Consider the following 56887-nt stretch of genomic DNA (forward strand, 5'->3'; position numbering starts at 1 on the left):
GGGCTTCAGCCCCGACGCCGTACTGCTGAGGCGTCGGGACTGAAGCCCCTCCCACAAAGGTGAAACCCGCGCGGTGACAGTTGCCGCCGCCGCGCGGCGGGTGTTCAACCCGCCAGCTTGCCGAAGATGCGGAAGCCGGCCAGCCACACGCCGAGCATGCTGCCCAGGTTGGTCAGCAGGAAGGTCAGCACCACCCGCGAGACGCGGTTGCGGTACCAGCCGCGCAGGTTCTGCGCGTCGTCGCGCAGGGCCAGGAAATCGCCATAGGCCGGCTTGCGCATGTGCACCTCGACCAGGGCGCTGAACGCACCGGCCGGCACGCCGGGGCGGAATGGCTTCAGCGGCGCGGCGATGGCGCCGGCGATCACGCTCAGCGGATGGCCGCCGGCGAGGATGCAGCCCAGCCCGGCCAGGCCGCCGGTGAACAGCACCCACTGCAGCAGCAGGTCGGTGCCCAGCGCGAAGCCGCCGTGCCAATAGCCCCAGGCTACGCCGCCCAGCACCAGCGCGGTCAGGGTCAGGGTGATCCACGGCACCTTCTTCTTGGTCGGCACGTCTTCCAGCGCCTTGCGCAGCGTCGCCGGATCGTCCTGGTCGCCCTGCAGATGCCGCGCCAGACCAGCCAGGTGACCGGCACCGACCACCGCCAGCACCTCGCGCACGCCGGTCGACGGCGCGCCCTCCAGCGGTTCGGCATTGTCGGTCAGCGGCAGCGCGCGCTGTTGCGCCCGTTCCTCGCGCAAGCGCGTGGCCATATAGCGGTCGCGCTCGGCGATGATGGTTTCGTACAGCGCCGGGCTCTCGCTGGCGAAGTCGCCGAAGCTGGCCTCGAGCATGTCGCCCTGCTTGAGCTTCTCGATCTCCGCCTCGCCGACCTCGTCGGAGGCGAACAGGCCACCGAGCAGGCCGCTGGCCAGCTTCAGCTTGCCGAAGAAGCCGAGCCGGCTGGACGCACGCTTGAAGGTCAGGCCGACTTCGCGATCGACCAGGTACACCGGCAACTGCCGTTCGCGCGCCAGCAGCACCGCGCGCTTGAGTTCGGCGCCGGGCTCGATGCCCAGTTGCTCGGCCAGGCGCCGCTGGTAGGCGGCCAGCGCCAGGTTGGCGGCGAACAGGGCCACGCGGCCCTTGCGGATCACCTGCACCAGGTCCAGCTTGGTCAGCGCGTCGGGATCGGTCAGCGCCTGCAGGCGCTGCGGATCCAGTTCCACCGCCACCGCGTCGAAACGGCCGCTGCCGATCGCCCGTTCCACGGCAGCGACGCTGGCCAGGGACACGTGCGCGGTGCCGAGCAGGGTGTAGCGGATGCCATCGCGTTCGACGATGCGGTACGGCTGGCCGTCGAACAGCGCATCGTCGCCGTCGGCCTGGGAAAGTTCGTTCATTCCATCACTCATCGGAGGGCGCCTCGGCAGCGCCGGGGCTCAGCGGGCATGGGGGTGTGAGGGCATCGGCCGCGATCGGCATGGGCGCCTGCGGCCGGGTCGCGCCGCGCCGCAGTCAACGGCGCTGCACTAGCAAAGACCCGGCACGGCGCTGCGGGTCAGTCGATGTAGCGCTTCAGCAGGTCGCCGTAGGCATCGATGCGGCGGTCGCGCAGGAACGGCCAGATCCGCCGCACGTGCTCGCTGCGCTGCAGGTCCACGTCGCAGACCAGCACGGTCGGCTCGCCACCGGCCTCGGCGATGAACTCGCCCTGCGGCCCGAGCACGTGGCTGTTGCCCCAGAACTGGATGCCCGACGCGCCCAGCGGCGACGGCTCGTGGCCGACCCGGTTGCAGCTCAGCACTGGCACGCCATTGGCCACGGCATGGCCGCGATGGCTGAGGATCCAGGCATCGCGCTGGCGTTCCTGCTCGGCCTGTTCGTCGCTGGGGTCCCAGCCGATCGCAGTCGGGTACAGCAGCAGTTCGGCGCCGGCCAGGGCCATCAGCCGCGCCGCTTCCGGATACCACTGGTCCCAGCACACCAGTACGCCGAGGCGGCCGACCGAGGTCTGGATCGGGGTGAAGCCCAGATCGCCCGGGGTGAAGTAGAACTTCTCGTAGAAACCCGGATCGTCGGGGATGTGCATCTTGCGGTACTTGCCCAGCAGGCTGCCGTCCTTTTCGAACACCACCGCGGTGTTGTGGTACAGCCCGGCGGCGCGGCGCTCGAACAGCGAGCCGACCAGGACCACGCCATGGCGCTTGGCCAGTGCGCCCAAGCGCTCGGTGCTGGGGCCGGGAATCGGTTCGGCCAGGTCGAATTCGTCCACCGACTCGTGCTGGCAGAAGTACGCGCCGTTGTGCAGTTCCTGCAGCAGCACCAACTGCGCGCCCTGCGCGGCAGCCTCGGCCACACGCGATTCGATCGCTGCCAGGTTCGCCGCGGCGTCGCCGTGGTTGCGCTCCTGGATCAGCGCGACGGAAAGAGTGTTTCGGCTCATTGCGGAATCAAGGTTCGCGGTAAACCGGCATGGTAGCGCGGATGGCCGCGCGGCAGGTTCCGGGGAGATGAATCCCGCGCCACGCGTGGCGGCGGTGCGGGTGCTCGGTGCTGCGCCGGCGTGCGGCGCAGGCGCGGCGGTTCAGTCCGCCAGCAGGCCGGCCGGCAGCTGCATGGTGATGCAGTGCAGGCTGCCGTTCTGCCAGATCAGCGCGCGACAGGGGATCGGCACGATCTCGTGCTGCGGGAAGGCCTGCGCCATCACCGCCTGCGCCTGCGCATCGGCCGCGTCGCCGTAGGCCGGCATCAGCACCGCGCCGTTGACGATCAGGAAGTTGGCGTAGGAGGCGGCCAGGCGCCGGCCCTCATCGATGACCGGCTGCGCCCACGGCAGCGGGAACAGCCGATAGGGCGCGCCCTCGGCGGTACGCAACGCGGCCAGTTCGGCGCCCATCGCCTGCAGCTCGGCGTAGTGCGAATCGCCGGCGTCGTCGCAGGCCTGGTAGACGATGGCGTCGGGGCCAGCGAAGCGGGCGAGGGTGTCGATGTGCGCGTCGGTATCGTCGCCTTCCAGGTAGCCGTGGTCCAGCCACAGCACGCGCTGCTGCGCCAGCCAGTCGGCCAGGTCGTGGCTGAGCGACTCGCGGCTGCGCTGCGGATGGCGCTCGTGCAGGCACTGCCAGGTGGTCAGCAGGGTGCCGGCGCCATCGCAGTCGATGGCGCCGCCTTCCAGGGCGAAGTCGATGCGGCGCACGTCGCTGTCGGCGAACAGGCCCTGCTCGGCCAGCACGCTCACCAACTGGTCGTCGCGGCTGGCCTGGAACTTGCCGCCCCAGCCGGTGAAGCGGAAGTCCAGCAACTGGAAGCCGCCGCCGGCGCGCGCCAGGGTGATCGGGCCGGAATCGCGCAGCCAGGTGTCGTCGTACTCGGCCTCGACAAAGCGCACCCGCTGCATGTCCACCCGCGCCGAGCGCAGCCGCGCCTCGGCGTAGATCTGCAGGTCGGCGTCGGCCACGCAGATCAGCACCCGCTGGAAGCGCACGATCGCCGCGACCAGGGCGATGTAGGTTTCCTCGACCTCGGCCAGGCGCTCGGCCCAGTCGGTGCCGGCATGCGGCCAGGCGATCAGGATGGCGGACTGGGGCTCCCATTCGGCGGGAAGGCGAAGACGATCAGTCATTGCGACCACTACTCAGGTTGTGCCCGGCATCGCGCCAGGGTGTGTGTCGTTCGTATCCCGCACCGGCGAGGCGCGGGAGCTTTGCGCCGCGCCGCGGCTGGGCGACCGCGACGCGGCAGTGCTGGGGGGCTCGGCCAGGCGCACGCGCGACCGGGCGCAGGGTCGGCGTCAGCGGATCGCGGGTTTCGGGCCGATCTCGTTGGCGTCGGCCTTGTTGGCGACCACGTCCACCACCTTCTGTTTCTCGAAGTACACGGTGAAGGCCGGATAGACCCAGCGGTTGATGGTCGGCCATTGCCGCTTCTGGCCGCCACGCGGCTCCAGCTTCTGCTGCGGTGCGCCGTAGCGCGCCTGCACCTGGGCCATGCTCAGGCCGCGGGTCGGCAGCGCCGCGGCTGGCTCTTCCTTGACCCGGTCGACCAGCAGGGTCTCGGCGTGGGCGCCGCCGGCCAGGCCCAACACGGCCAGCAGCGGCAGGACGGACAGACGATGCTTCATCACGTGTACTCCCCAGAGGACGAGCGCCGATTACAGCAAACTTCGATAACAAAAAACCGCCCGAAGGCGGCTTTCGTCGACGACCGGCCACCGCTGCGCGCGGCGCGGCAGGGCAGGCCGGGTCGGATCAGCGCTGACGCGCCTTGAAACGGGGGTTGGACTTGCAGATCACGAAGACCTTGCCGCGGCGGCGGACCACCTTGCAGTCGCGGTGACGGGCCTTCGCCGACTTCAGGGAGGACAGGACTTTCATGGCACACCTCGGCGTAAACTTGTGGATTCGAAGGAGGGCGGCACGGCCGAAACCATGGCGCGGGATCAGTAAGCGGGCGATTATAGCCTGGTTTTCTTCATGGTTTCAACTGCTTGCGCCAGCCCGGCCGGCGTCGGCGCTACAATGCGCCGCCCCCCGTCCGAGGAACCGCATGAACGAGCCCGCTCCCGTCCTGACCATCGATGGCCCTTCCGGGGCCGGCAAAGGCACCGTCAGCCGCATCGTCGCCGCCCGCCTGGGCTGGCATTACCTGGATTCGGGGGCGCTGTACCGGGCGGTCGGGGTGGCGGCCAGCTGGGCCAATCTGGACATTTCCGACGCCGCCGCCTTGGTGCGCTGCACGTTCGACACCCGGGTGGATTTCGACGAGGTCGCCGATGGCGGCCTGCGGGTGCGGATCAACGGCGCCGATGCCACCGACGAGCTGCGCCTGGAGACCACGGGTGCGGTGGCCTCGGCGATCGCCGCCATCCCCGAGGTGCGCGCGGCGCTGAAACAGCGCCAGCGCGCCTTCCGCACCCCGCCGGGGCTGGTCGCCGACGGTCGCGACATGGGGACGGTGATTTTTCCGGACGCCCCGTACAAGGTGTTCCTGACCGCCAGCGCCGAGGAGCGCGCCCAGCGCCGGCATAAGCAGTTGAAGGAAAAAGGGGTTTCGGTTATATTCGACGACCTGCTGCGCGAGATCATGGCCCGCGACGCACGCGATGCGCAACGCGCGGTGGCCCCGCTGAGGCCGGCAGACGATGCCGTCCTCCTCGATACCACCGGCATGGACATCGACCAGGTGGTGGGCCGCGTCCTGCAGTTGCTGCCGATCTGAGCGGCACGCAGGGCAGGGCAGCAGTTTGGTGGCGTCATGCACGCCACCGGTTCCTCGTTACACCCGCAACATCCATGTTCCACCGATAGCGTTAAAGGCTCCGCTGCGCAATTCCGCGCTGCGGTTTTTCCATTCCACACCCGGCCGCTGTTCGGGCCGACTAACAGGTGGACAGTCGCTGTTTTCCAGAAGAAAACGCCCTGTCCGTGTGTCCACTAGAGTAATTTCAAATGACCGAATCTTTTGCCGAACTGTTCGAAGCTAGCCAAGCCAACCTGGCCAAGCTGAAGCCCGGCGCCATCGTCACCGGTACCGTCGTGGAAGTCCGCGGCGACGTGGTGGTGATCAACGCCGGCCTGAAGTCCGAAGGCATCGTGCCGATCGAGCAGTTCCGTAACGACGCTGGCGAAATCGACGTCGCCGAAGGCGACCTGGTCAAGGTCGCGCTCGACTCGCTCGAGAACGGCTTCGGCGAGACCGTGCTGTCGCGCGAGAAGGCCAAGCGCGCCATGGTGTGGGACGAGCTGGAAGAAGCGTTGGAGAAGAACGAGACCATCACCGGCCGCATCAGCGGCAAGGTCAAGGGTGGTTTCACCGTGGACATCAAGGATGTCCGCGCGTTCCTGCCCGGTTCGCTGGTGGATGTGCGCCCGGTGCGCGACCCGGCCTACCTGGAAGGCAAGGAACTGGAGTTCAAGCTGATCAAGCTGGACCGCAAGCGCAACAACGTGGTGGTCTCGCGTCGTGCGGTGGTCGAGAGCGAGCACTCGGAAGAGCGCGAGCAGCTGATGGACAAGCTGCAGGAAGGCGCGATCCTGAAGGGCGTGGTCAAGAACCTGACCGACTACGGCGCGTTCGTGGACCTGGGCGGCATCGACGGCCTGCTGCACATCACCGACATGGCCTGGAAGCGCGTGCGCCATCCGTCCGAAGTAGTCAACGTCGGCGACGAGCTGGACGTGCGCGTGCTGAAGTTCGATCGCGAGCGTAACCGCGTCAGCCTCGGCCTGAAGCAGCTGGGCGAGGATCCGTGGGACAACATCGCGCGTCGTTACCCGGCCAACAGCCGCGTGTTCGGCAAGGTCTCCAACGTCACCGATTACGGCGCGTTCGTCGAGATCGAGCCGGGCGTGGAAGGCCTGGTGCACGTGTCCGAGATGGACTGGACCAACAAGAACGTCAACCCGTCCAAGGTCGTGCAGGTCGGCGACGAAGTCGAAGTGATGGTGCTGGACGTGGACGAAGAGCGTCGCCGCATCTCGCTGGGCATGAAGCAGGTCGCCGCCAATCCGTGGGAGACCTTCGCCGCCACCCACAAGAAGAACGACAAGGTGTCCGGCCAGATCAAGTCGATCACCGACTTCGGCATCTTCATCGGCCTGGACGGCGGCATCGACGGCCTGGTGCATCTGTCCGACATCAGCTGGAACACCACCGGCGAAGACATCGTGCGCAACTTCAAGAAGGGCGACACGCTGGAAGCCGTGGTGCTGGCGGTGGACCCGGAGCGCGAGCGCATCAGCCTGGGCGTCAAGCAGCTGGAGCAGGATCCGTTCGGCCAGTACATGGCCGCCAACCCGAAGGGCTCGAAGGTCGAGGGCGTGGTGCGTGAAGTGGACGCCAAGGGCGCCACCATCGACCTGGCCGACGGCATCGAAGGCTACGTCGCCGCGCGCGACATCGCCAACGAGCGCGTCGACGACGCCAGCCAGCACCTGAAGGTCGGCGACAAGATCGAAGCCAAGTTCGTGGGCATGGACCGCAAGGGCCGCACCCTGCAGCTGTCGATCAAGGCCAAGGACGATGCCGAAATGCGCGAAGTGCTGGAGGAATACCAGTCCGCGTCGGGCGGCACCACCCAGCTGGGCGCGCTGCTGCGTGCGCAGCTGAACGGCAACAAGTCCGAGTAATCCGCCACACGCAGCGTTACTGGCACGGCCCGGTGTTCCCGGGCCGTGCCAGGTTGCGACCCCACTGCACGCATCCGTAAATGACCAAATCCGAGCTGATCGAAATCCTGGCGCGCAAGCAGGCGCATCTGAAGTCGGACGACGTCGATCTGGCGGTGAAGTCGTTGTTGGAAATGATGGGCGGCGCCCTGTCCGGCGGCGATCGCATCGAGATCCGCGGCTTCGGCAGCTTTTCCCTGCACTACCGGCCGCCGCGCCTGGGACGCAATCCCAAGACCGGCGAGTCCGTCGCGCTTCCCGGCAAGCACGTGCCGCATTTCAAGCCCGGCAAGGAGCTGCGCGAGCGCGTGAGCGGCGTCGTCCCGGTCGAATCCGACACGCCCTGAGCCCGGCGTCCGGCGCTTGCCGGAATCCACGCCTGTTCGGCTAATCTAGTGTCTCCCGACGCTGGAGTTGCTCATGAAGATTGCACGACTGCTGATCCTGCTGGTGTTGCTGTTGGCCGGCCTGGTCATCGGGTCGCTCAATTCGCAGCCGATCCAGATCAACTTCGTGTTCTCCAGCATCGCCACCACCTCCGGTATCGCCATCATCGTCTCGCTGTTCGCCGGCGTGCTGATCGGCGCCTCGCTGGTCCTGGCGGCCCTGGTGATCCCCCTGTATGCCAAGCTGCGTCGTGCCAACAAGGCCGCGAACGCCGCTGCCCCGGCCGTCGCGCCGGTCTCCCCCCATGCCCACCAGCCCTTGGACGGACGCTGATCTTCGATGGACTTTCTGACCGAGTGGTTCTGGTTCTTCCTGTTCCTGCCGCTGGCGGCATTGAGCGGCTGGGTGATCGGCCGCCGTGGCGGCCAGCGCCATGGCGATACCCAGGTCAGCCGGCTGTCCAGCACCTATTTCCGCGGCCTCAACTACCTGCTCAACGAGCAGCCGGACAAGGCGATCGAGCTGTTCCTGCACATCGCCGAACTGGACAAGGAAACCTTCGAGACCCAGGTCGCGCTGGGCCACCTGTTCCGTCGCCGCGGTGAGGTCGACCGCGCCATCCGCCTGCATCAGGGCCTGGTCCAGCGCGGCGATCTGAGCGACGCGCAACGCGTGCAGGCCTTGCTGGCGCTGGGCGAGGACTACATGAAGTCGGGGCTGCTGGACCGCGCCGAAACCGTGTTCACCGAACTGGCGCAGATCGACCAGCGCGCGCCGCAGGCGCTCAAGCACCTGATCGGCATCTACCAGGCCGAGCGCGATTGGGAAAAGGCCATCGACAACGCCACACGTTACGAAGAGGTGACCGGCGAGCCGATGGGCAAGCTGATCGCCCAGTTCGAATGCGAACTGGCCGACCGCTACCGCGCCTCGGGCAAGAACGACCTGGCGCGGGAGGCGATCGCGCGCGCCTACCAGGCCGATGCCAAGTCGGTGCGTGCCGGCATCCTGGAAGGGCGCATCGATGTCGACGACGGCAACGACGAGGCCGCCATCCGCGCCTTCGAGCGCGCCGCGCGCCACGACCCGGACTACCTGCCGGAGATCATGCCGGCGCTGATGGAGTGCTACCGCCGCGGCAACGATCTCAGCGGCGCGCGCGCGTTCCTGTCGGAGATGACCGAGCACTACCGCGGTATCGCCCCGGTGCTGGCGTTGACCCGGCTCATGGAGTCGCAAGAAGGCATTTCCGCCGCGCGTTCCTACCTGGGCCGGCAGCTCAAGGACCGGCCGTCGGTGCGCGGCGAGTCCGCGCTGATCGACCTGACCCTGGCCGAGGGCGCCGATTCCACCGCGACTCTGCAGGATCTCAAGCACATTACCGACCAACTGCTGGTGCGCAATCCCAGCTACCGCTGCACCCGCTGCGGCTTCGGCGCGCGCACCCACCACTGGCAATGCCCCAGCTGCAAGGAGTGGGGCACGGTCAAGCCGTTGCTCAACTACGCGGTGGTGTAGTGCCCATCGCAGGAGCCGCGCTGCTCTTGGCGCTCGGGGTGTTCAGCGCGGCCGGCACCTGTCTGTCGCGCCAGTACGCACTCAAACGCAAGTTGATGGACGCGCCGGGCGAGCGGCGCAGCCACACCGTGGCCACGCCGCGCGGCGGCGGCGTGGCGATCGTGGCGGCGGTGCTGCTGGCCTGCGGCTGGGCGGCCCTGCAATGGCCGCAGCACGGCGCGGGCATCGCGACCGTCGCCGCCGGCCTGGTGCTGGTCGCTGGCGTCGGCTGGTGGGACGACCACCGGTCGCTATCGGCGGTGCTGCGATTGCTGGTGCATGCGGTCGCCGCGACCCTGCTGGCTGCAATTGTCTACAAGGCGAGCCAACCGCTGTGGATCGTCGCGCTGGTGTGGTTGGCAACGGTTTCGCTAATCAATATCTGGAATTTCATGGATGGCATCAATGGACTGGCCGGCAGCCAGGCGATGCTCGCCGCCCTGGGGTTCGCCTGCCTGCTGCCGGCGCCGCTGCGCTGGCCGTGCTGGGTGCTGCTGGTGGCCTGCGCGGGATTTTTGCCGTTCAACTACCCCCGGGCGCGCATTTTCCTCGGCGATGTCGGCAGTGGCGCGCTTGGCTACCTGATCGCCGCGCTGTTCGCCTGGTGCCTCGTCGCCGGCGGCCAGGCGCCCTGGCTGCCGGCATTGCCGCTGTCGGCCTTTGCCATCGACGCAGGCTTCACGCTCGTCTCGCGCATGCTCGTCGGCGAACGCTGGTGGCAACCGCACGCGCAACATTTTTACCAGCGTTGGGTACACACCGGCAGTAGCCATACTGTCGTCACGCTCGCCTACGGTCTGTTCAGCATTGTCGCGATTACAATTGCGCGGCTGGGCAGGCCCCTGGATGCGGGCACGCAGGCCGGTCTGACGATCGCCTGGTTCTGTTCGGCAGGTGTGCTTTGGCTGGCCTTGCGCAACCGGATGCGCCGAACTCTCACGGATCACTGATGCTTTCCACGCGCGACCGAGTCACCGAACTGTTTCCCAAGGCCTCCGTGGTTGTCCACGATCTGGCCATCGTCTGGGTCTGCTGGCAGCTGCTGCACGCCGCTCGCTACACAATGCTCCCCGGCGAGCACCCGCTGCCGCTGTGGAACCTCAACACCGCCATCGTGCTGCTGGCGCAGGGGCTGGTGTTCTGGAAGGTCGGCCTGTACCGCGGCCTGTGGCGCTTTGCCAGCGTCCCGGACCTGCTCAATATCTTTAAGGCCAGCTTCTATGGCTTGGTGGCGATCGTGCTGGGGCTGGCCTACAGCCGCTTCGACGCGATCCCGCTGTCGGTGCTGATGGTGTATCCGTTCGCGCTGTCGGCGCTGCTGGGCGCACCGCGCCTGCTGTACCGCGCCTGGAAGGATTATCAGATCGCGCACTCGGACGATACCGCGCGGCGGGTGTTGATCGTCGGCGCAGGCCGCGCGGCCGAGGCGCTGGTGCGCGACCTGCGCCGTTCCGGCGCCTATCATCCGGTCGGCTTCGTCGACGATGCCGGTCACCTGTACGGCGCCAAGCTGCAGGGCCTGCCGATCCTCGGCCGCATCGACGAAGCCGGCGCGATCGCCAAGGAAACCGCCGCCAAGCTGCTGGTGATCGCGATCCCGTCGTTGGACGCGGCCGGCATGCAGCGTGTGGTGGCGATCTGCGAAAGCACCGGCCTGCCGTTCCGCACCGTGCCGCGCCTGCTCGACGTGCTCGAAGGCCATTATCTGCCGGGCGAGCTCAAGGAGGTCGCGATCGAGGACCTGCTCGGGCGCAAGCCGGTGACCCCGGACTGGAAGCTGATCAAGGGTTGGTTGTCCGGGCGGACCGTGCTGGTCACCGGCGCCGGCGGCTCGATCGGCTCGGAACTGTGCCGTCAGTGCGCGCGTCACGGCGCGCGCAAGATCGTGCTGCTGGAGATCAACGAGCTGGCGCTGATCACCATCCATGCCGACCTGCACCGCACGTTCCCCGATCTGGAGATCGACTGCGTGCTCGGCGATTGCGGCGATCCGGCGGTGATCCGCCACGCCATGCAGGTGGCCGAGCCGGACGCGGTGTTCCATGCCGCCGCCTACAAGCAGGTGCCGCTGCTGGAGCGGCAGTGCCGCGAGGCGGTACGCAACAACGTGCTGGCCACCGAGAACGTGGCGCGCGCCTGTGTCGCGGCCAAGGTCTCGACCTTCGTGTTCATTTCCACCGACAAGGCGGTCAATCCGGTCAATCTGCTCGGTGCGTCCAAGCGCTACGCCGAAATGGTGTGCCAGTCGCTGGACGACCAGGCGGTGAGCACGCGCTTCGTCACCGTGCGCTTCGGCAACGTGCTGGACTCGGCCGGCAGCGTGGTGCCGCTGTTCCGCGAGCAGATCCGCCAGGGCGGCCCGGTGACGGTCACCGATCCGCAGGTGACGCGCTACTTCATGACCATTCCCGAAGCCAGCCAGCTGATCGTGCAGGCGGCGGCCTCTGCGTCGCATGGCGCCATCTATACGCTGGACATGGGCGAGCCGGTGCCGATCCGCCTGCTGGCCGAGCAGATGATCCGCCTGGCGGGCAAGCAGCCCGGGCGCGACATCGCCATCGTCTATACCGGCCTGCGTCCGGGCGAGAAGCTGCACGAGACGCTGTTCTACGCCGACGAGAACTACCGGCCCACCTCGCACCCGAAGATCCTCGAGGCCGGCGTGCGCAGCTTCTCGCGCGAGGACGTGCTGCGCGGCGTGCAGCAGTTGCGCGCCGCCGTGGCCGATTACGACAGCGACACCATCGAGAAGGTGTTGCGCATGACCATGCCGGAGTTCGCGCCCTTGCGTCAGCAAGACGGTCACGACGGCTCCGCTACCATCGTTCCATTCCCCGCACGCGAGGCCAGAAGGCTCTGATGAGCAAGAGAATCCGCAAGGCAGTATTCCCGGTGGCAGGTTTGGGTACCCGCTTCCTTCCCGCCACCAAGACCGTTCCCAAGGAAATGCTGCCGATCATCGATCGGCCGCTGATCCAGTACGCCGTGGACGAGGCGATCGAAGCCGGGTGCGACACCCTGATCTTCGTCACCAACCGCTACAAGCACGCGGTCGCGGATTATTTCGACAAGGCCTACGAACTGGAGCAGAAGCTGGAGCGTGCTGGCAAGCACGAGCAGCTGGAAATGATCCGCCACGTGCTGCCGGACGGCGTGCGCGCGGTCTTCGTGACCCAGGCCGAAGCGCTGGGCCTGGGCCACGCCGTGCTGTGCGCCAAGTCGGTCATCGGCGACGAGCCGTTCGCGGTGCTGCTGCCGGACGACCTGATCTGGAACCGTGGCGACGGCGCGCTGAAGCAGATGGCCGATCTCAACGAACGCAGCGGCGCCAGCGTGATCGCGGTGGAAGACGTGCCGCACGAGAATACCGCCAGCTACGGCATCGTGGCTACCGAGGCCTTCGACGGCCGCAAGGGCCGCATCGCGCAGATCGTCGAGAAGCCCAAGCCGGAAGACGCGCCGAGCGATCTTGCGGTGGTCGGGCGCTACGTGCTCAGCTCGAAGATCTTCGAACTGCTGGAAAGCACCGGCACCGGTGCGGGCGGCGAGATCCAGCTGACCGACGCCATCGCCGCGCTGCTGAAGAGCGAGGAAGTGGACGCCTACCGTTTCGAGGGCACCCGTTTCGACTGCGGGACCCACCTGGGCCTGGTCGAGGCGACCATCCGGTTTGCGCTGGAGAACAAGAAGCTGGCCAAGCCGGCGCGTGCGAAGCTCACGCAGATGCTCGCGGAGGAATGAGCCTGGTGCTGCGCGCCGCTGCAGAGCGGTGCGCTGGCTGAGTGCCGATCCAGGAGCGTCTGGCGGCTGATTCGATCCGGATAAGCCGAATCGGATGACAAACGGAAAAGGCAGCCGCGAGGCTGCCTTTTCCGTTTGTGCGCTGGTCTGTACAACACGCGCTTGGTGCCGGACCCTCACCCCAACCCCTCTCCCGGAGGGAGAGGGGCTTGAGCGTGCGCGACGCTGCTTCAGCCATCGAGATCTCTCCTCCCTTCTCCCACCGGGAGAAGGTGCCCCGAAGGGGCGGATGAGGGTACGGGTGCCGCTACGTACAACGAAACCCAGCGCTGCCTTGCATCGCGAGTCGTTTCGCGCCGTACCCTCACCCCAACCCCTCTCCCGGTGGGAGAGGGGCTGTGTACTGCTCCCCTCTCCCGTCGGGTGGCCCGCATGGCGGGATGAGGGTAGGGCGCCGCGCGCTTACAGCGCCTCGATGATCCCCGCGGCGCCCATGCCGGTGCCGATGCACATGGTGACCATGCCGTACTTCTGCTTGTGGCGACGCAGGCCGTGCACCAGGGTGGCGGTGCGGATCGCGCCGGTGGCGCCGAGCGGATGGCCCAGGGCGATGGCGCCGCCCAGCGGATTGACCTTGGACGGGTCCAGGCCGCTGTCGCGGATCACCGCCAGCGACTGCGCGGCGAAGGCTTCGTTGAGCTCGATCCAGTCCAGTTGGTCCTTGCTCAGGCCGGCCTGCTTGAGCGCCTTCGGAATCGCCTCGATCGGACCGATGCCCATCACTTCCGGACGCACCCCGGCGACCGAGAAGCTGACGAAGCGAGCCAGCGGGGTCAGCCCGTAGTCCTTGATCGCCTGCTCGGAGGCCAGCAGCACCGCACCGGCGCCGTCGCTCATCTGCGAGGAGTTGCCGGCGGTGACGCTGCCGCCGAACTGGCCATTGCGGAACACCGGGCGCAGCTTGGCCAGGCCTTCGATCGAGCTGTCCGGACGCGGACCTTCGTCGGTATCGACCAGCTTCTTGCGCAGGGCGATGACGTTGCCGGCCAGGTCGGGCTGGTGCGAGAGGATCTCGTAGGGGCTGATCTCGTCGCGGAACTCGCCGGCGGCGATCGCGGCGATGGCCTTCTGGTGCGAGGCGAGGGCGAAGGCATCCTGGTCCTCGCGCGACACCTTCCATTCCTCGGCCACCTTCTCGGCGGTGATGCCCATGCCGTAGGCGATGGCGACGTGGTCGTCGGCGAACACGCTCGGCGACAGCGCGACCTTGTTGCCCATCATCGGCACCATCGACATCGATTCGGTGCCGCCGGCCAGCATCAGGTCGGCATTGCCCAGGCGGATCTGGTCGGCGGCCAGCGCCACCGCCTGGATGCCCGAGGAGCAGAAACGGTTGATGGTCTGTCCGGCCACCGAATTCGGCAGGCCGGCCAGCAGCACGCCGATGCGCGCCACGTTCATGCCTTGCTCGCCCTCGGGCATCGCGCAGCCGATGATCGCGTCGTCGATGCGCGAGGTGTCGATGCCCGGTGCCTGCGCGACCACCGCGCGCAGCACGTGCGCCAACATGTCGTCGGGACGGGTGTTGCGGAACATGCCCTTGGGCGCCTTGCCGACCGGGGTACGGGTGGCGGCGACGATGTAGGCTTCCTGGATCTGTTTGCTCATGGCTTTCTCCGAAAGCCGGGAATAGGGAATGGGGAGTCGGGAATCGTAAAGCGATTCGCGCGATCTGCAGCAGTCCTATTTCCGGCAGAAAATTAGGGGTAGAAGGAGGAGCTGGGAATGCGTTTCCATTCCCGATTCCCCATTCCCGATTCTCAGTTCCTAAGCGGCTTACCCGTCTTCAGCATGTGCCCGATGCGCGCCTGGGTCTTTTCCTGCTGGGCCAGTTCGACGAAGTGCTTGCGCTCGAGCTTGAGCAGCCATTCCTCGTCCACCAGCGCGCCGCGATCGACCTCGCCGCCGCACAGCACGGTGGCGATGCGGGTGGCGATCTCGTAGTCGTATTCGCTGATGAAGCGGCCTTCCAGCATGTTGACCAGCAGCATCTTGAAGGTGGCGATGCCGACGTCGCCGGCGACCTGGATGCGTCGCGCCGGCAGCGGTGGGCGGTAGCCGCCCTCGGCCAGGGCGCGCGCCTCGGCCTTGGCGATGTACAGCGATTCATAGCTGTTGAACACCACCTTGTCGGTGCCGCGCAGCAGGCCCAGTTCCTTGGCGTTGACCGCCGAGGTGGAAACCTTGGCCATGGCCACGGTCTCGAAGGTCTTCTTCAGCTCGGCGAACACGTCGCCGCCCGGACCCGCCGCCTGCGCCGCGCGCACCGCGATCTCCTTGAGGCCGCCACCGGCCGGCAGCAGGCCCACGCCGGCCTCGACCAGGCCGATGTAGCTCTCCAGCGCAGCCACGCTCTTGGCGCTGTGCATCTGGAACTCGCAACCGCCGCCCAGCGCCAGCCCGCGCACCGCCGCGACCACCGGCACCAGCGAATACTTGATGCGCTGGCTGGTGGCCTGGAAGTTGGCGACCATCGCCTCGAACGCATCGACCTTGCCGGCCTGCAGCAGGCCCAGCGCGCCGGCCAGGTCGGCGCCGGCGGAGAAGGGTTCCTTGTGCTGCCACAGCACCAGGCCCTTGAAGTCCTTCTCGGCGCGGCCCACCGCTTCCTGCAGGCCGTCCAGCACCTGGTCGGAGACGGTGTTCATCTTGGTCTTGAAGCTGACCACGGCGATGTCGTCGCCGTCGTGCCACATGCGCAGGCCGTCGTTCTCGAACACGGTCTCGCCCTGCGCGAACTTCTCGCCCAGCAGCGGATCGGGGAAGCGCTGGCGCTTGTACACCGGCAGCGCCGAGCGCGGCAGCTTGGCGTCGCGCGCCGGGCTGTACGAACCTTCGGCGGCGTGCACGCCGTCGCGGCCATCGAACACCCAGTTCGGCAGCGGCGCGCTGCTCATGCTCTTGCCGGCGGCGATGTCGTCGGCGATCCACTGCGCGACCTGCTTCCAGCCCGCGGCCTGCCAGGTCTCGAACGGACCCAGCGCCCAGCCGTAGCCCCAGCGGATCGCCAGGTCCACGTCGCGCGCGGTCTCGGCGATGTCGGCCAGGTGGTAGGCGCTGTAGTGGAACAGATCGCGGAAGGTCGCCCACAGGAACTGCGCCTGCGGATGCTGGCTCTCGCGCAGCTTGGCGAACTTCTCGGCCGGGTTCTTGATCTTCAGGATCTCGACGACTTCCGGTGCGGCGGCGCGGTCGGCCGGGCGGTAGTCCTGCTTCTGCAGGTCCAGCACCACGATGTCCTTGCCGACCTTGCGGAAGATGCCGGCGCCGGTCTTCTGGCCCAGCGCGCCCTTGCCGATCAGCGCCTCCAGCCACTTCGGCGCCTTGAAGAAAGCATGCCACGGATCGTTCGGCAGGGTGTCGCCCATGGTCTTGATGACGTGCGCCATGGTGTCCAGGCCGACCACGTCGGAGGTGCGGTAGGTGGCCGACTTGGGACGGCCGACCAGCGGGCCGGTGAGACCGTCGACCTCGTCGAAGCCCAGGCCGAACTGCTCGGTGTGGTGGATGGTGGACAGGATCGAGAACACGCCGATGCGGTTGCCGATGAAGTTCGGGGTGTCCTTGGCGTAGACCACGCCCTTGCCCAGGGTGGTGACCAGGAAGCTTTCCAGGCCTTCCAGCACCGACGGCTCGGTGTGCTTGGCCGGGATCAGCTCGGCCAGGTGCATGTAGCGCGGCGGGTTGAAGAAGTGCACGCCGCAGAAGCGGTGGCGCAGCTGTTCCGGCAGCACGTCGGACAGGGCGTTGATGCCCAGGCCGGAGGTGTTGGAGGCCAGCACCGCATGGTCGGCCACGAACGGCGCGATCTTCTTGTAGAGGTCCTGTTTCCAGTCCATGCGCTCGGCGATGGCTTCGATGATCAGGTCGCAGCCGCGCAGCTGCTCCAGGCCGGAGTCGTAGTTGGCCGGGGTGATGGCTTCGGCCAGCGCGGTGCTGGCCAGCGGCGCCGGGCTGAGCTTGGTCAGGTTGGCGATCGCCTTGAGCACCACGCCATCGGCGGGGCCTTCCTTGGCGGGGAGGTCGAACAGCACGGTGTCGACGCCGGCGTTGGTCAGGTGCGCAGCGATCTGCGCACCCATCACGCCCGCGCCCAGGACGGCGGCACGGCGGACGAGCAGGGGATTGGACATAGCGATCAGCCTCTGTGGGTCAACGTTTGCGGGATCAGGGAACCGAATGGGCGAGGAAGCCGGCTTCGGCGAAACGGATGAGTTCGCGGGCGGCGTGGGCGCGGTGCGCGCCCTCGCTGACGCCGGCGGGGCGCTTGATCAGGCCGAAGTCGGCCATGGCGTAGGTCAGGGCGCCGGCCAGGAAATCCAGGCGCCAGTACAGTTCCTGCTTGCTCAGCCCGGGCACGCAGGCGGCGATGGCCTTGCCGAATTCGCGCAGCACATGGCCGTAGTGGTCGGACAGGAACTGGCGCAGGCTGTCGTTGTTCTCGGCGTAGGCGCGGGCGATCACCCGCACAAAGGCGCCGCCGCTCTGCCGCTCCTGGGCCATCGCCAGGGCCGGCTCGACGAAGGCGGCCAGCACCGGGCCGAGCTGGCCGGGATGCTGCCGTTGCGCGGTTTCCAGCTGCGCCATGCGCGCGGCGGTCATTTCGTCCATGCGCCGCCGGAACACCTCGTTGACCAGGTTTTCCTTGGACCCGAAGTGGTAGTTCACCGCGGCGATGTTGACGTCGGCCTGGCTGGTGACCTGGCGCAGCGAGGTGCCGGAAAAGCCGTGTTGCGCGAACAGTTCCTCGGCCGCACTGAGGATGCGGTCCTTGGTCGAGAAGTGCGCTTGCTTTGCCATGCGGCCGCCAGAATCAATCAAACGATTGTTTGAGTCTAGGCCCGGGCGGTGAGTGCGTCATGCTGCTTTGCAGCACGATTCAGCCTGGCCGTGCAAAGCCGGCGCCGATTGGATAGAATTGTCCATCGCAATTCTGGCTAAGCCCGCGTTTTGACGCGGGTTTTTTTCATGTTAACCTCGGGCCTTCAGTGGCCCGCCCAACGGAGAACTTCCCATGGCGCTGGAGCGCACCCTGTCCATCATCAAGCCCGATGCCGTCGCCAAGAACGTCATCGGCGAAATCTACTCGCGCTTCGAGAAGGCCGGCCTGAAGGTCGTGGCCGCCAAGTACAAGCAGCTGTCGCGCCGCGAGGCCGAGGGCTTCTACGCCGTGCACCGCGAGCGTCCGTTCTTCAATGCGCTGGTCGAGTTCATGATCTCCGGCCCGGTGATGATCCAGGCGCTGGAAGGCGAGAACGCCGTGGCCGCGCACCGCGACCTGCTGGGCGCCACCAACCCGAAGGACGCTGCGCCGGGCACCATCCGCGCCGACTTCGCCGATTCGATCGACGCCAACGCCGCGCACGGCTCGGATTCGGTCGAGAACGCCGCCAACGAAGTGGCGTATTTCTTCGCCGCCACTGAAGTGGTTTCGCGCTAAGCGAGGTCGTCGTGAACGAGGTCGTCCATCCTCCCTTGGCCATCGCCGATCCCGTGCGGACCGGCGCGGCGGCCAAGCAGAATCTGCTCGACCTCGATCGCGAGGGGCTGGAGCGCTTCTTCGCCGAGACCCTCGGCGAAGCGCGTTACCGTGCCCACCAGGTGATGAAGTGGATCCACCACCGCTACGTCACCGACTTCGACCAGATGACCGACCTCGGCAAGGCGCTGCGCGCCAAGCTGCAGCAGCATGCCGAGGTCGTCGTCCCCAACATCGTGTTCGACAAGCCTTCCGTCGACGGCACCCACAAGTGGCTGCTGGCGATGGGCGTGGACGGCAAGAACGCGATCGAAACCGTCTACATCCCCGACAAGACCCGCGGCACGCTGTGCGTGTCCTCGCAGGTCGGCTGCGGCCTCAACTGCACCTTCTGCTCCACCGCCACCCAGGGCTTCAACCGCAACCTCTCCACCGCCGAGATCATCGGCCAGGTGTGGGTGGCGGCGCGGCATCTGGGCAACGTGCCGCACCAGATGCGCCGCCTCACCAATGTGGTGATGATGGGCATGGGCGAGCCGCTGATGAATTTCGACAACGTCGTGCGCGCCATGAGCGTGATGCGCGACGACCTGGGCTACGGCCTGGCCAACAAGCGCGTGACCCTGTCCACCTCGGGCCTGGTGCCGCAGATCGACCGCCTGTCCAGCGAGAGCGACGTGTCGCTGGCGGTGTCGCTGCATGCGCCCAACGACGCGCTGCGCGAGACCCTGGTCCCGCTCAACAAGAAGTACCCGATCGCCGAACTGATGGACGCCTGTGCGCGCTATCTGCGCGCCAACAAGCGCCGCGAGTCGGTGACCTTCGAATACACCCTGATGAAGGGGATCAACGACCAGCCCGAGCATGCGCGGCAACTGGCGCGGCTGATGCGCCAGTTCGACAATGCGGTGCAAGCGTCGAACGCTGGCAAGGTCAACCTGATCCCGTTCAATCCGTTCCCGGGCACGCGCTACGAGCGCTCCGGCGAGACCGAGATCCGTGCGTTCCAGAAGATCCTGCTGGACGCACAGGTGCTGACCATGGTGCGGCGCACGCGCGGCGACGACATCGATGCGGCCTGCGGGCAGCTCAAGGGGCAGGTCATGGACCGTACCCGCCGGCAGGCCGAGTTCAAGCGCGAATTGCAGACGCGGGCGGATCGGGATGCGGCGGCGTAGCCAAGGGCGTTCCATCGCGGTGGTGGCGATCGCAGTGCTGGCCTTGCCGGGCTGCAACTGGATCGCTGCCAAGACCGGCACCGTGCGCACCGCCGAACAGGTGCAGCCGCATTATTCCTTCCGCGACAGCCGCGCGGTGAAGTCGCGCGTGGCCTTGCAGGAACAACTGGGCCTGGCCGCCAACGGGCTTGCCTCCAACGACCTGGACGCAGCGCAGACGCATGCGCGCAAGGCGCTGGCAGTGGACGCCGACTCGGTCGACGCACTGACCGTGCTGGCGGTGGTCGCCGATCGCAAGGGCGATGCCGCGACCGCCGGCGGGTACTACCGCAAGGCCGCCGAGCTGGCGCCGAGCAACGGCGCGACCTTGAACAACTACGGCGCCTGGCTGTGCGCGAACGGCTCGCCGGCGGAGTCGCTGGCCTGGTTCGACCGCGCGCTCGCGCTGCAGGACTACGCCACGCCGGCCTCGGCGCTGGCCAACGCTGGCGGCTGCGCACTGCAGGTCGGCCAGCGCGAGCGTGGCGAGCGCGACCTGCGCAAGGCGCTGGAGCTGGATCCGGACAACGCGTACGCACTCGAGGCGATGGCCCGCAACGAGGTCGCGCAAGGGCGCTTTTTCGAGGCACGGGCCTTCTCCGAGCGGCGTCTGGCGGCTGCGCCTGCCACCGCTTCCGTGTTACAACTTGCTATTCAGATTGAGCAAAGGCTGGGCGACAAGGCTGCCGCCGGCCGTTACCAACAGCGGTTGCGCAAGGAGTTTCCCGACGCCGCGACCACGACACCCGGGGCTAGTGCATTGTGATCAGTGATTCCAATCCGAACGCTTTCGATGGCGCCAAAGGCTGCGGGCAACAGCTCCGCGAAGCGCGCGAAGCGGCCGGCCTGAGCATCGACGACGTCGGCAGCCGACTGCGCATGCCGGTGCATGTGGTGCAGGCACTCGAGTCGGAGCAGTGGCAGCGCCTTGGCGCGCCGGTCTTTGTCCGCGGGCAGCTGCGCAGCTACGCGCGCCTGCTCGGCGTCGACCTGGAGCCGTTGCTGCAGACCGCGCAGATCGCGCCGGTGCAGCCGGTCGAATTGATCAGCCACACGCATACGCCGCCGCTGCGGCGCATGCTCGAAAGCGCCACGCGGCGCATGGTCTACGTGGTGATCACCGCCGGACTGGCGGTGCCGGTGTGGTACGCCACCCGTAGCCATTTCGCCGACGACAACGGCCCCAGCACCGCCTCGCTGGACGTGGTGCCTGGCACGCCGGGCACGACCGCTGCCGCGACGGCGACGCCGGCCAACGGTGCTGCTGCGCCGGTGCCGACCACGCCGGCGGCCACGCGTCCGGCGCCAAGCGCCGCGGCGCCGTACATCGCTTCGCTGACGCCGATGCCGCGTCCGGCGGCAGAGCCGGAGAAGAACAGTCTGAGCCTGTCGTTCCAGGGCGACAGCTGGGTGCAGATCCTCGCGCCCGACGGCACGCCGGTGGAGAAGGCACTGCTGAAGGCCGGCGAGACCCGCACGTATGCGCCGGGGCAGGTCGGGCGTGTGGTGCTGGGCAATGCCTCCGCGGTCCAGGTTCAGCAATCCGGGAGTACCGTGGATCTGACCCCGTTCAGGCGCGCGAACGTGGCGCGCTTTGCGGTATCCTCTGACGGTTCCGTGGTGCCCGCCTCCGAGTGACGGCGGCGCGGTTCCTCATCTTCAACATTTCATGTCCCGTCGCAGCGGCGGGGCGAGAGTACGCATGGCGATTGACGACCTGCTCGACGAGCACGAACAAAGCGAACGCGTCCGCACTTGGCTCAGGAAAAACGGCGCCGGCCTGATCGGCGGCATCGTCCTGGGCCTTGGCGCGATCATCGGCTGGCAGTGGTGGACCAAGCAGCGGTCCAACGATCTGGCCCAGGCCAATACCCGCTACGAAGCGGTGCTCAAGAGCATCCAGGCCAATCAGCTGGACAAGGCGGCCAAGGACATGGCCGAACTGCAGCAAGGCTCGACCAACATCTACGCCGAACTGGCGGCGCTGCGCCTGGCCAAGGCGCAGGTCGATGCCGGCAAGTCCGATGCCGCGTTGACCACGCTGCGCGCGCTCAAGGCCGACGGCGAAATGAAGGTGCTGGTCGACCGTCGCGTGGCGCGGTTGCTGATTTCCGGCGGCAAGCCGCAGGACGCGCTGGCGCTGGTGGCCTCTGCCACCGATTCGCAGGGTCTGGAGATTCGCGGCGATGCGCTGATCGCGCAGGGCAAGCGCGAGGCGGCGCGCGATGCGTACGCCAAGGCGCTGACCAGCCTGGACGTGGCCTCGCCGCAGCGGCGCGTGGTCGAAACGAAATTGATGGATGCGGGCGGCAGCGTGCCGAATGCCGCGGAGCCGATCTGATGAAGGTAGTCATGTTCAAGCGTGTCGCCACCGTGGCCCTGCTGGGTCTGGCCTTGTCGGGCTGCACCACCGTCAAGGGCTGGTTCGCCGGCAAGGATGCGGCCGCCAAGAAAGCCGCCGAGCCGGCCGAACTGGTGAAGTTCACCCCGTCGGTGAAGGTGGTGAAGCTGTGGTCCACCGACGCCGGCAAGGGTGAGCGCCAGATCGGCGTGCGCCAGCGCCCGGTGGTGGCCGACGGCAAGGTGTATGCGGCCGCGACCTCCGGCACGGTGTACGCGCTGGATCTGCAGACCGGCAAGACCATTTGGGAATACGACGCCAAGCAGGCGCGCAAGCAGCAGCTGTCGCAGGCCGAGGACCAGCCGAAGAGCCAGGTCGAGAGCGAGTCCGGCAAGAACCTGTCCAAGGACGAGCGCGCCGCCTACAAGCAGCGCCTGCGCAACGAGAAGCAGCAGGCCAAGGAGCGCAAGCGGCTCGAGAAGAAGCGTCCGCTGCCGCGCTTTGCCGGTGGCCCGGGCGTGGGCGACGGCCTGGTGGTCGTCGGTGCGCTGGACGGCGCCGTGATCGCGCTCGATGCCGCCAACGGCACCGAGAAGTGGCGCGCCAAGGTGCCCAACGAAGTGATCGCCGCGCCGGTGATCGCGCAGAACATGGTGTTCGTGCGCAGCAACGACGGCCGCACCACCGCCTTCGATGCGGCGACCGGGCAGCAGCGCTGGTTCAATGCGCAGGAACTGCCGAGTCTGACCGTGCGCGGCAATGCGCCGGTGGTGGCGGGTCCGGGCGTGCTGTTCATCGGCAACGACGACGGCACGCTGGCCGCGCTGGCGATGCAGGACGGTCGCGTGCTGTGGGAGCAGACCATCGGCGTGCCGGAAGGCCGCACCGAGCTGGAGCGCATGGCCGACGTCGACGGCGCTCCGGTGCTCGACGGTACCACGCTGTATGCGACCAGCTTCAAGAACGAGACCGTGGCGCTGGAAGGCCCGAGCGGCCGCCCGCTGTGGAACCGCGATCACGGCGGCGCCGGCGGTGTCGGCGTCAGTTCCGGCAACGTGGTGGTGGCCGACAACGCCGGCACCGTGTGGGCGCTGGACAAGGCCTCCGGATCGGCCATGTGGTCGCAGCCGGGGCTGGCGCGCCGGTCGCTGACCGGCGTGGCGATCCAGGGCGATTACGCCGTGGTCGGCGACTACAAGGGCTATCTGCACTGGCTCCGGCTCGACAACGGCGAGTTCGCCGCGCGCGAGCGGGTCGGCCGCAAGCCGCTGGTGGCGCAGCCGGTGGTCGCGGACGGGATCCTGCTGATGCAGAACACGAAAGGCGACCTGACCGCGTTCCGGTTGGGTCAATAACAAGAGAAGGATGTCGCGATGCTTCCGCTGGTCGCCCTGGTTGGACGGCCGAATGTCGGCAAGTCCACGCTGTTCAATGCGCTGACGCGCAGCCGTGACGCGCTGGTCCACGACCAGCCCGGCGTCACCCGCGACCGCCACTACGGGGTATGCCGGCTGCAGCCGGACACCCCGTTCGTGATCGTCGACACCGGCGGCATCTCCGGCGAAGAGGAAGGCCTGGCCGGCGCCACTGCCGAGCAGGCGCGCGCCGCCGCCGGCGAGGCCGACCTGATCCTGTTCGTGGTCGATGGTCGCGAGGGATCGTCCGCGCTCGACGACGAGATCCTGGCCTGGCTGCGCAAGCTGGCGCGGCCGACCCTGCTGCTGATCAACAAGATCGACGGCACCGACGAGGACCAAGTGCGCGCCGAATTCGCGCGCTACGGTCTCGGCGACGCCATCGCGGTCTCCGCCGCGCATCGCCACGGCATCGACGACCTGCTCGACGAGGTCCTGGAGCGGCTGCCGGAAGAGGGCGCTGGCGAGACCCTGGACACCGACCCGGCGCGCATGCGCATCGCCTTCGTCGGCCGCCCGAACGTGGGCAAGTCGACCCTGGTCAATCGCCTGCTGGGCGAGGAGCGCATGATCGCCTCCGAAGTCCCCGGCACCACCCGCGACTCGATCGCGGTGGATCTGGAGCGCGACGGCCGCCTGTACCGTCTGATCGACACCGCCGGCCTGCGTCGCCGCGGCCGCGTCGAGGAGGCGGTGGAGAAGTTCAGCGCGTTCAAGACGCTGCAGGCGATCGAACAGTGCCAGGTCGCGGTGCTGATGCTCGATGCCGGCGAGGGCGTGACCGACCAGGACGCGACCGTGCTCGGCGCGATCCTCGACGCCGGCCGCGCCCTGGTGGTGGCGATCAACAAGTGGGACGGGCAGAGCGACTACCAGCGTGCGCAGGCCGAAGACCTGCTGTCGCGCAAGCTCGGCTTCGTCAGTTGGGCCGAGGCGGTGCGCATCTCCGCCAAGCATGGCTCGGGCCTGCGCGAGCTGTTCCAGGCGATCCATCGCGCGCACGCTTCGGCGGTGCGCGAGTTCAGCACCAGCGAAGTCAACCAGGCGCTGGAAATCGCCTACGAAAGCAATCCGCCGCCGAGCATCCGCGGTCACGTCTCCAAGCTGCGCTACGTGCATCCGGGCGGCAGCAATCCGCCGACCTTCATCGTCCACGGCACGCGCCTGAAGGTGCTGCCGGAGTCGTACAAGCGATACCTGGAGAACTTCTTCCGCAAGCGCTTCAAGCTGGTCGGCACGCCGGTGCGCTTCATGTTCCGCGAAGGCGCCAATCCGTACGAAGGCAAGAAGAACGTGCTGACCGAGCGCCAGATCGCCAAGAAGCGGCGCCTGATGAAACACGTCCGCGGCAAGTAGTCGCACGATGGATACGCGGCGCGCGATCACCCTCGGCATTCTCGCCGGCGGCCGCGCGCAACGCCTGGGCGGATGCGACAAGGCCTGGCTGCAGCGCGACGGGCAGGTGCAGGTGCAATGGCTGGTGCAGGCGCTGGCGCCTCAGGTCGCCCAAGTGGTGGTCAGCGCCAACCGCAGCTTGCCGCACTATGCCGCCATCGGGCTGCAGGCCGTGCCGGACCGCGTCGCGGCACCGGCCGGGGCGGAACGTTCCTTGGGACCCATCGCCGGGCTGGACGCGCTTGCCGCTGCCTGTGCCACGCCCTGGCTGCTGACCGTGCCGGTCGACATCTGCATGTTGCCGCGTGATCTGCCTGCGATGATGGCCGCAGTCGCAGCCTCTGACGAGTGCGATGGCGCCTGGGTCGAGGATGCCGCCGGCGCGCAGCCGCTGGTGGCGCTGTACCGATTGGCCGCACTGCGCCCGGCGCTGGAGGAGGCCCTGACAGCCGCCCGCTACGCGCCGCGCGCCTTGCAGCAGCGCCTGCGGATGCAGCCGGTGCCGCTGCCGGAAATCTTGCTGGGCAATCTGAACACGCCGCAGGACCTGGCTGCAGCGGGTATCCTGCCGCCACCATGACCGACTATCCCTCCCGGATCGCCTACACCGACGCGCTGGCGATCGTCGCTGCCGCTGCGCGTGCCCGTCCCGTCAACAGCGAGCGCCTTGCAGCGTCGCGCGCCGATGGCCGCATCCTGCTGGAACCGCTGGATGCGCCGATCGACCTGCCGCCGTTCGCCAACAGCGCGATGGATGGCTTCGCGCTGCGCCATGCCGATCTGACCCCGGGGGCGGCGACCGACTTGCGGCTGGCCGGCGAGCAGTTCGCCGGCGCCGATCGGCACCAGGCGCTCGCGCCCGGCGAATGCCTGCGGGTCACGACCGGCGCGCCACTGCCGGCCGGGGCCGATACGGTGGTGATCAAGGAGAACGTGCACGAGCATGACGGCGTAGTGCAGGTCCCCGCCGACATCGCCGTCGGCGCACACGTGCGGTCGCGTGGCGAGGACGTGCGCGCCGGCGAGCGTGTGCTCGAGGCCGGCATGCTGCTGACGCCTTCACGCATCGGCCTGGCCGCGGCCTTGGGCGTGGACCAGTTAATGGTGGCGGCGCGGCCGACCGTGGCGGTGTTCGCCACCGGCGACGAACTGGTCGAGCCGGGCCTGCCGTTGCAGCCGGGGCAGATCTACAACAGCAACCGCGACATGTTGATGGCGCAACTGCGCCTGCTCGGCCTGGCGCCGACCGCGTGGCCGACCCTGCCGGACGATCCGCAGCGCATCCAGACCATGCTCGCCGACGCCGCCTCGGCGTTCGACGTGGTGCTGACCTGCGGCGGCGTCTCTGCCGGCGAGAAGGACTACCTGCCGCGGCTGCTGGCCGAGCACGGCCGCATCCTGTTCTGGAAGGTGCGCATGCGCCCGGGGATGCCGCTGCTGTTCGGCGAGTGGGACCGCGCCCTGTTCCTGGGTCTCCCGGGCAATCCGGTGTCGGTGCTGGCGACCTTTCTGGCGATCGGGCGGCCGTTGCTGGATGCGTTGCAGCGGCGCAGCGAACCGCATCGGGCCTGGCGCGCGCGGCTGGCGGCCGGCTGGGACAAACGCCACGACCGGCTGGAGTTTCTGCGCGGGCGCATGCGCTGCGACGCCCACGGTCAGTTGTGGGCGGAGCCGAATCCCGCGGACGGCTCGCACCGCCTGCGCGGCGCCGCCGACAGCGACGTGCTGCTGCGGCTGGAGGAGGGCGCGCGCCAGTTCCAGGCCGGCGACGTGGTCGAGGTGGTGCCGTACTGAGCCGCGCCGCGGACGGCGGACGCGCGCCCGGTTTGCGCCGATAATGCGCGCATGGGCATTCGAGAACTGACCCCGGCACAGGCGCAGGCGCGGCAGGCGCAGGGCGCGCGCCTGATCGACATCCGCGAGGAGCACGAGCGCGTCACCGGCATGGCCGAGGGCGCGCAGGGCGTGGCCCGCGCGCAGTTGCAGGCCGACCCGGCTGCCTATCTTGGCGCCGAGACCGAGGTGCTGCTGATCTGCCAGAGCGGCAAGCGCTCGCACGACACCGCATTGTTCCTGGAGCAGGCCGGTTACACCCAGGTCGCTTCCGTGCTGGGCGGCACCACGCGCTGGCAGCGCGAAGGCTTGCCGTTGCAGCGACCGACGCTGGAACCGGCGCAGGAAGACTTCTTCGACCGCTATTCGCGGCATCTGCGCCTGCCCGAAGTCGGGGTCGAGGGCCAGCGCCGGCTGCAGGCCGCGCGCGTGCTGCTGGTCGGTGCCGGCGGCCTGGGCTCGCCGGCCGGTTTCTACCTGGCTGCGGCCGGGGTGGGGCACTTGCGTATCGCCGACGACGACGTGGTCGAGCGCAGCAATTTGCAGCGGCAGATCCTGCACGGCGATGCGCGGATCGGCCAGGCCAAGGTGGAGTCGGCCGCGGCGAGCCTGGGCGCGTTGAACCCGGGCGTGCGGGTGGAGGCGGTGCGCGAGCGGGTCACTGCGGACAACGTCGAGCGGCTGCTGCAGGACGTGGACGTGGTGCTGGACGGCTCCGATAACTTCCCCGCGCGCTACCTGCTCAACGATGCCTGCGTGAAGCTGGGCAAGCCGCTGGTGTACGGCGCGGTGCAGCGCTTCGAAGGCCAGGTCAGCGTGTTCGATGCCGGCCGTCGGCGCGGGCAGGCGCCATGCTACCGCTGCCTGTTCCCGGAGCCGCCGCCGCCGGAGTTCGCACCGAACTGTGCCGACGCCGGCGTGCTCGGCGTGCTGCCCGGCATCGTCGGCCTGCTGCAGGCCAACGAGGTCTTGAAGCTGCTGCTCGACATCGGCGAACCCCTGCGCGGCCGCCTGCTGCACTTCGATGCCCTGGCGATGCGCTTCCGCGAAACCCGCCTGTCCGCCGATCCGCAGTGTCCCTTGTGTGCGCCGGAGCGGCCGTTCCCTGGCTATATCGACTACGCGCGGTTCTGTGGGGCTGAGGGTTAGCTGCTACTAGGTGTCCCTGTTCGCAGCGGCACTCGTACCCTCATCCGCCCCTGCGGGGCACCTTCTCCCGGTGGGAGAAGGGAGATGCGGTCTCGATGGCTGAAGCAGCGTCGCGCACGCTCAAGCCCCTCTCCCCGTGGGAGAGGGGTTGGGGTGAGGGTACGGCGCGAAGCGACTCGCGATGCAGGGCAGCGCTGGCTTTCGTTGTACGCAGCGGCACCCGTACCCTCATCCGCCCCTGCGGGGCACCTTCTCCCGGTGGGAGAAGGGAGATGCGGTCTCGATGGCTGAAGCAGCGTCGCGCACGCTCAAGCCCCTCTCCCGTCGGGAGAGGGTTGGGGTGAGGGTGCGGCGCGCAGCGCGCGACCGCTTGCATGTCGCACAAGAAGTTCCTTGCGCGCAGCACGCAGTGCGCCGCGTCTCATGTCGCATCCCGCTCCATGGGGATGCTGCGGCCTTGTGCGTAGAATCAGCGCATGACCAGTGCAGCCGACAGCAGCGAATTGATCAAGGTGGTAGCGCTGCTCGGCGCGGCCGTGGTGGCGGTGCCGGTGTTTCGCAGGCTCGGCCTGGGTTCGGTGCTCGGCTATCTCGCCGCCGGCCTGGCGATCGGGCCGTTCGGCCTGGGCTGGTTCTCCGATCCGCAGGCGATCCTGCACGTCGCCGAATTGGGCGTGGTCATGTTCCTGTTCGTGATCGGCCTGGAAATGCGGCCCTCGCACCTGTGGAGCCTGCGCAAGCAGATCTTCGGCCTGGGTACCGCGCAGATCATCGTCTGCGCGAGCGTGCTGACCGGGGTCGGACTGGCCTTCGGCTTTCCATTGCCGGTGGCTTTCATCGCGGCCTCCGGCTTCGTGCTGACCTCCACCGCGGTGGTGATGCAATTGCTCGGCGAGCGCGGCGACATCGCCTTGCCGGCGGGGCAGAAGATCGTCGCGATCCTGCTGTTCGAAGACCTGTTGATCGTACCGCTGCTGGCGGTAGTGGCGTGGATGGCGCCGGTGCCGGCGGACGCGTCTGCGCCGTCGCGCTGGATCGGCATCGGTATCGGCGCCGCGGCGATCGTCGGCCTGCTGGCGGCGGGGCGCTGGCTGCTCAACCCGCTGTTCCGGCTGCTGGCGGCGGCCAAGGCGCGTGAGGTGATGACCGCGGCCGCCCTGCTGGTGGTGCTGGGCGCGGCGCTGCTGATGCAGCTCGGCGGGCTGTCGATGGCAATGGGCGCGTTCCTGGCCGGCGTGCTGCTGTCCGAATCGACCTTCCGCCACCAGATAGAAGCCGACATCGAACCGTTCCGCGGCATCCTGCTGGGACTGTTCTTCCTCGGTGTCGGCATGGCGCTGAACCTGGCGGTGGTGGCGGCCAACTGGACGCTGATCCTCAGCGGTGTGCTTGCCTTCATGGCCGCCAAGGCCGCGTGCATCTACCTGGTCGCGCGGCTCACCGGCAGCGGCCATGCGCAGGCGCTGGATCGCGGCGTGCTGATGGCGCAGGGCGGCGAGTTCGCCTTCGTGCTGTTTGCCGCCGCCAGCGGTGCCGGCGTCATCGACGCGCAGATCAATGCCAACCTGACCGCCATCGTGGTGCTGTCGATGGCGCTGACGCCGCTGTTCGTGCTGCTGTACCGGCGCTGGGCGCCGGTGGAGGCGCCATCGATGGAAGGCGTGGATGCGGCCGACGGCCTCACCGGCAGCGTGCTGATCATCGGCTTCGGGCGCTTCGGCCAGGTCGCCAGCCAGTCGCTGCTGGCGCGCGATGTGGACGTGACCATCATCGACAACGACATCGAGATGATCCAGAGCGCGGCCAAGTTCGGCTTCAAGATCTACTACGGCGACGGCACCCGCCTGGACGTACTGCACGCCTCCGGCGCGCACAGCGCCCGCGCCATCGCGGTGTGCGTCGACAACCGCGAGGCGGCCAACCGCATCGTCGGGCTGGCCACCACCGAGTTTCCGCAGGCCAAGCTGCTGGTGCGCTCCTACGACCGCGAACACGCGCTGGAGCTGATCGCCGCTGGCGTGGATTACCACATCCGCGAGACCTTCGAATCGGCAGTGGAGTTCGGCCAGGCCGCGCTGATCGAACTGGGCATGGACGAGAGCGAGGCGCGTTCCATCGCCCGCGAGATCCGGCGCCGCGATGCGGAGCGGCTGGAACTGGAGATCGCCGCCGGCGACGTGCGTGCTGGCAGGGGCCTGATGTACGGCAACATCACCCCAGTGGTGCCGACCCCGACTCCGTTCACGCCGCCGCGGCGCGAGAGCCGCACGCTCAATCCGGAAGGCGTGCCGGTCGAGCCCGGCGAGCCGCGTCGCGGCGATTAGCCACGGCAAGGCAGCATTGTGTGCGGTGCCCGTGTGGGAACCGATAGGGACTTGCGACGAGCCCGCCGGATGCACTGTGGGAGGGACTTCAGTCCCGACGCATTGCGCTTTCGGAAGCACGCACCACTTCGCGCGTCGTGGCTGCATGACAGTCGACTCCCGCGTACCTTTCGAGTACCCCGCCCGAGCGATGCCGCCTCAGCGCAAGAACGCCTGCAGCGCCAGCACGTAGCCTGGATCGTCGCTGATGTCGTTGTGGTCGGCCCGTGCGAAGGCGACCACGGTCGGATGCTGCGGCAGGGCCTCGAGCAGGGCGTCGGTGCTGGCCGGCGGCACCACCTGATCGCGGCCGGCGCGCAGGATCAGGAGTGGGCCGCCATAGGCGCGCAAGGCGCGCGCCGAGTCGTAGCGATCGCGCAGCAGCCAGCGCACCGGCGCCCAGGGGTAGTGCGCCTGCGCCGCCGACACCAGGCTATCGAACGGCGTCACCAGCACCAGCTGCGCCACCGCGCGCCGCGCCGCCAACTGGCTGGCCACGCCGCTGCCCAGGCTGCGTCCCAGCACCGCGATCTGTGCCTGTGGTTGCGCGGCGCGCACATGGTCGTACAGCGCCACCGCGTCGCCGACCAGTGCGGTCTCGCTGGGCTTGCCGTCGCTGGCGCCGTAGCCACGGTAGGCGAGCAGGTAGAGGCTGTGGTCGGGCAGGGCGGTCTGCAACTGCGCGCGTGCGAAACGCAGATCCTCGGCATTGCCGCCGAAGTACAGCAGCACCTTGTCGCGACCGGGATTGACCTGCCAGCCGCGCAGCTCCACGTCCGCGCCGCGACGCAGCGCGAAATCGGTCTGCGCCGGTGCCACCCGCGTGCCCTGCGGGAAATACAGCAGGTCGCGCTGGCCCAGGTAGAGCAAGGCACAGACCACCACATAGGCCGCGGCGAGAATGGCCGCCGCGATCGCGGTGTAACGCAGCATCGCTAGCCGTGCTTGCGCTGCGCCTCGGCGAAGGCGGCCAGTTGCTCAGGTGTGGCCTCGGCCTGGTGCTGCGCCTTCCAGTCGGCGAACGGCATGCCGTAGACGCGCTCGCGCGCCTGTTCCTTGCTGAGGTCTTCGCCTTCGGCGGCCGCCGCCTCGCGGTACCAGTCGGCCAGGCAGTTGCGACAGAACCCGGCCAGGATCATCAGGTCGATGTTCTGCACGTCGGGACGGGCCTGATTGAGGTGCTGCAGCAGGCGACGGAAGGCGGCGGCCTCGATGCGGGTGGTGTCGGTCATGGCGGAATCGGGGACAATGGACATCCCCCGACTCTACACCCGCCCGCCCCGATGACCGATTCCGCGCCCGTCTCCTCCGTCCCGGCCCGCATCCTTGACGGGCGGCGCATCGCCGAAGACCTGCTCGACGAGCTCAAGGCGCGGGTCGATGCGCGGCTGGCGGCCGGGCAGCCGCGGCCCGGATTGGCGGTGGTGCTGGTGGGCGGCGATCCGGCCTCGGCGGTGTACGTGCGCAACAAGCGCCGCGCGGCCGAAAAGGTCGGCATCGAGGCGTTCGACTACGACCTGCCGGCGGGCACCAGCGAAGCCGAACTGCTGGCGCTGATCGACCGGCTCAATGCCGACCCCAAGATCCACGGCATCCTGGTGCAGTTGCCGCTGCCGGGCATCCCCGATGCCAGCCGGCTGATCCACCGCATCGATCCGCGCAAGGACGTGGACGGCTTCCATCCGGAGAACGTCGGCCACCTGGCGCTGCGCGAATTCGGCCTGCGCCCGTGCACGCCGCGCGGCATCGTCACCCTGCTGGCGCACACCGACCAGCCGGTGCGCGGACGCAACGCCACCATCGTCGGCGTCAGCAACCATGTCGGCCGGCCGATGGCGCTGGAGCTGCTGATCGCCGGCTGCACGGTCAGTTGCTGCCACAAGTTCACCCCGCCGGAGGTGCTGCAGGCGCGCGTGCGCGACGCCGACATCCTGGTGGTGGCGGTGGGCCGGCCGGGGCTGATCCCGGGCGAGTGGGTCAAGCCCGGTGCGGTGGTGATCGACGTCGGCATCAACCGCCTTGACGACGGCCGCCTGGTCGGCGACGTCGGCTTCGACGCGGCGGCGCAGCGCGCCAGCTGGATCACCCCGGTGCCGGGCGGGGTCGGGCCGATGACCGTGGCCACGCTGATGCAGAACACGATCGAGGCCGCTGAGGCGGCGGGGAGTCGGGATTCGGGATCGGGGATTCGTTGAGGGCAGTGGCCGGGATTGGGGAGTGGGGATTCGGGATTCGTTGAAGGCTGCGCGGGATTGGGGATTCGGGATTCGGGATTCGTTAAAGGCAACAGCAAAAGCGCATGCGCGGCCTTTCCGGTTTGCATGCGGGATCGGCAGGCCGTCGAGATCGCCCTGCTGAAAGAGAGGCAAACGGCACGACCGCGCAGGGCGAGGTCTTGACGAATCCCCACTCCCGACTCCCAAATCCCCGCCCCAATGCGTTAAAATGCCGCGCTTCCCCACACTCGGGTCCGCCGATGCTGCGCATCCAGGCTGAAGCTCTCACCTACGACGACGTCTCGCTCGTCCCCGCCCATTCGACCGTCCTGCCCAAGGACGTCAGCCTGGAAACCCGGCTGACCCGCGACCTGCGCCTGAAACTGCCGATCCTCTCGGCCGCGATGGACACGGTCACCGAGCACCGCCTGGCGGTGGCCATGGCCCAGCTCGGCGGCATCGGCATCATCCACAAGAACCTGACCCCGGCGCAGCAGGCGGCCGAAGTGGCCAAGGTCAAGAAGTTCGAGGCCGGCGTCATCACCGAGCCGTTCACGGTCGGTCCGGAGACCACCATCGGCGAGGTGCTCAAACTCACCCGCGCCCGCAACATCTCCGGCGTGCCGGTGGTCGACGGCAGCGAACTGGTCGGCATCGTCACCAGCCGCGACATGCGCTTCGAGAAGAAGCTCGACGATCCGGTCCGCCACATCATGACCAAGAAGGATCGCCTGGTCACCGTGCGCGAAGGCGCCAGCGACGAGGAAGTGCTGCAGCTGCTGCACCGCCATCGCATCGAGAAGATCCTAGTGGTCAACGACGGCTTCGAGCTGCGCGGCCTGATCACGGTCAAGGACATCCAGAAGAAAACCGACAACCCCAACGCCGCCAAGGACGCCGCCACGCGGCTGCTGGTCGGCGCCGCGGTGGGCGTCGGCGGCGATACCGAGCAGCGCATCGAACTGCTGGCCGCGGCCGGCGTGGACGTGGTCATCGTCGACACCGCGCACGGCCATTCGCAGGGCGTCATCGACCGCGTGGCCTGGGTCAAGAAGACCTACCCGCAGCTGCAGGTGATCGGCGGCAACATCGTCACCGGCGACGCCGCGCTGGCGCTGATGGACGCCGGCGCCGACGCGGTCAAGGTCGGCGTGGGTCCCGGCTCGATCTGCACCACGCGCGTGGTCGCCGGCGTCGGCGTGCCGCAGATCACCGCGATCGACATGGTCGCCGAGGCGCTGCAGGACCGCATCCCGCTGATCGCCGACGGCGGCATCCGCTACTCCGGCGACATCGGCAAGGCGCTGGTCGCCGGCGCCTCCACGGTGATGGTCGGCGGCCTGTTCGCCGGCACCGAGGAAGCCCCGGGCGAGGTCGAACTGTTCCAGGGCCGCAGCTACAAGAGCTACCGCGGCATGGGCAGCCTGGGCGCGATGGAGAAGGGCAGCAAGGACCGCTACTTCCAGGACGCCTCCGACGCCGACAAGCTGGTGCCGGAAGGCATCGAAGGCCGCGTGCCGTACCGCGGTCCGCTCAGCGGCATCATCCACCAGCTGATCGGCGGCCTGCGCGCGACCATGGGTTACGTGGGCTGCGCCACCATCGAGGACATGCGCACCAAGCCCAAGTTCGTCACCATCACCGGTGCCGGCCAGCGCGAAAGCCACGTCCACGACGTGCAGATCACCAAGGAACCGCCGAACTACAGGATGGGCTGACGCCCATCCGGGAATGGGGAATCGGGAGTCGGGAATCGATGAACCAGCGTCTGCACCGCTTTGCCCATTCCCGATTCCCCGTTCCCGATTCCCGGCCCCAATGACCAACATCCACAGCGACAAGATCCTCATCCTCGATTTCGGTGCGCAGTACACGCAGTTGATCGCGCGGCGCATTCGCGAACTGGGCGTGTATTGCGAGATCTGGGCGTGGGACCACGATCCGGCCGAGATCGCCGGCTTCGGGGCGAAAGGCATCATCCTCTCCGGCGGCCCGGAATCGACCACGCTGCCGGGCGCGCCGGCCGCGCCGCAGGAAGTGTTCGACAGCGGCCTGCCGATCTTCGGCATCTGCTACGGCATGCAGACCCTGGCCGCGCAGCTCGGTGGCGCCACCGAAGCGGCGGACCAGCGCGAGTTCGGCCATGCCGAGGTCGAGGTGGTCGCTGCCGATGCGCTGTTCTCCGGGTTGACCGATCACGCAGGCGCGTCGCGTTTGAACGTGTGGATGAGCCACGGCGACCACGTGTCGCAGGTGCCGCCGGGCTTCACCATCACCGCCGTCACCGACCGCATCCCGGTCGCGGCCATGGCCAACGAGGCCAAGCGCTGGTACGGCGTGCAGTTCCATCCGGAAGTCACCCACACCCTGCAGGGCCAGACGCTGCTGCGCCGCTTCGTGGTCGACGTGTGCGGCTGCGCCACGCTGTGGACCGCGGCCAACATCATCGACGACCAGATCGCCCGCGTGCGCGCCCAGGTCGGCGACGACGAAGTGATTCTCGGCCTGTCCGGCGGCGTCGATTCGTCGGTGGTCGCCGCGCTGCTGCACAAGGCGATCGGCGACAAGCTGACCTGCGTGTTCGTCGACACCGGCCTGCTGCGCTGGCAGGAAGGCGACCAGGTGATGGCGATGTTCGCCGAGCACATGGGCGTCAAGGTGATCCGGGTCAACGCCGCCGACCGCTACTTCCAGGCGCTGGCCGGCGTCAGCGATCCGGAAGCCAAGCGCAAGATCATCGGCAACCTGTTCGTGGAGATCTTCGACGAAGAGTCGAACAAGCTCCGCAACGCCAAGTGGCTGGCGCAGGGCACCATCTACCCGGACGTGATCGAGTCGGCCGGCAGCAAGACCGGCAAGGCCCACGTCATCAAGAGCCACCACAACGTCGGCGGCCTGCCCGAGCACATGAAGCTGGGCCTGGTCGAGCCGCTGCGCGAACTGTTCAAGGACGAAGTGCGGCGCCTGGGCGTCGAACTCGGCCTGCCGCGCAGCATGGTCTACCGACACCCGTTCCCCGGGCCCGGCCTGGGCGTGCGCATCCTCGGCGAAGTGAAGCGCGAGTATGCCGAACTGCTGGCCAAGGCCGATGCGATCTTCATCGACGAACTGCGCAAGGCCGACCTGTACGACAAGACCAGCCAGGCCTTCGCCGTGTTCCTGCCTGTGAAGTCGGTCGGCGTGGTCGGCGACGCCCGCGCCTACGAATGGGTGATCGCGCTGCGCGCGGTGGAGACCATCGACTTCATGACCGCGCACTGGGCGCACCTGCCTTATGATTTCCTCGGCACGGTGAGCAACCGCATCATCAACGAACTGCGCGGTGTCTCGCGGGTGGTCTACGACATTTCGGGGAAGCCGCCGGCGACGATCGAGTGGGAGTGAGGTGACCTCCTTCGTGGGCGGCGCTGGCTGATCGGCGCGCCCTGAAGCAGGCTTGGCATTTCGGTCGTGTTCCGGCTCGCCTTCCAGCATCGCGTCCAGCAGGTCGCTGTCCGTCAACTCGGGATGCCGTAGCTTCGGCGAGTGATACGGCGTGCCTTTCTCCCGAAGAACCTCTCGTGCCGTCAGCCCGGATGCGGCGATCGGCTCCACAAGTCGCTTCCGGCTTGGAGGCGTCTTGAGGTATTCGACGACCTGTGGGAGTGCTCCCGCGTGACGGATCAGGGCGAGGTGTTGCGCGAGGTGCCGCATTCCGGGTTGTGGCAGATCACGGCCTTCATGGCGCGGTCTTTGCCGCCTGGCTGGCTTCGACCGCGCCTGCGGCCGCCGCCAGTGCAGCGGCGGCCTGCGTATCCTTGCGCTCGCTGTAGCGGTCGACCATGTAGTCGCTGCGGCCGCGCACCAGATAGGTGAACTTCACCAGTTCCTCCATGACGTCCACCACGCGGTCGTAGTACGCCGATGGTTTCATGCGGCCATTGGCGTCGAACTCCTGCCAGGCCTTGGGCACCGACGACTGATTCGGGATGGTCACCATCCGCATCCAGCGACCAAGCAGGCGCAGCGCGTTGACCACGTTGAAGGATTGCGATCCACCGCAGACCTGCATCACCGCGAGCGTGCGTCCCTGCGTCGGGCGGACGCTGCCTTCCTGCAGGGGCAGCCAGTCGATCTGGTTCTTGAAGACCGACGACACCGCGCCATGACGTTCGGGGCTCACCCAGACCTGGCCTTCCGACCACAGGGAAGCGGCGCGCAGTTCCTGCACCTTCGGATGGTCCGGGCCGACGGCATCGACCATGGGCAGGTCGTGCGGATCGAAAACGCGGGTCTCGGCGCCGAAGTAGTCGAGCAGCCGTTGCGCTTCCAGTGCCAGCTTTCGGCTGTAGGACTCCGGACGCAGCGATCCATACAGGATCAGGATGCGCGGCTTGTGCTCGGCATCGCCGGCGGCCAGGCGCGCGCGATCCGCTGCGGGCGCAAGCGTTGCATCCAGATTGGGAAGGTCCATGATGGATTGCCTGGGTTCATTAATTCCATTATTCTAAAATAATGGAACATTTGACCGCAACCAAGGCCTTGTCGGCACTGGGCCACGAGACCCGTCTGGCCATCTTCCGGCTGCTCGTCCAGGCCGGACCGGCGGGCAAGCTGGCGGGCGAGATCGCCAGCGCGCTGACCCTGCCGGGGCCGACCCTGTCCTTCCACCTGAAGGAGCTGGCTGCTGTCGGAATGATCCGCGCCGAGCAAAGGGGCAGGACGGTCTGCTATCGCGCCGAGTTCGACACGATGACGCGCCTGCTCGATTACCTGACCGAGAACTGCTGCGGCGGCGACGCGCGTTGCGGAGAGGGGCGGACTTGTTGACGCTTGGCATTCGATGCGGAATGGCTGCGACATGAGCGTGGGCGCGGCTCATGTCGTGCCGACGGCGCATCGCCAGGCAGTCGCCAACCGCCGTGTCGTTCTTCTGCACATACCGAGGTGATGTCATGGACGTGGTGATCAGCCTGGCGCAGTTCGATCCGCAGACGGAAGAACTGCTGCAGTCCTCGGGGTTGCCCACCTCCGACCTGATCGCCGGTCACGCGTCGCGACAGTTCCTTGCCGCGCGTCGGGGTGGGTTGCTCGGCACCGTGGCTGTCGAATTCCATGGCGAACATGGCGTGCTGCGTTCGTTGTGCGTCGCGGAGGGGCATCGCGGTGATGGCCTCGGGCGTCGGCTGGTTCGGGAGGCGGAGCGCCTGGCTGTGCAGCGTGAGGTGCTTGCCTTGTATCTGCTGACCACGACGGCGCAGGATGTGTTCACCGCCATGGGCTACGTACAGTGCGACCGGCGGCAGGTGCCGCCGCTGGTCGGGGCGTCGAGCCAGTTCGAACGCCTCTGTCCGTCCAGCGCTGTCTGCATGTCGAAGCGCCTGTGATCCAGGCCTTGCCTCTCATCAACAAAGGAAGCCGGTGACCGTGACAGCGACCGTCGTTTCGGCCAGTCCCGTGCATGCCCAGCGCATCGCGGACATCTACAACCACTACATCGCCAACACGTGCGTCACGTTCGAACTGGATCCCGTGACGTCGGCCGACATGGCCAGGCGCATTGAAGACGTCCAGCGCGTCGGCCTTCCGTGGCTGGTGGCGCTGGTGGGCGACGAAGTCGTTGGATACGCTTACGCCACCCAGTGGAGAGCGAGGAAGGCGTACCAGCGTTCGGTGGAATCCACGATCTACCTGGATGATGGGCATCGTGGGCGAGGGCTGGGCGCTGTCCTGTATGGCGCGCTGCTGGAAACACTGCGACGGCTGGAGTTGCACGTGGTCATCGGCGGTGTCGCTCAGCCGAACGATGCAAGTGTCCGGCTGCACGAGGCGCTGGGGTTCAAGAAGGTCGCGCACTTCGAGCAGGTCGGTTACAAGCTCGGCCGTTGGGTGGATGTCGCTTACTGGCAGTTGCTTCTTCCAGCCGCGCCCCACGAAAACGGGGTCTGACTAGCGACGCTGGTAGACGACGCCCTGAACCAAGACCTGATCTTGCTCCGGCGCCTCGTCGAAACGTCGATGCGCTTCGGCAATGGCGCGTTGATTCTCGTTCGCCCAATGGACCAGCGCCATGACCGGCTTCAATAGCGTGCGTCCAAGGTCGGTCAGTGCGTAATCGACGCGCGGAGGAATTGTCGGATACAGCGTGGGCGTGACCAATCCGTCGCGTTCCAGTCCGCGCAGGGTCAGCGTCAGCATGCGCTGGGAAATGCCGTCGATGCCACGCTTCAATGCGTTGAAGCGCTGCGGGCCGTTCGCCAGCGTGGCGACGATGTAGAGACTCCACTTGTCGCCGATGCGATCCATGATCTGACGCGTCCCCAGGCAGCCACCCGCATCAGGTGCAGGAACGTCGACAGCTGGGTCGATGTGACCAGGTGACATCCGGTCACGCGTGTGCCGGCACGGCGCTGCGCTTGGGCGGCGCATCGCCAGGACACGCCTCCCAGCGCAGATCGCCGGTGTAGCGCGACGCCATCCGGCCCTGGTCGTCCAGCGCGAACAGATGCAGCCAGCGATTGTCGAACAGCGCGCGAACCTGCGGATGGCGTTCGAGGATGTCGGTGATCGCGTCCGTCGGTGCTTCGATCAGCACGGAAAGCCGCAGTGGTTCGTGGATCAGCCGTTCGCCGTCGTGGACCGATTGCCAGGGGAGTCCGCCGCGCAGCAGGCCGCCGTTGCCCTCGACCACGCCGATGCCGCCGGTGACGTTGTGCAGCAGCTTGTTGCCCGCGCCGAAGACCTCGGGTGCGACGGTCGAGCCGTAGTACTGCAGGCTGATCCAGCTGGCGACCACGACCGGTGCGGTCAGGATCAATTCCAGCACACCGAAACCTTCGTCGCGCCGCCAATCGTAGTCGTGCAGGAAGGCGCGTCCTGCCAGGTCGCGTCCGGCCGTGCGCGCGCGCGGCGCGGCGATGAAGGCCTGGCAGCCGGCCAGGGCCCATTCCGGGCGCAGCTCGGCCCAGTCGCGGGCGCGAGGCGCGATGTCCTGGCTGCGCTGCGCGCGTGGCAGGCGCAGCGCGCGCTCGCCGCGCGCCAGCGCGCCGGCGGCGTGCAACCAACGCGCCGCTTGGTCGAGGTCGGCGGCATGCTCGGGCGAAGGATGGTCGGCGCCGTACAGCGTGACCGCATCGGTCGTGGTGTCGTGCAGGGCGCCGACGAACAGCGTGTCGGCGGGAATGGCGATGCCGCGCTCGGCAAGCCCGGCGCGCACCTCGGGGTCGTTGAGCAGTGCGGCGAGCAGCCGCGCGTTCACTTCGCCCGAGTAGCCGCCGCAGGCGCCGCAGTGCAGGGCGCTGGCGTGCGGATTGTTGACCACGTTTGCCCCGTGGCCGGCGATCACGACAAGTCGGGCGAACCCAGTGGTGAGCGACATCGCGGTGAGGATGCGCGTGGCCATGGTCAGCCGCGTGTCGAGGTCGAGCGCCTCGGCCGGGCGCGGCGCGGGATCGTTCGGCGCCGAGCGGCGCGTCAGTCCCAAGCCATCGCGCAGCAGCTTGGCGACGTAGATCGGGCCGGTGGCCTCGACGAAGGCGAACGAGGAAATGGCGGCCAGCTTGAAGCGCCCCCAGGCACGCTTCGCGCGGGCCGTGATCCGCGCGGCGAGGTCCGCCTCGGACATCAATGACGTCGCCGCTCCCGCGCAGGTGTGCACCGCTGGCGTCAGCAGCACCGGAAGGCGTGCCTCGACCACGTCCGAGGCGAACCGGCGATGGCCGATGCCCAGCCCGAAGAAGCCGGCGAATCCGAGGGTCTGGATGCCGGCATCGAGGCTTTCCAGCGCGCGGCGGAACACTTCCGAGCGCACGTCGATGCAGAAGGCCATCTGCAGCTTCATCCGGTCGGGTGTCGCCGTGAGCGGGGCGGGTGCCGCAAGCAGGGCGTCGAGCCGCCGCTGCGCCGCGCGTTCGGCTGCTTCCTGCAGGAGGCTGTCGACGACATCGTCCGGTGTCGCCGCCACCGGCGCGCTGTAGGCGTCGATGGCGCTTCGCCACTGCGGCGCGATCGCCGCGCCGAACTTGCCCAGCAGCGCGGCTTCCCAGCTGATGCGGATGGCGAGCAGGTCGGTGACGCAGGCATCGGTTCCGCCGCTCAACTCCGCTTGCCAGAGCCGATACCGCGCAACCTGGCTCCAGCCGCCCAGCGTGGTCAGCAGACGGTGGAAATAGTCCTCCAGCGCGTCTGGCGCGAGGCCGAGGCGGGCGACGCCCTCGACGATCGCCTCTTCGGCAGTCGCTGGCGCGTCCGCCACCTGCTGCGCGAATCGGGTGAGCCCGGCGATTTCCGGCGTCAGATCGTGCATCGCGACCAGCCGCCACGCGTTGTAGGCGCCGCCGGACTGCCCGGCGACCCACAGCGCCTGGCCCTGATCGAAGTAGCTGGCGGCCCAGTGGCCGATGCGCTCGTCGACGATGCCCGGCCAGTCGATCGCCGAAACGTCGCGGGCCAAGTCGGCGACGGTCGGAATTGCCTGCGGGGCAGGGCGCATGGCATCGGCGGCGAGTTTGAGCGCGGACACGGTCGGCGGACGCAGCGCCGCCGGCGCGGCGTGCCAGGCCGCCTGCAGATCCTCCTCGGCGATCTCGCCGGACTGCAGCCGCTGCGCATACCAGGCGCGCGGCATGGTCGCGGCGATGCCGGCGGCGCGCCGCAGCCGCGCCGCCGCGATCGGCAGCGATTCGCCGGTCTGGCCGAGGAAGGGGTTGACCGCCACGCTCGAGGCGAGCGGCCAAAGCGGGGGAATGGCCCGCGCCGCACGCGCGGCGGCGGCGATGATCAGCTCGTGAGACAAGGACGGTGCGTCGGTGGTGGTCATCAGCATGGGGGTGTCCTGGCGGTGAAGGGGCACGAGGTCTTGCGGACGGACCAGCCGCCGAGCAGACGATCGAGCGTGGCGTTGGCGTACAGGCCATTGGCGAGATGCACGCGCAGTCCGGCAGCGGCCGGGTGCGTCGCCCACAGCGGGAACAGCGCCTGCGCCACCGCCACCAGGCCGAAGCTCAGCACCGCCAGCGCCATCAGCGTCCACTCCAGCCGGCCCGGCGCCGGCGTTGCCGGCAGCACGCCGGCGGTCAGCCATTCGGCTGCACTCTGCAGCGCGAAATAGCCGACTGCGGCGGCACTGGCGTAGAGCGCGGTCCTGCGGGTGAGCGGGCGCGGCGCGGCATCGGCCAGGCCCTGGGCCAGCAGATAGGCCACACCGAAGATCAGGATGGCGCCCAGGGCCAGGGCCTGCGGCGACTTGTGCCCGAAGCCGAAGGCGAACCCGAAGGCGGCGCCGATCCCGACATAGATCGCCAGCGCGATCAGGAAGGCGCGGCACACCGCCGCCCCATCGGGCACGGCGACCAGCCCGGGCCGGCGAATGGACGCCACCTGCTCGACGGCGCCGCCGGAGGCCAGGAAGGCATGGGCCTTGTAGAGCGAGTGCGCGACGATGTGCAGCAGTGCCAGCGGGAACAGCGCCAGCCCGCACTGCAGGATCATGAAACCCATCTGCGCGACCGTGGACCAGGCCAGCGAGGTCTTGACCGCGGGTTGGGTCAGCATCACCAGCGCGCCGAACAGCGCGGTGAACCCGCCCAGCATGGCCAGCACGGCGAGTACGCCGGGGGCCGCCAGCATCAGGTCGGCGAAGCGGATCAGCAGGAAGCCGCCGCCGTTGACCACGCCGGCATGCAGCAGCGCCGACACCGGCGTGGGCGCCTCCATCATCTCGGTAAGCCAGCCATGGGTCGGGAACTGCGCCGATTTCAGTACCGCGGCCAGCGCCAGCAGGGCGGCCGCCGCGGCGAGGGCCCAGCCATGCTTGCCGTTCCGCGCCAGCGTGTTGATGGTGGCGATGTCGGTGGTGCCCAGGCTCTTCCAGACAAGCAGCGTTGCGGAGATCAGGGCGATGGCGCCGATGCTGGAGAACAGGCGCTTCTTGCGCGCGGCGCGCTGCGCCGCGACACGCTGGGGATAGAACAGCAGCAGCCGATTGAGCGCGATGCTGGTCGCGATCCAGGCCACCACGACCTGCACCAGGTTGCCGGCCTGCACCAGCAGCAGCACCGCGGCGAGCGCAACGCACAGCCAGCCGGTGAAATAGCCCTGCCGCGCCTCGCCATCCAGATAGGTGCGGGTGTAGCGCACCACGATCCAGCCGACGAAGGCGACCAGGAGCAGCATCGTGGTGCTCACCGCGTCGAGCCGGACCGACAGGCCGATGCCGCTCCATCCGATCGATGCGCTGCCGCCGGCGCCGCGGGCGATCAGCAGCGCCAGCGAGGCGAAGGCGACGAGCAGTGCGCCGAGCGCGGCGCCTTCCGCAAGGACCGGGACCCCGCGGGGACGTCGGCCACTGCGAACGAAGCCGAACACGGCGGCGAGAAGCAGCAGGAGCGGGGCGGACAGCGGCAGCAGATAGAGCGACAAGGCAATCCCCTTGGATCGAGCGCAGTGGCGGGCGGCGCCACGATAGCGATCGGCGGGGTCGAACAAAAATTCATTGTTTTCACGATATCGTTCGTTATTATCGAACAATGGCCGCTTTGAACTACAACCACCTGCGTTACTTCTGGGCCGTGGCCCACGACGGCAACCTGACCCGCACCGCCGAGCGGCTCAACCTCACCCAGTCCGCCTTGTCGGTGCAGATCCGCAAGCTGGAGGAGCGTCTGGGCCATGCACTGTTCGAGCGGCGCGGGCGGCAATTGCACCTGACCGAGGCGGGGCAGATCGCGCTGGACCACGCCGATGCGATCTTCGCCACCGGCGACGAACTGCTGGGCACGCTGCGGCAGACCGGCGCCGCGCGGCAGGCGCTGCGAGTTGGCTCGCTGGCCACGCTGTCGCGCAACTTCCAGCTGGAGTTCCTGCGGCCGCTGCTCGGCCGAACCGACATCGACCTGATCCTGCGCTCGGGCAGTGCCGGCGAACTGCTGCGGGCGCTGGAGGCGCTCAATCTCGACGTGGTCCTGCTCAACCAGGCGCCGGCCACCGACGCGCTGACCCCGTTCGTGACCCATCGGCTCGCCGAGCGCCCGGTCAGTTTGGTGGGCACGCCGGACCGGTTGGGTCATGCCGCCAGCATCGCCGATCGGCTTCGCCAGCATCCCATCATCCTGCCGACGGTGGACAACAGCGTGCGCGCGGGATTCGACGCCCTGGCCGATCGTCTGGGCGTGCGCCCGCAGATCGTCGCGGAAGTGGAGGACATGGCTATGATGCGCCTGCTGGCGCGCGAGGACATCGGCCTGGCCGTGCTCCCGCCGATCGTGGTCAAGGACGAGATCGCCGCCGGCGTGCTGGTGGAGGGCGATCAATTGCCGGACATCGTGGAGACCTTCCACGCCGTCACCATGTCGCGGCGCTTCCCGAATCCGCTGGTGCGGCTGCTGCTGCTGCCGACGGCAACAGCAGAAAGCCTGTAGTTCCTTTTTCCCCGTGATTACCCGATCTTCAGGCAGGTTCTAGGCTACGTGATGCAACGCTTGGGCCGTCTACCTGCGTCGGAAGAGAGACTGGCAATATGAAGTCATGTGAATAAGTAACGGCATCTGGCTGTCGGTCGAAGGGTGAACGACGGCCAAGTACACGGACAGAGACGTATGGTGTCGATCCAGGTGGGTGGCGAGGACAAGACTGCAGAGATCGTCAATTGGTTGATCTGGAGCGATAAGCGCGCAGGTCTGCAGCTGATATGTTCCTACTTAAATAAGGGCCCCGTTTTACACGCGCTCAAAGATTGCGTCATCGTTCCCACTCGCGAACTGAATGATGTGCTGCTGACCAGATCAGGCAGCACGAACGTTACGCCTGTCGCGAAGGCGACGATATATGGCGAGCGGTATGCCGTGGTGCATTACCCTGGCGCTGCCGACAAGCCCTACGTTTTCAAAATGGAGGGAATCGACTTCATTGCGCCGATGGTGAAGAACGGCGCGCCGGTTCTGCAATATTTCATCAGGGTGGCTAAGGCGCGGCAGGCGCATGCAACGTCGCAAACAGATAGCAAGATCGCGGCCAATGTCGTAGACCAGCTGGGCAGGCTGCCTGTCAGTGTCGAAACGGCCTTGCATGCCTACTGCACGGGACACAACGGCACGCTGCTCCCCGGGCCGGGCCTGATCTATCCGTTCGGTCTGAACGAGAGCCAGTTGGCGGCGGTCGAGCATGCGTTCCGTGCTCAGGTCAGCGTGATCGAGGGTCCGCCCGGGACGGGCAAGACCCAGACGATTCTCAACATCCTTGCCAACATCCTGCTGCGTGGGCAAACAGTGGCGGTGTTGTCCAACACCAATGCAGCAGTAGAAAACGTCTACGAGAAGTTGGAGAAGTGCGGACTGGGCTATCTGGTCGCTAAACTCGGCAATCAGGAAAACCGCGACGATTTTTTCGCCGATCTGCCGCCATGGCCATCTGACGCACCCGAGCCGGCGCCGACGCTGGAGGAGATCCAGGGTCTGTTGGGTCGCTTGACGCAGCAGTTGCGCGATCGCAATCGGTTGGCGCAATTGCAGGCCGAACTCGACGAGTTGACCATCGAGCGGCGCTATCTCCAGCAATGGCAGGCGGAAAACGGCGTGCATGCTGCCGTCTCGCTGGAAAAGTACGGGTTGACGCCGCACAAGACCGCAGACTTGATGGCCTACTTGGCCCATCTCGGCCAAGAGCGTGTCCGCCTGCGGGATCGCATCGAGTTGTTGTTCAACTTCGGGATCCTTCGTGTCAAGCCTTTCGCCAACGCAGATGAGCGACTGTCCGTGTTTCATGCGCTGCAGATGCACTACTACGACAAGGCGCTGCAGGAAAAGGCGGCGGAGTTGCAGGCTTGCCGCAAATCGCTGGCGCAAGGAAACTTTACTGCCTTGTTGGATGCAATGACTTCTGCGTCCATGCGCCATCTGAAGCAGCACCTACAAAGTCTGCCCCTGCCATCGGACAGCTTCGATGGCAAAACCTACCGGCAAAGGTTCGATGTCTTCTTGAAGCGCTTCCCGATCCTGGGAAGCGGTACGCACTCCATCATCAATTCGATCGCACCGGAGACGATCCTTGATTACGTGATCATCGACGAGGCCTCGCTCCAGGACATCGTACCGGGCATCTTGCCACTGGGCTGTGCGAGGAACCTTATTGTTGTCGGCGACAACCGCCAGTTGGCGCACATTCCAGTTAAGCTGGGTCTGTCAGCGCCCGCCGAGGCCTACGATTGCGAGCGCTACAGCCTGCTCGATTCGTGTATCGCCGTGTTCAAGCAGGCGCTACCAAGGACACTGCTCAAAGAGCACTATCGCTGCCATCCCAGGATCATCCAGTTCTGCAACCAGCAGTTTTACGATAACGCATTGGTGCCGATGACCGAAGATCAAAGCGAAGCGCCTTTGCGCCTGATTGTGACCGCCAAGGGCAACCACACCCGTCAGAACACCAATCTCCGCGAATTGGATTCCCTGCTCAAGGTGCTCGATGATGAGGATGACGCGGTTGGCATTGATGGCGATGGGCGTGGATTCATCGCGCCGTTCCGGGCGCAGGTGAATCTCTCTGATTCGCGCCTGCCGGCGGATTTCGTGAAAGACACGGTGCATAAGTTCCAGGGTCGAGAGTGCGATGAGATCGTCTTCTCCACGGTGCTGGACAAGAAGCGCTACAACCAGGATCCGAAGCGCCTGAGCTTCGTTGACGACCCACGCATGATCAATGTGGCGGTATCGCGAGCCAAGCAGCGCTTCACCCTTGTGACTGGCGATGACGTATTTGCCGACAATGGCCACATCGCTGCCTTGGTGCGCTATATCAGCTATTACGCCGAGGGTGCGCAAGTCGTGCGGGCGCCTGTGATATCTGCATTTGATCTGCTGTACCGCGAGTACGACCAGTCCCTGGCCCGCTTGAATGCTCGCTTGCGCCCCGAAGATTCACAGTACAAGTCCGAGCAGATCGTGGCACAGCTACTGCGCGAGGTTCTGTCCACATCCGAGTGCCATGCCTTGATGTTCCACGATCAAGTCAAGCTGGATCAAGTCGCAGCCTCGAGCAACCCGGAGTTGACGGAACGCGAGCGGGCCTTCATGGCGCGTGCCAGTTGCGATTTTGTTGTTTATTTCCGGGTTGGAAAGATCCCAGTGGGGGTAATTGAAGTCGATGGCGGCCTTCACGACCGGCCCGAGCAGATGGAGCGGGATCGCTTGAAGAACGGAATCTTGTCCAAAAGCGGCATTGCCATCCTGCGCTTGCGCACTGTGGAAAGCGGCATCAAGGAGAAGATCACCGATTTTCTTGTAGAGTGGATGAGTGCTGTGGCCGAGAGCTGAATAGCCTGACAAGGTGCGCGAGGACATCGGCCTGGCCGTGCTCCCGCCGATCGTGGTCAAGGACGAGATCGCCGCGGGCGTGCTGGTGGAAGGCGATCAATTGCCGGACATCGTGGAGACCTTCCACGCCGTCACCATGTCGCGGCGCTTCCCGAATCCGCTGGTGCGGCTGCTGTTGCAGCCAGCGGCTGCGGCGGGTGGCGCGTAGCGCCTCGCCGAAACGTCTCGCCAACTGCGACGAACCCTAGGTGTGTCAGCGATGAGCGACCGCTGCGCGTTCGTCGCGCAGGCAAGCGACGACATGTGGCATGCCATCCCGTGACGCGAACACGGCGATATGCGCTTGTCTCGATCGTGCGATGTCCTTCAACCGCAGCGGTTCGAAGGGTCGGTTGACGACGCGATGGGCGCTGCTGCCCCTGCGAACAAGCGTCATCGCCCCCTCACGCAGTTTGGCGATCGTGGAGCGCACGACTCCCGTGCATGCAGCGCTCACACGGCTTGAGGTCTAACGAGGCATTCACCCATAGACTTAGATGCACGTCGCACGCGCTTCACGCGTGACCTATGCCACCATCGTTTTCGCATCTCTTCGGAAAGCGTTTCCATTTTTGCGGATATCCATTCGCTCCGAAATCCATCGCGCTGGTGTTATTCGATAACATCCGGCGCCGCCATCCAGCAGGTGCGCGTGTACCGAGAACTTGCACAGGCCCAACGTGATGCATGCCTGGATGCGGAGCAGAGAAAAGCGCTGCTCATGATCGCGTCCGGCGCGCCGATGGAGGAATGCCTGGATGCACTGACCGACGCCGTGGCGCGGCTTGCTCCGGGCGCGCGCGCGTGCGTACTCCTGGCGAGCGAGGACCGCCGCACGATGGGCGGCGGCTACTCGTCGCACTTCCCGCCGACATTCGCCGCGGCCATCCGCGGCTTGCCGATCGGGGAAGCGCTCATCGGTACCTGCGGGACCGCCATCCATGAGGGTCATCCGGTCGAGTGCGAGGACGTGGAGCACGCGCCGCAATGGGCCGCGCCCTGGCGCTCGCTTTGCCTGGAAAACGGCATCCTGGCGTGCTATTCGCACCCGGCCATCGGGCAGGGCGGCAAGGCGGTCGGATCGTTCTTTCTGTGTCTTGCGGAAGCGCGGCAGGCTACTGCGTGGGAGCGCAAGGTCGCCGAGTTCGGCGCGCTGGTGACCAGCATCGTGGTGGAGCGGGAACGGGCCGCCGCGCATCTGCGCAAGGAAATGGCGGCGCTCGCCCGCCTGCAGGAACTGAGTGCCGAGCTGGTGGGGCCGGGAGAGTTCGAGCCGCTGCTGCAGAAGATCCTCGCGGCGGCCGCCGACATCTCGGGAACCGACAAGGGCAACATCCAGATCTTCGATCCGGTCAGGAAAACCCTGCGGATCGTCGTGCATCAGGGACTGGGCCCGCGGTTGGTCGAGCATTTCCGCGAGGATGGGTGGGATGCCAGTTGCGGGGAAGCGGCGAAGCAGGTGCAGCGTCTGGTCGTCGCCGACGTGGAGAAGCTGGAAGGCCTGCAGGGGACATTGGGGCTGGAGATCGTGCTGGAGGATCAGATCCGCTCCATCCAGTGCATGCCCTTGCTCAGCCGCGATGGCCGGCTGTTGGGCATGCTCAACAATCATTACCGCTGGCCGGGCGGCCCCGACCCGGACGCGCTGCGCTACATCGACCTGCTCGCACGCCAGGCCGCCGAACTGGTGGAGCGGCATCAGATCGAAGCGGAGCTGGCGCAGGAGCGGCGGCGCAAGGACGAGTTCCTGGCCATGCTCGCGCACGAGCTGCGCAACCCGTTGGCGCCGTTGCGCAACATGCTGGAAGTGCTCAAGCGCTCGCATGGCAACGAGGCGTTGTCGCGGAAGGCGCACGAGGTCATGGAACGGCAGGTACGGCAGCTGGTGCGCTTGGTGGACGACCTGCTCGACGTCAATCGCATCAAGCAGGGAAAACTGGAATTGCGGCGCGAGTCGCTGCTGCTGGCCGAGGTGATCCAGCAGGCCGTCGAGGTCTGCCGTCCTGCATTGGACCAGCAGCGGCATCGCTTGCGCGTGGTGTTGCCGGAGACGCCGCTGCCCTTGCAAGGAGACCCGGTCCGTCTCACCCAGGTGTTCGGGAATCTGCTCACCAACGCGTGCAAGTACACGCCACCCGGGGGAGACATCGAGGTGCGGGTCGAGGCGGGCGCGGGCAGCGTCGAGGTCGTGGTCGCGGACAACGGATCCGGCATTCCGCCGGACAAGGTCGATGCCATCTTCGAACTGTTCACCCAGGTGGACCGGACCCTGGAGCGTGCGCAAGGTGGACTCGGCATCGGCCTGATGCTGGTTCGGCGGCTGGTCGAGATGCACGGCGGCACCGTCGAGGCGCGCAGCGAGGGGGCCGGCAAGGGCAGCGCGTTCGTCGTGCGGCTTCCCTGCGACGCCGCGCCGGTTGCCGTGTCGGCCACGGGGGATGTCCGGCCGGCACAAGCGATGCGCCGGATCCTGGTGGTCGACGACAATGCGGATATCGCGCTGGCGCTGGCCGCCCTGCTGGAACTGGACGGACACGCTGTGCGCACCGCTGGCGGCGGAGAGGAAGCGCTGGCGATCGGTGCGCGCATGCGCCCCGAGGTGATCCTGATGGACATCGGCATGCCCGGCATGGACGGGCACGAGGCGTGCCGCCGCATTCGCGATTGCCACTGGGGCAAGGACATCACCATCGTCGCGCTGACCGGCTGGGGGCAGGACAGCGATCGCCGCGATTCGGCGCATGCAGGGTTCGACGCGCACCTGGTCAAACCGGTGGGGTTTGCCGAGTTGCACGGACTGTTTGCCGGGCTCGACTGACTTGGTCAGGTCCAGCGTACGCGCACGTCGCGTCTGGTGCGTTGTGGCCATGGGCGGACGGGCAGCCGAGACAAACGGCTACACCTGCCATGATCGCGCCTGCGCGATTCGCCCGGCGTAGACCGATACCGCAGTGGAATCCGAGCGCGCGTCATCCTGTGCGCGTTGATGCTGGCGGCGCGAAGGTTTCCGGCCATACCAGCGAGCGGTGAACCTGCGCGCCGGCCATGGCGCCGCTGCCCACGGCCAATGACAGCGAATGCGGCGCTTTCGCCAGGTCGCCGCAGGCGAAGACGCCGGCGACCGAGGTCCCATGCTCGGCATCGATGCGGACCTGGGTGCCCATTGGCGTCTCCTCCAGCACGCAGCCCATGGCCTCGGCCAGGGGACAGGACGGGGTGGTGCGTGTCGCCGTGAACAGGCCGGCGAAGACCAGGCGCCGACCGTCGGCCAGGACCACGTCGGCATGCCCCTCGATCCTGTCGATGGGCGCCTCCTCGATCGCCACGCCGCGGCCGCTCAGAAGAGCCCTGGCCGCGTCGTCGAGCTGCAGTGCGCCGTTGACGAGTAAGGTCACATTGCCCCACTCGGTGAGCAGTTCGGCTTGGTGCACGGACAGCGGGCCGGCACCGACGATGCCGATGCGTCCCTGGTCCAGTTCGTAGCCGTGGCAGTACGGGCAGTGGAAGACGGCCGTGCCCCAGCGTTCGGCGAGGCCGTCGACGGCCGGAAGCTGGTCGGCCACGCCGGTGGCGAGCAGGATCCGGCGACCCTGGTGGGTGCCGCCATCGGAGGTGGTCACCCGGAAGACGTCCAAGGATCCAGTGGCGGTCAGGGCGTGTGCGTCCAGCCACGTCAGCGTCGGATAGGCGCTGAGCTGCTGGCGCGCGGTCGCCGCGATGGTGCCAGGCGGCACGCCGTCCTGGCCGAGGAAGCCATGTGCATGGTGGGCCGTGCGATTGCGGCGCTGGCCCGCATCGATCACTAGCACGGAACGCCGCGCTCGCAGCAGTTGCAGGGCGGCGGCCATGCCCGCATAGCTGCCGCCGATGACGATGATGTCGTGGTGCATGCCTAACTCCTCGTCCGTCGTGCCGCCGCATGCCGGCGCGCGAAGTCGGCGGCCAGGTCGGCAAGGGTGATGTCCGAAAGCCGCTTCAACAGCAACGCCTCTGCCTCTGCGAACGTTCCCTCGAGTGCGGCATTCACCGCTTGCTCAACCAGGCACTCCGGGGATTCGTGGCGATTGCCGATGGCGAACAGCGCCGGTTCGCCCAGCGCTTCATGCAACTGGCGCAGGGTGACCGTGGCCAGGTCGGCATGGATGCGCCATCCACCCGCGTGCCCGCGATCCGAGGTCACGATGCCGGCTTCGCGCAAGTACCCCATGGTCCGCCGGACCACGACGGGATTGGTGCCCAGGCATTGGGCCAGGGCGTCGGAGGTCATGGGACCATCGTGCTCGGCCATGTGCAGCAGGGCATGCAGGACAGAGGACAGGCGGCTGTCGCGTTTCATGTAACTAATGATGTTTCGAAATTTGCGGCAGGTCAAGCGTGGTTGCGTCCCGGCGCTGTCGATCGCGTTCAACGGGGTGTGCCGCGAACATGTGCGCGTCTGGCGCCCGCAACGCACGGCGAGTGCGATCGAAACAGCGGCGATCGCGGGCATGGTGGCGGCACGACGCTTGTTCATCGTGGACAGGCAACGACCTGGTCTCTCGCCATGGCGGCGATGCTGTTTGTCGACCGCTTCCCGGCCCGGACCACGTACCTTGATCCCGCCTGAGATGCAGGCGGAATTCCCCGGGTGGGAAAGGATCGATGCAATGGAAACGAAGGCGAAGAGCTTGGCAATCGTGGTCGCAGCGGGGTTGGCGCTGTCATTTCAGGCGCAGGCGCAGTCCTGCTGCCCCTCCGGCGGGCATGGGGTGGTGGGCAAGGGACTGGGCGAAAGCGTGCCCAAGGCGCTGAATCTCGCGACGGATTCGGCCTGGCGCGTCTATGAGTTCTCGCGCGATGGCGTGAACTACCTGCAGATCAACGACGCCAGCGGCGTGGTCCGTGCCGCGGTCGGCCGCATCGGCAAGACCTTGTGGGTGCTGCCGATGGGCAGCGACGTGGGGCGGGTCTCGCTGACGGCATCGCCTGCGGTGCCGTCACGCGTGATCTACCGGACGGCCGATGTGGTGGTGCGCCTGCGCTCGGATGCACGCGGTGACGCGTGGGAGGTCACGGCGGTGGAGTGAGGCTGCCGGAGGCCGGGCTTTCGGACACCAGAAAGCTGAAGCTCAACGCATGGCGGCGCCGGCAGGTGCCGCCATGCGCCTGCAGGCGGACCGCAAGTTCCCGCTCGGGCGCTTCCGGACGGCGCCGCAACGCGCTCAGCATCGCCGCATCGGCGGTGATGCGGATGGCGATGCCCTGTCGTCCTTGCGCACGCCATACCCGTGCCTGCAGCAGATGCGTATGGGCCACGGGCAGCGTCTCGATGGCGTCGAGGATGCAGCGATAGGCCACCAGTTGCAGACCCAGCGAGAGGCGTCGCGGATCGCCATACAGGCGGCAGCGGAACTCCGTGGCGCACAGGTTGGCGAAGGTCGGCGAGTGCAGCGTGTGGTACAGCCCATGCGTCTCGATACCGAGCGGGTAGAGCGCGGTGACGTACTCGTCCAGCAACTGCGCCTGGATCACGCCGGTGCGGGTCATCTGCATGGCGGCGGCGTAATGGCCGCGTGCGCGTAGATCCTCCACCACATCGCGGCGCAGCTTGTTGATCTGGGTGCTGAGGTCGGTGTAGTCGACCACCCGTCGGCGCAGCGTGCGTTCGGCCGAGAGGTAGCCAGCCTGTGCGAAGGCCAGCGCCTGTTCGCGCAGGCGGCCGTCATCGCGCATGTGCCGATAGGCGGCGGAGATCCGTGATCCGAACGCGAACATCACCGTGGCGGTGGCGGCGAGCAGAATCTGCACCACGAACGCATCGGCGTCGTGCATGCCCGGTGCGACGACCTTGGGCATGGACAGGGCCACCGCAACGTTCGCCATGACCACGCCGAGCGCCGCGCCCCGCCAGCCATGGCGCAGCGTCAGCACGATCGCCGGGACCACCAGCAGGACCATCAGCAACTGCCGCAGCAGCGCGTCGCCGGCCACGGCGATGGACGCCGACAGCACGACGACCACGGCGATCGACGCCAGCCCCTCGCGCAACAGCGAGGCCCGCAGTCGCGTGGGTTCGTCCCGGCGCAGCCACAGCAACGCCGGCAGTACGAACATCAAGGTGCCCAGGTAGTCGCCAAGCCAGTAGCGCAGCAGCACATCGAGCGGCGCCGGCCCGGCGGGGCCGCCCAGCGCGGTGTTGATCGCGATGTTGCAGAGCGTGCTCCACAGCGCGGTCGCCAGCGTCAGCGGCAGCAGCCAGTGATCGTTGCGTGCCAGGTCAGGCACCCGCTGACGCGCCAGGACCGGCAGCAGCGACACGGCGGGCATCAGCAGGAACGGACTCAGGTACGCCCAGGTGGCACTCGCGCCCCAGGTCTCGCTCATGGGAATGCGCAATGTCAGCAGCGCGGCGGCATCGCCGGCCAGCAACCACGGCCAGCGCCGTGCGGGCAGGAACAGCAGGCTGGCGACGCGCACGCCGGCCGGCAGATACCACTGGTCCACGGAACACCGCCAGGCCAGCAGGAAGGCGGCGCAGTAAGTGGCGCTCAGTAGAACGCCTTTGGCGATATCTCTTGCCGCGGCCATTCCCGCCATCCGTGGTATGTCGCGGCTACTGTATAAGCCGGATCGGCGGCGAGGGTAGACAGTTGGCGGTGTCGACGACAGTGTGAGGCGCGTCGCAGGTGCGCGACGGATGCAGGCGAATGACGGGTGTTCTTTCGCCCGGATTCGCGAGCCGGCAAGGGGGCACTTGCAGTCGTGCCGCTGTTTCGTCTGCGTGATTCTGCGCGTCGCTCGTGCCGGCGGCAGCATGTCTTCCACCGCTTCGATGTCGAGCCACGCGAGCATGGCTAGGTGCGATGATGCATGGCCACGTGCTCCTCGAAAGTGACTGCGACAGCAGGGCAAGGATGTGCGCCAGCAAACCTGAAACGTCCTGCCACAACGGATGCGGCATGATCACTGCAGGTGCGTCGCGGAGGCATTCCGAGGGCGTCCGATACTGCTGCGTGACCGAATCGGATCGATGCCGGCGACGTGCGGCCGAGCCTGTGCGACAGCGCTCGATCATCGCGTCGGGAGTGGCGGCGGAGGCGCGTCGTCGGGCGGACTACCGACGGGGCCGATGACAGGCGTAGCATCGCGCCATGGCGTCCATGCATCGACCTCCCGTTTCCGCATTGCGCGGTCTGGTGACAGCGGTGTGGGCGCACGAGCCCGCACCGGTGTCTGCGGTCCTGCGGCTGCCTGCGCGCGAGCACGTGCTGCCGACCGGTGCCACGCATCTCGCCGTGCGGATCGGCGGTGCACCGTTGCGGGTGTTCGACCACGCGGACGACCTGTGCGGCCATTGCCTCGGCCACGCGGTGGTGGGTGGGGTACGCACGGCGTATCACGTGCGCGATGTCACGCAGCCTGCGGTCTCGGTCGGTGCGATGTTGCGTCCAGGCGCCACCAGCGTGTTGCTCGGTGTGCCCGAATCCGCATTGGCCGGGCATCACACGCCGCTGGAACTGCTGCTGCCTGCCGGCGAGGTCGATGCGCTGCTGGAGCGGTTGCATGCATGCGCCGAGGCGCCGGCGCGCCTGGCTGCCTTCGAACGGTGGCTGGTCGACCGCGCCGGCGGCCGCCCGCCCGTGCGGCATCCGGCGCTGTGCGTGCTGCGTTCCGGTGGCTGGCATCCGGACTTGCGCGTGGAGACCCTGGTGCGCGCCAGCGGACTCAGCCATCGGCATTGCATCGCCCTGTTCCGGCAGGCGACCGGTCTGGCACCGAACGCCTGGCTGCGGCTGCAACGCTTCTCGCACGCGCTGGACCTGGCGTGCGACCGCTCGCTGGGCTGGGCCGACATTGCCGCCGCCAGCGGCTTCGCCGACCAGGCGCACCTGACCAACACCTTCCGCAGCGTGGCCGGTGTCACTCCGTCCGCCTGGCGGCGGGCGGCCGATCCCGCCGCCCCCCGGCATGTGCCGCGCTGATCGCGGCGCAGGTCAATTTCCTGCAAGACGCGGCGCACCCAGGGTTCCACAATGGGCGCCTGGCCCACACGAGGACATGCCATGGCGATCCACGAACTGTATGCCTATCTGTGCGTGCGCGACGCCGCCGCCGCGATGGCGTTCTACGCGCGCGCGTTCGGTGCGCGCGAACTGTTCCGCCTTACCGAGCCCGATGGACGGATCGGCCATGCCGAGGTGGATCTGGATGGCCACACGCTGATGCTGTCGGAAGAGTATCCGGACATGGGCGTACGCAGCCCCGAACACCTTGGCGCCACGCCGGTCACGCTGCACCTGCACGTGGACGATGCCGACGCGCTGGTCGCCCGCGCGCTCGCCGCCGGCGGCACGCTCGAGCGCGGCATGCAGGACCACTTCTACGGCGAACGCTCCGGCACCGTGCGCGATCCCTTCGGCCACCGCTGGCTGATCGGCCATGCGATCGAGTCGGTGACGCCGGAGGAGATGCAGCGGCGCTATACGGGGCTGTTCGCGAAGGCAGAGACAACCTGAAAAGCCGGCCATTGCCCGCGCCGTTGCGCGCCTGTTCGCATTGGCGGGAACGCGGGTTGCCGTCGTCGCTGCCGATGCGCTGAATCACTGCCTCGGGCCGTCGCAACGCCCGCATGCGTCGCGTTTCGCTTGCGCGGCGATGCGGTCGTCGCATGTACTCAGGCACGACACCGACGACGCTAGGCTCGCGCCATCTCGACAGTTCTCAGACAAGAGGAGCCATCCCGATGACCGAAACGAACCAGCAGGTCCTGCAGGCCGCGAACGCCGCCATCGCTGCAGGCGATTACGAAGGCTTTCTCGCCCATTGCACCGAAGATACGAACTGGCACTTCATCGGCGAGCGCACATTGCGGGGCAAGCAGGCGGTCAGGGAGTGGATGGCCGAGGCCTACCGGCAGCCGCCGCAGTTCGACGTTCGTAAGTACATCACCGGCGACGGCCACGTCGTGGCCCTCGGCCAGATCACGCTCGAGACTGGCGACGCCGGGACGTCGTTGTTCTCCTACTGCGATGTCTGGCGGTTTCGCGATGGGCGGATGGCGGAACTGGAGGCGTACGTGGTGCCGCTGGCTGCAGCCCAGGACAGGTAGCGACGCGCATGTGTTCGGGCGTCCGTTCGCAGCGCGGCCATCCTGTCCGCGTCTGCGCACGGCGTCGGTGGCGGGATCGCTCAGTGCAGCAAGGTGTCCGCCAGTAGCTTCAGATTGAGCACCACGATCAGCGCGGCGATCGTCCAGGCCAGCCAGGCCAGCCCGCGGCGCACCACCAGTGGTCCCATCCGCTGCTTGTCGGTGACGAAGCGCACCAGCGGGATCACCGCAAACGGCAACTGCATCGACAGCACCACCTGGCTCAGCACCAGCAGCTTGGCGGTGCCCTGTTCGCCGTACAGCGAGGTCGCCGCGACCACCGGCACGATCGCCAGTCCGCGGGTCAGCAGGCGCCGCGCCCACGGCGGCAGCCGCAGGTGCAAAAAGCCTTCCATCACGATCTGCCCGGCCAGGGTGGCGGTGACGGTGGAATTGATGCCGGAGGCCAGCAGCGCCACCGCGAACAGGGTCGAGGCCAGGCCGACGCCGAGCATCGGCGCGAGCAATTCGTGGGCCTGTTCGATCTCCTGCACGTCGGTGCGGCCGTGCGCGTGGAACACCGCGGCGGCCAGGATCAGGATCGCGGCATTGACGAACAGCGCCAGGCTCAGCGCGATGGTGCTGTCGGCCAGCGCCCAGCGCAGCGCCGAGCGGCGGCCCTGGTCGGTGCGCTCGTAGGCGCGGGTCTGCACGATCGAGGAATGCAGGTACAGGTTGTGCGGCATCACCGTCGCGCCGATGATGCCGATCGCCAGGTACAGCGCGGCCGGATCGGTCACCACCTGCGCACGCGGGATGAAGCCTGACAGCACCTCGCGCAGCGGCGGCGCGGCCAGCACGATCTGCACCAGGAAGCAGGCGAAGATCACCGTCAGCAGGGCGATCACGAACGCTTCCAGCGCGCGGAAGCCGCGGCGCATCAGGAACAGCACCAGCAGCGCGTCGATCGAGGTGATGATCGCGCCAGCGGTGAGCGGGATGCCGAACAGCAGCTTCAGCGCGATCGCCGTGCCGATCACTTCGGCCAGGTCGCAGGCGACGATGGCCGCTTCGCAGGCCAGCCACAACAGGAAGTTCACCGGCTTGGAGTAGTGCGCGCGGCAGGCCTGGGCCAGATCCAGCCCGGTGGCGATGCCCAGGCGCGCGGCCAGGCCCTGCAGCACGATCGCCATCA

At 67.6% G+C, this 56887-nt stretch carries 50 protein-coding genes and 2 pseudogenes (1 of these 52 only partly in view); 33 read left to right on the forward strand and 19 right to left on the reverse strand.

The window, feature by feature from the left end:
• Positions 1-104 precede the first annotated feature (104 nt).
• From SLW55_RS10245 to ykgO, 5 genes are all read right to left on the reverse strand, one after another.
• Positions 105-1385, reverse strand: coding sequence for a TraB/GumN family protein (locus tag SLW55_RS10245; RefSeq protein WP_209245738.1), 1281 nt, complete (start codon positions 1383-1385; stop codon positions 105-107).
• Positions 1386-1543: 158 nt separating this feature from the next.
• Positions 1544-2428 (reverse strand): carbon-nitrogen hydrolase, encoded by an 885-nt coding sequence (locus tag SLW55_RS10250; RefSeq protein WP_152245731.1) that lies wholly within the window; start codon positions 2426-2428, stop codon positions 1544-1546.
• 141 nt (positions 2429-2569) lie between these two features.
• Complete coding sequence (locus SLW55_RS10255) at positions 2570-3607, reverse strand: agmatine deiminase family protein (RefSeq protein ID WP_295959558.1); 1038 nt, start codon at positions 3605-3607, stop codon at positions 2570-2572.
• Between the two features lie 168 nt (positions 3608-3775).
• A complete protein-coding gene (locus SLW55_RS10260; protein WP_017913727.1) occupies positions 3776-4105 on the reverse strand; it encodes a hypothetical protein in 330 nt (109 codons plus the stop codon).
• A gap of 127 nt (positions 4106-4232) precedes the next feature.
• On the reverse strand, positions 4233-4358 hold the full coding sequence (gene ykgO, locus SLW55_RS10265; RefSeq protein ID WP_010342887.1) for a type B 50S ribosomal protein L36: 126 nt from the start codon (positions 4356-4358) through the stop codon (positions 4233-4235).
• Between the two features lie 172 nt (positions 4359-4530).
• Between ykgO and cmk the strand changes: the two genes are divergently transcribed.
• The 8 genes from cmk (at position 4531) to galU (ending at position 12836) form a co-directional block, all read left to right on the forward strand.
• Positions 4531-5202 (forward strand): (d)CMP kinase, encoded by a 672-nt coding sequence (cmk, locus tag SLW55_RS10270; protein ID WP_150409385.1) that lies wholly within the window; start codon positions 4531-4533, stop codon positions 5200-5202.
• A gap of 230 nt (positions 5203-5432) precedes the next feature.
• Positions 5433-7112 carry a 30S ribosomal protein S1 gene (gene rpsA, locus SLW55_RS10275; RefSeq protein ID WP_010342889.1) on the forward strand — a complete coding sequence of 560 codons (1680 nt, stop codon included), beginning with the start codon at positions 5433-5435 and terminating at the stop codon, positions 7110-7112.
• An 80-nt stretch (positions 7113-7192) separates the two neighbouring features.
• Positions 7193-7498 (forward strand): integration host factor subunit beta, encoded by a 306-nt coding sequence (locus SLW55_RS10280; protein WP_010342890.1) that lies wholly within the window; start codon positions 7193-7195, stop codon positions 7496-7498.
• Positions 7499-7571: 73 nt separating this feature from the next.
• Positions 7572-7871, forward strand: coding sequence for a LapA family protein (locus SLW55_RS10285; RefSeq protein WP_010342891.1), 300 nt, complete (start codon positions 7572-7574; stop codon positions 7869-7871).
• Between the two features lie 6 nt (positions 7872-7877).
• On the forward strand, positions 7878-9056 hold the full coding sequence (gene lapB, locus SLW55_RS10290) for a lipopolysaccharide assembly protein LapB (protein ID WP_017910701.1): 1179 nt from the start codon (positions 7878-7880) through the stop codon (positions 9054-9056).
• Positions 9056-10045 (forward strand): glycosyltransferase family 4 protein, encoded by a 990-nt coding sequence (locus SLW55_RS10295; protein WP_320745057.1) that lies wholly within the window; start codon positions 9056-9058, stop codon positions 10043-10045. Before lapB ends, SLW55_RS10295 begins: the two co-directional genes overlap by 1 nt.
• Entirely contained in the window at positions 10045-11955 is a 1911-nt protein-coding gene (locus SLW55_RS10300; protein WP_320745058.1) for a nucleoside-diphosphate sugar epimerase/dehydratase, read from the forward strand. Before SLW55_RS10295 ends, SLW55_RS10300 begins: the two co-directional genes overlap by 1 nt.
• Complete coding sequence (gene galU, locus SLW55_RS10305; protein WP_026144715.1) at positions 11955-12836, forward strand: UTP--glucose-1-phosphate uridylyltransferase GalU; 882 nt, start codon at positions 11955-11957, stop codon at positions 12834-12836. Before SLW55_RS10300 ends, galU begins: the two co-directional genes overlap by 1 nt.
• 462 nt (positions 12837-13298) lie before the next feature.
• Here galU and SLW55_RS10310 read toward each other — a convergent pair whose 3' ends face one another.
• The 3 genes from SLW55_RS10310 to SLW55_RS10320 form a co-directional block, all read right to left on the reverse strand.
• Complete coding sequence (locus SLW55_RS10310) at positions 13299-14504, reverse strand: acetyl-CoA C-acyltransferase (RefSeq protein WP_017913732.1); 1206 nt, start codon at positions 14502-14504, stop codon at positions 13299-13301.
• 152 nt (positions 14505-14656) lie between these two features.
• Positions 14657-17029, reverse strand: coding sequence for a 3-hydroxyacyl-CoA dehydrogenase/enoyl-CoA hydratase family protein (locus tag SLW55_RS10315; RefSeq protein WP_152181412.1), 2373 nt, complete (start codon positions 17027-17029; stop codon positions 14657-14659).
• A gap of 34 nt (positions 17030-17063) precedes the next feature.
• Entirely contained in the window at positions 17064-17696 is a 633-nt protein-coding gene (locus SLW55_RS10320) for a TetR family transcriptional regulator (RefSeq protein ID WP_017910707.1), read from the reverse strand.
• A gap of 214 nt (positions 17697-17910) precedes the next feature.
• Between SLW55_RS10320 and ndk the strand changes: the two genes are divergently transcribed.
• The 11 genes from ndk (at position 17911) to SLW55_RS10375 (ending at position 30049) form a co-directional block, all read left to right on the forward strand.
• Positions 17911-18336, forward strand: coding sequence for a nucleoside-diphosphate kinase (gene ndk, locus SLW55_RS10325; protein ID WP_002812972.1), 426 nt, complete (start codon positions 17911-17913; stop codon positions 18334-18336).
• A gap of 35 nt (positions 18337-18371) precedes the next feature.
• On the forward strand, positions 18372-19553 hold the full coding sequence (gene rlmN, locus SLW55_RS10330) for a 23S rRNA (adenine(2503)-C(2))-methyltransferase RlmN (protein WP_267108513.1): 1182 nt from the start codon (positions 18372-18374) through the stop codon (positions 19551-19553).
• Between the two features lie 13 nt (positions 19554-19566).
• Positions 19567-20358, forward strand: a complete 792-nt coding sequence (pilW, locus tag SLW55_RS10335) for a type IV pilus biogenesis/stability protein PilW (RefSeq protein ID WP_026143845.1) — start codon at positions 19567-19569, stop codon at positions 20356-20358.
• Positions 20355-21230 carry a RodZ domain-containing protein gene (locus tag SLW55_RS10340; RefSeq protein WP_017910710.1) on the forward strand — a complete coding sequence of 292 codons (876 nt, stop codon included), beginning with the start codon at positions 20355-20357 and terminating at the stop codon, positions 21228-21230. The genes pilW and SLW55_RS10340 overlap by 4 nt, the downstream gene beginning before the upstream one ends.
• 64 nt (positions 21231-21294) lie before the next feature.
• Positions 21295-21933, forward strand: a complete 639-nt coding sequence (locus SLW55_RS10345) for a tetratricopeptide repeat protein (RefSeq protein WP_320745060.1) — start codon at positions 21295-21297, stop codon at positions 21931-21933.
• Positions 21933-23288, forward strand: a complete 1356-nt coding sequence (gene bamB / locus SLW55_RS10350) for an outer membrane protein assembly factor BamB (protein ID WP_017910712.1) — start codon at positions 21933-21935, stop codon at positions 23286-23288. Before SLW55_RS10345 ends, bamB begins: the two co-directional genes overlap by 1 nt.
• Positions 23289-23306: 18 nt before the next feature.
• Entirely contained in the window at positions 23307-24704 is a 1398-nt protein-coding gene (gene der / locus SLW55_RS10355) for a ribosome biogenesis GTPase Der (protein ID WP_017913737.1), read from the forward strand.
• Positions 24705-24711: 7 nt separating this feature from the next.
• Positions 24712-25323: an NTP transferase domain-containing protein gene (locus SLW55_RS10360; RefSeq protein WP_320745061.1), complete on the forward strand. Its 612-nt coding sequence runs from the start codon at positions 24712-24714 to the stop codon at positions 25321-25323.
• Positions 25320-26537, forward strand: coding sequence for a gephyrin-like molybdotransferase Glp (gene glp / locus SLW55_RS10365; RefSeq protein ID WP_320745063.1), 1218 nt, complete (start codon positions 25320-25322; stop codon positions 26535-26537). The genes SLW55_RS10360 and glp overlap by 4 nt, the downstream gene beginning before the upstream one ends.
• A 51-nt stretch (positions 26538-26588) precedes the next feature.
• Positions 26589-27725, forward strand: a complete 1137-nt coding sequence (gene moeB / locus SLW55_RS10370; RefSeq protein ID WP_267087200.1) for a molybdopterin-synthase adenylyltransferase MoeB — start codon at positions 26589-26591, stop codon at positions 27723-27725.
• Between the two features lie 476 nt (positions 27726-28201).
• The gene (locus tag SLW55_RS10375; RefSeq protein ID WP_320745064.1) at positions 28202-30049 is read left to right on the forward strand and encodes a monovalent cation:proton antiporter-2 (CPA2) family protein; all 1848 of its coding nucleotides are present in this window, start codon (positions 28202-28204) and stop codon (positions 30047-30049) included.
• A 198-nt stretch (positions 30050-30247) separates the two neighbouring features.
• Here SLW55_RS10375 and SLW55_RS10380 read toward each other — a convergent pair whose 3' ends face one another.
• Together SLW55_RS10380 and SLW55_RS10385 are read right to left on the reverse strand one after the other, a co-directional pair.
• Positions 30248-31021, reverse strand: coding sequence for an alpha/beta fold hydrolase (locus SLW55_RS10380; RefSeq protein ID WP_320745066.1), 774 nt, complete (start codon positions 31019-31021; stop codon positions 30248-30250).
• Positions 31022-31023: 2 nt separating this feature from the next.
• Positions 31024-31320: a DUF1244 domain-containing protein gene (locus tag SLW55_RS10385; RefSeq protein ID WP_017908093.1), complete on the reverse strand. Its 297-nt coding sequence runs from the start codon at positions 31318-31320 to the stop codon at positions 31024-31026.
• Between the two features lie 51 nt (positions 31321-31371).
• Between SLW55_RS10385 and folD the strand changes: the two genes are divergently transcribed.
• From folD to guaA, 3 genes are all read left to right on the forward strand, one after another.
• Positions 31372-32283, forward strand: coding sequence for a bifunctional methylenetetrahydrofolate dehydrogenase/methenyltetrahydrofolate cyclohydrolase FolD (folD, locus tag SLW55_RS10390; protein ID WP_017917283.1), 912 nt, complete (start codon positions 31372-31374; stop codon positions 32281-32283).
• Positions 32284-32564: 281 nt separating this feature from the next.
• Positions 32565-34022 (forward strand): IMP dehydrogenase, encoded by a 1458-nt coding sequence (gene guaB / locus SLW55_RS10395; protein WP_017917282.1) that lies wholly within the window; start codon positions 32565-32567, stop codon positions 34020-34022.
• A 100-nt stretch (positions 34023-34122) separates the two neighbouring features.
• Positions 34123-35688 (forward strand): glutamine-hydrolyzing GMP synthase, encoded by a 1566-nt coding sequence (guaA, locus tag SLW55_RS10400; protein WP_010342916.1) that lies wholly within the window; start codon positions 34123-34125, stop codon positions 35686-35688.
• A gap of 84 nt (positions 35689-35772) precedes the next feature.
• Here the strand turns inward: guaA and SLW55_RS20615 are convergent.
• Both SLW55_RS20615 and arsH read right to left on the reverse strand, forming a co-directional pair.
• Positions 35773-36026: pseudogene (locus tag SLW55_RS20615) on the reverse strand (ArsC/Spx/MgsR family protein); the annotation flags it as partial.
• On the reverse strand, positions 36023-36757 hold the full coding sequence (arsH, locus tag SLW55_RS10405; protein WP_017914550.1) for an arsenical resistance protein ArsH: 735 nt from the start codon (positions 36755-36757) through the stop codon (positions 36023-36025). The gene arsH and the pseudogene SLW55_RS20615, both read right to left, overlap by 4 nt.
• A gap of 41 nt (positions 36758-36798) precedes the next feature.
• Between arsH and SLW55_RS10410 the strand changes: the two genes are divergently transcribed.
• The 3 genes from SLW55_RS10410 (at position 36799) to SLW55_RS10420 (ending at position 38232) form a co-directional block, all read left to right on the forward strand.
• Entirely contained in the window at positions 36799-37113 is a 315-nt protein-coding gene (locus tag SLW55_RS10410) for a metalloregulator ArsR/SmtB family transcription factor (RefSeq protein WP_017908089.1), read from the forward strand.
• Positions 37114-37238: 125 nt separating this feature from the next.
• Positions 37239-37670, forward strand: a complete 432-nt coding sequence (gene arsN2, locus SLW55_RS10415; protein WP_320745069.1) for an arsenic resistance N-acetyltransferase ArsN2 — start codon at positions 37239-37241, stop codon at positions 37668-37670.
• Positions 37671-37710: 40 nt separating this feature from the next.
• Complete coding sequence (locus tag SLW55_RS10420; protein WP_043095100.1) at positions 37711-38232, forward strand: arsinothricin resistance N-acetyltransferase ArsN1 family B; 522 nt, start codon at positions 37711-37713, stop codon at positions 38230-38232.
• On the opposite strand, the gene SLW55_RS10425 is transcribed toward SLW55_RS10420, so the two are convergent.
• From SLW55_RS10425 to SLW55_RS10435, 3 genes are all read right to left on the reverse strand, one after another.
• Positions 38233-38589 (reverse strand): helix-turn-helix domain-containing protein, encoded by a 357-nt coding sequence (locus tag SLW55_RS10425; RefSeq protein WP_320745071.1) that lies wholly within the window; start codon positions 38587-38589, stop codon positions 38233-38235.
• A gap of 82 nt (positions 38590-38671) precedes the next feature.
• Positions 38672-41107: a DUF2309 domain-containing protein gene (locus SLW55_RS10430; RefSeq protein ID WP_320745127.1), complete on the reverse strand. Its 2436-nt coding sequence runs from the start codon at positions 41105-41107 to the stop codon at positions 38672-38674.
• Positions 41101-42702 (reverse strand): proton-conducting transporter membrane subunit, encoded by a 1602-nt coding sequence (locus SLW55_RS10435; protein WP_320745072.1) that lies wholly within the window; start codon positions 42700-42702, stop codon positions 41101-41103. The genes SLW55_RS10430 and SLW55_RS10435 overlap by 7 nt, the downstream gene beginning before the upstream one ends.
• A gap of 107 nt (positions 42703-42809) precedes the next feature.
• On the opposite strand from SLW55_RS10435, the gene SLW55_RS10440 reads away from it, so the two are divergent.
• From SLW55_RS10440 to SLW55_RS10455, 4 genes and pseudogenes are all read left to right on the forward strand, one after another.
• Entirely contained in the window at positions 42810-43700 is an 891-nt protein-coding gene (locus tag SLW55_RS10440) for a LysR family transcriptional regulator (RefSeq protein WP_043092087.1), read from the forward strand.
• Positions 43701-43877: 177 nt separating this feature from the next.
• Complete coding sequence (locus SLW55_RS10445; protein WP_320745074.1) at positions 43878-46586, forward strand: AAA domain-containing protein; 2709 nt, start codon at positions 43878-43880, stop codon at positions 46584-46586.
• Positions 46587-46602: 16 nt separating this feature from the next.
• Positions 46603-46794: pseudogene (locus SLW55_RS10450) on the forward strand (LysR family transcriptional regulator); the annotation flags it as partial.
• 483 nt (positions 46795-47277) lie between these two features.
• Positions 47278-49443, forward strand: a complete 2166-nt coding sequence (locus SLW55_RS10455) for an ATP-binding protein (protein WP_267104367.1) — start codon at positions 47278-47280, stop codon at positions 49441-49443.
• 151 nt (positions 49444-49594) lie between these two features.
• Here the strand turns inward: SLW55_RS10455 and SLW55_RS10460 are convergent, their stop codons facing one another.
• Complete coding sequence (locus SLW55_RS10460; protein WP_017913847.1) at positions 49595-50515, reverse strand: NAD(P)/FAD-dependent oxidoreductase; 921 nt, start codon at positions 50513-50515, stop codon at positions 49595-49597.
• A 2-nt stretch (positions 50516-50517) separates the two neighbouring features.
• Entirely contained in the window at positions 50518-50961 is a 444-nt protein-coding gene (locus tag SLW55_RS10465) for an Rrf2 family transcriptional regulator (protein ID WP_043092084.1), read from the reverse strand.
• A 310-nt stretch (positions 50962-51271) separates the two neighbouring features.
• On the opposite strand from SLW55_RS10465, the gene SLW55_RS10470 reads away from it, so the two are divergent.
• On the forward strand, positions 51272-51691 hold the full coding sequence (locus tag SLW55_RS10470) for a hypothetical protein (RefSeq protein ID WP_267098529.1): 420 nt from the start codon (positions 51272-51274) through the stop codon (positions 51689-51691).
• On the opposite strand, the gene SLW55_RS10475 is transcribed toward SLW55_RS10470, so the two are convergent.
• Positions 51675-53192 carry an MASE1 domain-containing protein gene (locus SLW55_RS10475; protein WP_295918727.1) on the reverse strand — a complete coding sequence of 506 codons (1518 nt, stop codon included), beginning with the start codon at positions 53190-53192 and terminating at the stop codon, positions 51675-51677. The genes SLW55_RS10470 and SLW55_RS10475 overlap by 17 nt on opposite strands.
• 572 nt (positions 53193-53764) lie before the next feature.
• Here SLW55_RS10475 and SLW55_RS10480 point away from each other — a divergent pair.
• The 3 genes from SLW55_RS10480 (at position 53765) to SLW55_RS10490 (ending at position 55713) form a co-directional block, all read left to right on the forward strand.
• Complete coding sequence (locus SLW55_RS10480) at positions 53765-54586, forward strand: AraC family transcriptional regulator (protein WP_319019739.1); 822 nt, start codon at positions 53765-53767, stop codon at positions 54584-54586.
• A gap of 81 nt (positions 54587-54667) precedes the next feature.
• Positions 54668-55120, forward strand: coding sequence for a VOC family protein (locus SLW55_RS10485; RefSeq protein ID WP_043092081.1), 453 nt, complete (start codon positions 54668-54670; stop codon positions 55118-55120).
• A gap of 227 nt (positions 55121-55347) precedes the next feature.
• Positions 55348-55713 (forward strand): nuclear transport factor 2 family protein, encoded by a 366-nt coding sequence (locus SLW55_RS10490; RefSeq protein ID WP_152236432.1) that lies wholly within the window; start codon positions 55348-55350, stop codon positions 55711-55713.
• Positions 55714-55793: 80 nt separating this feature from the next.
• On the opposite strand, the gene SLW55_RS10495 is transcribed toward SLW55_RS10490, so the two are convergent.
• On the reverse strand, positions 55794-56887 hold the 3' portion of the coding sequence (locus tag SLW55_RS10495; protein WP_152236431.1) for an Nramp family divalent metal transporter. It continues 256 nt past the right edge of the window; 1094 of the gene's 1350 nt are visible here — the last part of the coding sequence; the start codon falls outside the window, past its right edge; the stop codon is at positions 55794-55796.

The organism is Xanthomonas sp. LF06-19 (assembly GCF_034105425.1).
In the GTDB taxonomy this organism is placed as follows: Bacteria; Pseudomonadota; Gammaproteobacteria; order Xanthomonadales; family Xanthomonadaceae; genus Xanthomonas_A; species Xanthomonas_A sontii.

Coding starts and splice junctions, on each gene's coding strand:
- galU (WP_026144715.1), top strand. CDS start 11,955: ATGAGCAAGAGAATCCGCAAGGCAGTATTCCCGGTGGCAGGTTTGGGT.
- SLW55_RS10255 (WP_295959558.1), bottom strand. CDS start 3,607: ATGACTGATCGTCTTCGCCTTCCCGCCGAATGGGAGCCCCAGTCCGCC.
- cmk (WP_150409385.1), top strand. CDS start 4,531: ATGAACGAGCCCGCTCCCGTCCTGACCATCGATGGCCCTTCCGGGGCC.
- arsN2 (WP_320745069.1), top strand. CDS start 37,239: ATGGACGTGGTGATCAGCCTGGCGCAGTTCGATCCGCAGACGGAAGAA.
- ykgO (WP_010342887.1), bottom strand. CDS start 4,358: ATGAAAGTCCTGTCCTCCCTGAAGTCGGCGAAGGCCCGTCACCGCGAC.
- SLW55_RS10480 (WP_319019739.1), top strand. CDS start 53,765: ATGCATCGACCTCCCGTTTCCGCATTGCGCGGTCTGGTGACAGCGGTG.
- SLW55_RS10375 (WP_320745064.1), top strand. CDS start 28,202: ATGACCAGTGCAGCCGACAGCAGCGAATTGATCAAGGTGGTAGCGCTG.
- SLW55_RS10245 (WP_209245738.1), bottom strand. CDS start 1,385: ATGAACGAACTTTCCCAGGCCGACGGCGACGATGCGCTGTTCGACGGC.
- SLW55_RS10280 (WP_010342890.1), top strand. CDS start 7,193: ATGACCAAATCCGAGCTGATCGAAATCCTGGCGCGCAAGCAGGCGCAT.
- SLW55_RS10470 (WP_267098529.1), top strand. CDS start 51,272: ATGGAAACGAAGGCGAAGAGCTTGGCAATCGTGGTCGCAGCGGGGTTG.
- SLW55_RS10310 (WP_017913732.1), bottom strand. CDS start 14,504: ATGAGCAAACAGATCCAGGAAGCCTACATCGTCGCCGCCACCCGTACC.
- glp (WP_320745063.1), top strand. CDS start 25,320: ATGACCGACTATCCCTCCCGGATCGCCTACACCGACGCGCTGGCGATC.
- der (WP_017913737.1), top strand. CDS start 23,307: ATGCTTCCGCTGGTCGCCCTGGTTGGACGGCCGAATGTCGGCAAGTCC.
- SLW55_RS10285 (WP_010342891.1), top strand. CDS start 7,572: ATGAAGATTGCACGACTGCTGATCCTGCTGGTGTTGCTGTTGGCCGGC.
- SLW55_RS10410 (WP_017908089.1), top strand. CDS start 36,799: ATGGAACATTTGACCGCAACCAAGGCCTTGTCGGCACTGGGCCACGAG.
- SLW55_RS10315 (WP_152181412.1), bottom strand. CDS start 17,029: ATGTCCAATCCCCTGCTCGTCCGCCGTGCCGCCGTCCTGGGCGCGGGC.
- SLW55_RS10425 (WP_320745071.1), bottom strand. CDS start 38,589: ATGGATCGCATCGGCGACAAGTGGAGTCTCTACATCGTCGCCACGCTG.
- SLW55_RS10300 (WP_320745058.1), top strand. CDS start 10,045: ATGCTTTCCACGCGCGACCGAGTCACCGAACTGTTTCCCAAGGCCTCC.
- SLW55_RS10360 (WP_320745061.1), top strand. CDS start 24,712: ATGGATACGCGGCGCGCGATCACCCTCGGCATTCTCGCCGGCGGCCGC.
- rpsA (WP_010342889.1), top strand. CDS start 5,433: ATGACCGAATCTTTTGCCGAACTGTTCGAAGCTAGCCAAGCCAACCTG.
- bamB (WP_017910712.1), top strand. CDS start 21,933: ATGAAGGTAGTCATGTTCAAGCGTGTCGCCACCGTGGCCCTGCTGGGT.
- guaA (WP_010342916.1), top strand. CDS start 34,123: ATGACCAACATCCACAGCGACAAGATCCTCATCCTCGATTTCGGTGCG.
- SLW55_RS10260 (WP_017913727.1), bottom strand. CDS start 4,105: ATGAAGCATCGTCTGTCCGTCCTGCCGCTGCTGGCCGTGTTGGGCCTG.
- SLW55_RS10380 (WP_320745066.1), bottom strand. CDS start 31,021: ATGCTGCGTTACACCGCGATCGCGGCGGCCATTCTCGCCGCGGCCTAT.
- SLW55_RS10490 (WP_152236432.1), top strand. CDS start 55,348: ATGACCGAAACGAACCAGCAGGTCCTGCAGGCCGCGAACGCCGCCATC.
- ndk (WP_002812972.1), top strand. CDS start 17,911: ATGGCGCTGGAGCGCACCCTGTCCATCATCAAGCCCGATGCCGTCGCC.
- SLW55_RS10460 (WP_017913847.1), bottom strand. CDS start 50,515: ATGCACCACGACATCATCGTCATCGGCGGCAGCTATGCGGGCATGGCC.
- arsH (WP_017914550.1), bottom strand. CDS start 36,757: ATGGACCTTCCCAATCTGGATGCAACGCTTGCGCCCGCAGCGGATCGC.
- SLW55_RS10485 (WP_043092081.1), top strand. CDS start 54,668: ATGGCGATCCACGAACTGTATGCCTATCTGTGCGTGCGCGACGCCGCC.
- SLW55_RS10440 (WP_043092087.1), top strand. CDS start 42,810: ATGGCCGCTTTGAACTACAACCACCTGCGTTACTTCTGGGCCGTGGCC.
- SLW55_RS10320 (WP_017910707.1), bottom strand. CDS start 17,696: ATGGCAAAGCAAGCGCACTTCTCGACCAAGGACCGCATCCTCAGTGCG.
- folD (WP_017917283.1), top strand. CDS start 31,372: ATGACCGATTCCGCGCCCGTCTCCTCCGTCCCGGCCCGCATCCTTGAC.
- SLW55_RS10345 (WP_320745060.1), top strand. CDS start 21,295: ATGGCGATTGACGACCTGCTCGACGAGCACGAACAAAGCGAACGCGTC.
- guaB (WP_017917282.1), top strand. CDS start 32,565: ATGCTGCGCATCCAGGCTGAAGCTCTCACCTACGACGACGTCTCGCTC.
- SLW55_RS10430 (WP_320745127.1), bottom strand. CDS start 41,107: ATGCTGATGACCACCACCGACGCACCGTCCTTGTCTCACGAGCTGATC.
- SLW55_RS10445 (WP_320745074.1), top strand. CDS start 43,878: ATGGTGTCGATCCAGGTGGGTGGCGAGGACAAGACTGCAGAGATCGTC.
- SLW55_RS10250 (WP_152245731.1), bottom strand. CDS start 2,428: ATGAGCCGAAACACTCTTTCCGTCGCGCTGATCCAGGAGCGCAACCAC.
- moeB (WP_267087200.1), top strand. CDS start 26,589: ATGGGCATTCGAGAACTGACCCCGGCACAGGCGCAGGCGCGGCAGGCG.
- lapB (WP_017910701.1), top strand. CDS start 7,878: ATGGACTTTCTGACCGAGTGGTTCTGGTTCTTCCTGTTCCTGCCGCTG.
- SLW55_RS10465 (WP_043092084.1), bottom strand. CDS start 50,961: ATGAAACGCGACAGCCGCCTGTCCTCTGTCCTGCATGCCCTGCTGCAC.
- SLW55_RS10475 (WP_295918727.1), bottom strand. CDS start 53,192: ATGGCCGCGGCAAGAGATATCGCCAAAGGCGTTCTACTGAGCGCCACT.
- SLW55_RS10385 (WP_017908093.1), bottom strand. CDS start 31,320: ATGACCGACACCACCCGCATCGAGGCCGCCGCCTTCCGTCGCCTGCTG.